52 protein-coding genes (1 of these 52 running past the window's edge) are annotated in these 55,907 nt (G+C 72.5%); 21 read left to right on the plus strand and 31 right to left on the minus strand.

All coding sequences use genetic code 11. From position 1 onward, the window contains the following. Positions 1–56 precede the first annotated feature (56 nt). Positions 57–767, plus strand: a complete 711-nt coding sequence (locus tag LE181_RS15295) for a vWA domain-containing protein (RefSeq protein ID WP_225661902.1) — start codon at positions 57–59, stop codon at positions 765–767. Here LE181_RS15295 and LE181_RS15300 read toward each other — a convergent pair. The 5 genes from LE181_RS15300 to LE181_RS15320 all read right to left on the minus strand — a co-directional run bounded on the left by LE181_RS15300 (position 709) and on the right by LE181_RS15320 (position 4,585). Beyond that, the gene (locus LE181_RS15300) at positions 709–1,755 is read right to left on the minus strand and encodes a sensor histidine kinase (RefSeq protein ID WP_225661827.1); all 1,047 of its coding nucleotides are present in this window, start codon (positions 1,753–1,755) and stop codon (positions 709–711) included. The two genes, LE181_RS15295 and LE181_RS15300, sit on opposite strands and share 59 nt — an antisense overlap. Then, a complete protein-coding gene (locus tag LE181_RS15305) occupies positions 1,752–2,405 on the minus strand; it encodes a response regulator transcription factor (RefSeq protein WP_225661828.1) in 654 nt (217 codons plus the stop codon). The genes LE181_RS15300 and LE181_RS15305 overlap by 4 nt, the downstream gene beginning before the upstream one ends. A 93-nt stretch (positions 2,406–2,498) precedes the next feature. Next, positions 2,499–2,987: a GNAT family N-acetyltransferase gene (locus LE181_RS15310; RefSeq protein ID WP_225661829.1), complete on the minus strand. Its 489-nt coding sequence runs from the start codon at positions 2,985–2,987 to the stop codon at positions 2,499–2,501. A gap of 66 nt (positions 2,988–3,053) precedes the next feature. After that, positions 3,054–3,632, minus strand: a complete 579-nt coding sequence (locus LE181_RS15315; protein ID WP_225661830.1) for a Uma2 family endonuclease — start codon at positions 3,630–3,632, stop codon at positions 3,054–3,056. Positions 3,633–3,691: 59 nt separating this feature from the next. Then, complete coding sequence (locus LE181_RS15320; RefSeq protein WP_308103135.1) at positions 3,692–4,585, minus strand: hypothetical protein; 894 nt, start codon at positions 4,583–4,585, stop codon at positions 3,692–3,694. Positions 4,586–4,910: 325 nt separating this feature from the next. Between LE181_RS15320 and LE181_RS15325 the strand changes: the two genes are divergently transcribed. The 4 genes from LE181_RS15325 (at position 4,911) to LE181_RS15340 (ending at position 8,029) form a co-directional block, all read left to right on the plus strand. After that, positions 4,911–5,270 (plus strand): hypothetical protein, encoded by a 360-nt coding sequence (locus tag LE181_RS15325; RefSeq protein ID WP_225661831.1) that lies wholly within the window; start codon positions 4,911–4,913, stop codon positions 5,268–5,270. 19 nt (positions 5,271–5,289) lie between these two features. Further along, complete coding sequence (locus LE181_RS15330) at positions 5,290–5,553, plus strand: hypothetical protein (RefSeq protein WP_308103136.1); 264 nt, start codon at positions 5,290–5,292, stop codon at positions 5,551–5,553. A 223-nt stretch (positions 5,554–5,776) separates the two neighbouring features. Beyond that, positions 5,777–7,498, plus strand: a complete 1,722-nt coding sequence (gene metG, locus LE181_RS15335; protein ID WP_225661832.1) for a methionine--tRNA ligase — start codon at positions 5,777–5,779, stop codon at positions 7,496–7,498. 138 nt (positions 7,499–7,636) lie between these two features. Continuing rightward, positions 7,637–8,029, plus strand: coding sequence for a DNA-binding response regulator (locus tag LE181_RS15340; protein ID WP_225661833.1), 393 nt, complete (start codon positions 7,637–7,639; stop codon positions 8,027–8,029). Between the two features lie 60 nt (positions 8,030–8,089). On the opposite strand, the gene aspS is transcribed toward LE181_RS15340, so the two are convergent. Then, positions 8,090–9,886: an aspartate--tRNA ligase gene (gene aspS / locus LE181_RS15345; protein WP_225661834.1), complete on the minus strand. Its 1,797-nt coding sequence runs from the start codon at positions 9,884–9,886 to the stop codon at positions 8,090–8,092. Positions 9,887–10,047: 161 nt separating this feature from the next. Here aspS and LE181_RS15350 point away from each other — a divergent pair, with 161 nt between their 5' ends. Further along, entirely contained in the window at positions 10,048–12,174 is a 2,127-nt protein-coding gene (locus tag LE181_RS15350; RefSeq protein ID WP_225661835.1) for an ATP-binding SpoIIE family protein phosphatase, read from the plus strand. Between the two features lie 108 nt (positions 12,175–12,282). Next, a complete protein-coding gene (locus LE181_RS15355) occupies positions 12,283–12,825 on the plus strand; it encodes a CD225/dispanin family protein (protein WP_225661836.1) in 543 nt (180 codons plus the stop codon). Positions 12,826–12,849: 24 nt separating this feature from the next. Here the strand turns inward: LE181_RS15355 and LE181_RS15360 are convergent, their stop codons facing one another. After that, a complete protein-coding gene (locus tag LE181_RS15360) occupies positions 12,850–13,797 on the minus strand; it encodes a pirin family protein (protein ID WP_225661837.1) in 948 nt (315 codons plus the stop codon). A 169-nt stretch (positions 13,798–13,966) separates the two neighbouring features. Here LE181_RS15360 and LE181_RS15365 point away from each other — a divergent pair, with 169 nt between their 5' ends. Beyond that, positions 13,967–14,881 (plus strand): trypsin-like serine peptidase, encoded by a 915-nt coding sequence (locus tag LE181_RS15365; RefSeq protein WP_225661838.1) that lies wholly within the window; start codon positions 13,967–13,969, stop codon positions 14,879–14,881. A 46-nt stretch (positions 14,882–14,927) separates the two neighbouring features. Here LE181_RS15365 and LE181_RS15370 read toward each other — a convergent pair whose 3' ends face one another. Beyond that, entirely contained in the window at positions 14,928–15,380 is a 453-nt protein-coding gene (locus LE181_RS15370; RefSeq protein WP_190108239.1) for an SseB family protein, read from the minus strand. Between the two features lie 130 nt (positions 15,381–15,510). On the opposite strand from LE181_RS15370, the gene LE181_RS15375 reads away from it, so the two are divergent. The 4 genes from LE181_RS15375 to LE181_RS15390 all read left to right on the plus strand — a co-directional run bounded on the left by LE181_RS15375 (position 15,511) and on the right by LE181_RS15390 (position 19,730). Beyond that, entirely contained in the window at positions 15,511–17,337 is a 1,827-nt protein-coding gene (locus LE181_RS15375; RefSeq protein WP_225661839.1) for an acyl-CoA dehydrogenase, read from the plus strand. 86 nt (positions 17,338–17,423) lie between these two features. Continuing rightward, complete coding sequence (locus LE181_RS15380; RefSeq protein ID WP_225661840.1) at positions 17,424–18,716, plus strand: M18 family aminopeptidase; 1,293 nt, start codon at positions 17,424–17,426, stop codon at positions 18,714–18,716. A 53-nt stretch (positions 18,717–18,769) separates the two neighbouring features. Further along, positions 18,770–19,411, plus strand: coding sequence for a DUF4232 domain-containing protein (locus LE181_RS15385; RefSeq protein ID WP_225661841.1), 642 nt, complete (start codon positions 18,770–18,772; stop codon positions 19,409–19,411). A gap of 94 nt (positions 19,412–19,505) precedes the next feature. Next, on the plus strand, positions 19,506–19,730 hold the full coding sequence (locus tag LE181_RS15390; protein WP_225661842.1) for a DUF6458 family protein: 225 nt from the start codon (positions 19,506–19,508) through the stop codon (positions 19,728–19,730). A gap of 4 nt (positions 19,731–19,734) precedes the next feature. Here the strand turns inward: LE181_RS15390 and LE181_RS15395 are convergent, their stop codons facing one another. Together LE181_RS15395 and LE181_RS15400 are read right to left on the minus strand one after the other, a co-directional pair. Continuing rightward, the gene (locus LE181_RS15395) at positions 19,735–21,540 is read right to left on the minus strand and encodes an NHL domain-containing thioredoxin family protein (RefSeq protein ID WP_225661843.1); all 1,806 of its coding nucleotides are present in this window, start codon (positions 21,538–21,540) and stop codon (positions 19,735–19,737) included. Positions 21,541–21,626: 86 nt separating this feature from the next. Then, the gene (locus tag LE181_RS15400) at positions 21,627–22,406 is read right to left on the minus strand and encodes a carbon-nitrogen family hydrolase (protein WP_225661844.1); all 780 of its coding nucleotides are present in this window, start codon (positions 22,404–22,406) and stop codon (positions 21,627–21,629) included. 150 nt (positions 22,407–22,556) lie between these two features. Here LE181_RS15400 and LE181_RS15405 point away from each other — a divergent pair, with 150 nt between their 5' ends. Further along, complete coding sequence (locus LE181_RS15405; RefSeq protein WP_225661845.1) at positions 22,557–23,387, plus strand: maleylpyruvate isomerase family mycothiol-dependent enzyme; 831 nt, start codon at positions 22,557–22,559, stop codon at positions 23,385–23,387. Here the strand turns inward: LE181_RS15405 and LE181_RS15410 are convergent. The 6 genes from LE181_RS15410 to pdhA (LE181_RS15435) form a co-directional block, all read right to left on the minus strand. Next, complete coding sequence (locus LE181_RS15410; RefSeq protein ID WP_225661846.1) at positions 23,377–24,705, minus strand: MFS transporter; 1,329 nt, start codon at positions 24,703–24,705, stop codon at positions 23,377–23,379. The two genes, LE181_RS15405 and LE181_RS15410, sit on opposite strands and share 11 nt — an antisense overlap. Next, positions 24,702–25,364 (minus strand): GntR family transcriptional regulator, encoded by a 663-nt coding sequence (locus LE181_RS15415; protein ID WP_225661847.1) that lies wholly within the window; start codon positions 25,362–25,364, stop codon positions 24,702–24,704. The genes LE181_RS15410 and LE181_RS15415 overlap by 4 nt, the downstream gene beginning before the upstream one ends. A gap of 82 nt (positions 25,365–25,446) precedes the next feature. Then, a complete protein-coding gene (locus LE181_RS15420) occupies positions 25,447–26,256 on the minus strand; it encodes a helix-turn-helix transcriptional regulator (RefSeq protein WP_225661848.1) in 810 nt (269 codons plus the stop codon). 232 nt (positions 26,257–26,488) lie between these two features. Further along, positions 26,489–28,000, minus strand: a complete 1,512-nt coding sequence (locus tag LE181_RS15425; protein WP_225661849.1) for a dihydrolipoamide acetyltransferase family protein — start codon at positions 27,998–28,000, stop codon at positions 26,489–26,491. Positions 28,001–28,021: 21 nt separating this feature from the next. Continuing rightward, on the minus strand, positions 28,022–29,002 hold the full coding sequence (locus LE181_RS15430; RefSeq protein WP_225661850.1) for an alpha-ketoacid dehydrogenase subunit beta: 981 nt from the start codon (positions 29,000–29,002) through the stop codon (positions 28,022–28,024). Between the two features lie 2 nt (positions 29,003–29,004). Beyond that, positions 29,005–30,147 (minus strand): pyruvate dehydrogenase (acetyl-transferring) E1 component subunit alpha, encoded by a 1,143-nt coding sequence (pdhA, locus tag LE181_RS15435; RefSeq protein WP_225661851.1) that lies wholly within the window; start codon positions 30,145–30,147, stop codon positions 29,005–29,007. A gap of 362 nt (positions 30,148–30,509) precedes the next feature. On the opposite strand from pdhA (LE181_RS15435), the gene LE181_RS15440 reads away from it, so the two are divergent. The 3 genes from LE181_RS15440 to LE181_RS15450 all read left to right on the plus strand — a co-directional run bounded on the left by LE181_RS15440 (position 30,510) and on the right by LE181_RS15450 (position 32,764). Beyond that, the gene (locus LE181_RS15440; protein WP_225661852.1) at positions 30,510–31,169 is read left to right on the plus strand and encodes a response regulator; all 660 of its coding nucleotides are present in this window, start codon (positions 30,510–30,512) and stop codon (positions 31,167–31,169) included. An 83-nt stretch (positions 31,170–31,252) separates the two neighbouring features. Further along, positions 31,253–31,696, plus strand: a complete 444-nt coding sequence (locus LE181_RS15445) for a pyridoxamine 5'-phosphate oxidase family protein (RefSeq protein WP_225661853.1) — start codon at positions 31,253–31,255, stop codon at positions 31,694–31,696. 15 nt (positions 31,697–31,711) lie between these two features. Beyond that, complete coding sequence (locus LE181_RS15450) at positions 31,712–32,764, plus strand: phosphotransferase (protein WP_225661854.1); 1,053 nt, start codon at positions 31,712–31,714, stop codon at positions 32,762–32,764. Between the two features lie 45 nt (positions 32,765–32,809). Here LE181_RS15450 and LE181_RS15455 read toward each other — a convergent pair whose 3' ends face one another. Further along, positions 32,810–34,411, minus strand: a complete 1,602-nt coding sequence (locus LE181_RS15455) for a protein kinase domain-containing protein (RefSeq protein WP_225661855.1) — start codon at positions 34,409–34,411, stop codon at positions 32,810–32,812. Between the two features lie 319 nt (positions 34,412–34,730). Between LE181_RS15455 and LE181_RS15460 the strand changes: the two genes are divergently transcribed. Continuing rightward, positions 34,731–36,431, plus strand: coding sequence for a protein kinase domain-containing protein (locus LE181_RS15460; RefSeq protein ID WP_225661856.1), 1,701 nt, complete (start codon positions 34,731–34,733; stop codon positions 36,429–36,431). 147 nt (positions 36,432–36,578) lie between these two features. On the opposite strand, the gene LE181_RS15465 is transcribed toward LE181_RS15460, so the two are convergent. From LE181_RS15465 to pdhA (LE181_RS15505), 9 genes are all read right to left on the minus strand, one after another. Continuing rightward, entirely contained in the window at positions 36,579–37,139 is a 561-nt protein-coding gene (locus tag LE181_RS15465; protein ID WP_308103137.1) for a bacterial proteasome activator family protein, read from the minus strand. Between the two features lie 160 nt (positions 37,140–37,299). Next, entirely contained in the window at positions 37,300–37,806 is a 507-nt protein-coding gene (locus LE181_RS15470) for a hypothetical protein (RefSeq protein ID WP_225661857.1), read from the minus strand. A 168-nt stretch (positions 37,807–37,974) separates the two neighbouring features. Next, on the minus strand, positions 37,975–38,952 hold the full coding sequence (locus tag LE181_RS15475; RefSeq protein WP_225661858.1) for an NAD(P)H-quinone oxidoreductase: 978 nt from the start codon (positions 38,950–38,952) through the stop codon (positions 37,975–37,977). Between the two features lie 96 nt (positions 38,953–39,048). Then, a complete protein-coding gene (locus tag LE181_RS15480; RefSeq protein WP_225661859.1) occupies positions 39,049–40,122 on the minus strand; it encodes a potassium channel family protein in 1,074 nt (357 codons plus the stop codon). Beyond that, a complete protein-coding gene (locus tag LE181_RS15485) occupies positions 40,119–41,243 on the minus strand; it encodes a molybdopterin molybdotransferase MoeA (RefSeq protein ID WP_372458367.1) in 1,125 nt (374 codons plus the stop codon). Before LE181_RS15485 ends, LE181_RS15480 begins: the two co-directional genes overlap by 4 nt. Positions 41,244–42,598: 1,355 nt before the next feature. Continuing rightward, positions 42,599–43,474, minus strand: coding sequence for an NTP transferase domain-containing protein (locus tag LE181_RS15490; protein WP_225661860.1), 876 nt, complete (start codon positions 43,472–43,474; stop codon positions 42,599–42,601). 106 nt (positions 43,475–43,580) lie between these two features. Further along, complete coding sequence (locus LE181_RS15495; RefSeq protein ID WP_225661861.1) at positions 43,581–45,014, minus strand: dihydrolipoamide acetyltransferase family protein; 1,434 nt, start codon at positions 45,012–45,014, stop codon at positions 43,581–43,583. Next, complete coding sequence (locus LE181_RS15500; protein ID WP_225661862.1) at positions 45,014–46,087, minus strand: alpha-ketoacid dehydrogenase subunit beta; 1,074 nt, start codon at positions 46,085–46,087, stop codon at positions 45,014–45,016. The genes LE181_RS15495 and LE181_RS15500 overlap by 1 nt, the downstream gene beginning before the upstream one ends. Next, positions 46,084–47,253, minus strand: a complete 1,170-nt coding sequence (gene pdhA, locus LE181_RS15505; RefSeq protein ID WP_225661863.1) for a pyruvate dehydrogenase (acetyl-transferring) E1 component subunit alpha — start codon at positions 47,251–47,253, stop codon at positions 46,084–46,086. Before pdhA (LE181_RS15505) ends, LE181_RS15500 begins: the two co-directional genes overlap by 4 nt. 170 nt (positions 47,254–47,423) lie before the next feature. Between pdhA (LE181_RS15505) and LE181_RS15510 the strand changes: the two genes are divergently transcribed. Continuing rightward, positions 47,424–47,945, plus strand: a complete 522-nt coding sequence (locus LE181_RS15510) for an Lrp/AsnC family transcriptional regulator (RefSeq protein ID WP_225661864.1) — start codon at positions 47,424–47,426, stop codon at positions 47,943–47,945. Here LE181_RS15510 and LE181_RS15515 read toward each other — a convergent pair. Together LE181_RS15515 and LE181_RS15520 are read right to left on the minus strand one after the other, a co-directional pair. Continuing rightward, positions 47,942–48,550 (minus strand): TetR/AcrR family transcriptional regulator, encoded by a 609-nt coding sequence (locus LE181_RS15515; protein WP_225661865.1) that lies wholly within the window; start codon positions 48,548–48,550, stop codon positions 47,942–47,944. The two genes, LE181_RS15510 and LE181_RS15515, sit on opposite strands and share 4 nt — an antisense overlap. 2 nt (positions 48,551–48,552) lie before the next feature. Then, a complete protein-coding gene (locus LE181_RS15520; RefSeq protein ID WP_225661866.1) occupies positions 48,553–50,076 on the minus strand; it encodes a 3-hydroxyacyl-CoA dehydrogenase in 1,524 nt (507 codons plus the stop codon). 183 nt (positions 50,077–50,259) lie between these two features. On the opposite strand from LE181_RS15520, the gene paaN reads away from it, so the two are divergent. Continuing rightward, entirely contained in the window at positions 50,260–51,966 is a 1,707-nt protein-coding gene (paaN, locus tag LE181_RS15525; RefSeq protein WP_225661867.1) for a phenylacetic acid degradation protein PaaN, read from the plus strand. A gap of 8 nt (positions 51,967–51,974) precedes the next feature. On the opposite strand, the gene LE181_RS15530 is transcribed toward paaN, so the two are convergent. Genes LE181_RS15530 through LE181_RS15540 form a run of 3 tightly spaced genes read right to left on the minus strand, consistent with a single transcriptional unit; the run spans position 51,975 to position 54,670 of the window. Further along, positions 51,975–52,736, minus strand: coding sequence for a TrmH family RNA methyltransferase (locus LE181_RS15530; RefSeq protein WP_225661868.1), 762 nt, complete (start codon positions 52,734–52,736; stop codon positions 51,975–51,977). Between the two features lie 30 nt (positions 52,737–52,766). After that, a complete protein-coding gene (locus tag LE181_RS15535) occupies positions 52,767–53,987 on the minus strand; it encodes an HTTM domain-containing protein (protein ID WP_225661869.1) in 1,221 nt (406 codons plus the stop codon). Next, on the minus strand, positions 53,984–54,670 hold the full coding sequence (locus LE181_RS15540) for a DUF5819 family protein (RefSeq protein WP_225661870.1): 687 nt from the start codon (positions 54,668–54,670) through the stop codon (positions 53,984–53,986). The genes LE181_RS15535 and LE181_RS15540 overlap by 4 nt, the downstream gene beginning before the upstream one ends. Before the next feature lie 207 nt (positions 54,671–54,877). Here LE181_RS15540 and paaA point away from each other — a divergent pair, with 207 nt between their 5' ends. Together paaA and paaB are read left to right on the plus strand one after the other, a co-directional pair. Further along, entirely contained in the window at positions 54,878–55,828 is a 951-nt protein-coding gene (gene paaA, locus LE181_RS15545) for a 1,2-phenylacetyl-CoA epoxidase subunit PaaA (RefSeq protein WP_225661871.1), read from the plus strand. After that, positions 55,825–55,907, plus strand: the beginning of a protein-coding gene (paaB, locus tag LE181_RS15550; protein ID WP_190108205.1) for a 1,2-phenylacetyl-CoA epoxidase subunit PaaB. 205 nt of this gene lie beyond the right edge of the window; the window shows 83 of its 288 coding nt (coding positions 1–83); it begins with the start codon at positions 55,825–55,827; the stop codon falls past the right edge of the window. Before paaA ends, paaB begins: the two co-directional genes overlap by 4 nt.

Below are 55,907 nucleotides of genomic sequence, written 5' to 3' on the forward strand. Positions count from 1 at the left end.
TCCCGGCGCAGACGGCCCCCGCGGAGGCGGTCCCCACGGCGGGCGGCGGCGCGGCGATCAGCCTGGAGAAGGTCCAGCGGACGGCCCCGAAGCTCGTCAGCCTCTACAAGTCGGCCGGCGTCTCGCTGCGCAAGCAGGGCCTGGCCGGACAGCGCGCGGCCGTCTACCTCGTCCTCGACCGCTCGGGCTCGATGCGCAGCTACTACAAGGACGGCACGGTCCAGCACCTCGCCGAGCAGGCCCTGGGCCTGGCCGCCCACCTGGACGACGACGGCGTCGTACCCGTGGTCTTCTTCTCCACGGACGTCGACGGCACGGCCGAGCTCGACCTGAACGACTTCGACGGCCGCATCCAGGAACTCCACGAGTCCTACGGCCACATGGGCCGGACGAACTACCACTGGGCCATCGAGGCCGTCATCGACCACTACCGGGCCTCGGGCGCCACCGACCCCGCCTTCGTCATCTTCCAGACCGACGGCGCCCCGTACAGCAAGCCGGCCGCCGAGCGGGCCCTGTGCGAGGCGGCGAACCTGCCGATCTTCTGGCAGTTCGTGGGCTTCGGCGACCCGGAGGGCAAGGGCTTCGACTTCCTGCGCAAGCTCGACGACCTGCCGGTGCCGGAGAAGCGCGTCGTCGACAACGCCGGTTTCTTCCACGCGGGCCGCGACCCCAGGGCGCTGGCGGACGCGCAGCTGTACGAGGAGCTCATGGTCGAGTTCCCCGAGTGGCTGGCCGAGGCCAGGGCCGCCGGGATCCTGCCGTAGGCAGGTCGACGACCACACGGAGGCCGCCCTGCGGGTTGGGGGCGGCCTTCGCCGTTCCCCCGTGGGCGCGCGCGATCGACCGCACGATGGACAGCCCCAGTCCCGCACCGCCGCCGAGCCTCTCGCGGCCCTCGCCCCGGCGGAAGGGCTCGAAGAGGGTTCCGACGTCCCGGGCGGCGACGCGCGGCCCGGTGTTGACCACGGTGAGCCGGCCGGGCCGCACGCACACCTCGACGCTGCCGCCGCCGTGGTTGTAGCCCACGGCGTTGCGCAGCAGGTTGCCGGTGAGCTGGGCGAGGAGCAGCCGGTTGCCGGTCAGGGGCGCGGGGACGGCGCGCACCCGGATCCGTACGTCCGCCCGTGCGGCGTCGGCGGCCAGGGCGTCGGCCTCCTCCCGCACGACCTCGGCGAGGTCGAGCACCTCGCGGCTGTCCAGGCCGCGCTCGCTGCGGGCGAGGAGGAGGAGCCCGTCGATGAGCCGCTCGGAGTGGCGGTTGGTCTCCAGCAGCGTCCGCCGGGTGCGGGCGAGGTCCTCGGGCGAGGGGGCGCCGTCCAGCCCGACCTGGATGGCGGCGCGCTGGGTGGCCAGGGGCGTGCGCAGTTCGTGCGAGGCGTTGGCGATGAACCGCCGCTGGCTGTCGAACGCCCCCTGGACCGGCCGCAGGAACAGCCCGGCCGTCCACCAGCCCACACCCACCGCGAGCAGCGCGGTCACCAGCAGCGCCACCACCGACCAGACGATCAGCTCGTGCGAGGCGGCGGCGCTGACGTCGCCCGACAGCCGGTAGATCGTGGAGACGGTCACCGTCCGCTGCGGCGGCCACACCTCCACCGGCACGGCCGTGCGCGCGATCCTCGTCGCCCGCTCCTGCGTGCCGGCGCGCGACAGGACGTTGACGGTGACGAGCAGTCCCGTGCCGAGCACGGCGAAGGCGGCTCCGAAGGCGACGGCGATGCGGGTCCGTGCGGTCAGTACGGGTCGTCTCACAGGGCGTACCCCACGCCCTGCACGGTACGGATCAGAGGCGGGTCGCCGAGCTTGCCGCGCAGCTTGCTCATCGCGACGCGCACCGCGCCGGTGAAGGGGTCGGCGTGCGCGTCCCAGGCCCGTTCGAGCAGTTCCTCGGCGCTGACGACGGCCCCGTCGGCTTCCAGGAGGATCTGCAGGACGGCGAACTCCTTGGGCGAGAGGTCGAGCGCGTGCCCGTCGCGGCTGACGGTGCGCCGCACGGTGTCGAGCCGGAGTCCGTGCCGCTCCAGCTGCGGCGGCGCGGGCCGGGCGCTGCGGCGGCGCAGCGCCCGTACGCGCGAGACGAGCTCGGGGAACTCGAACGGCTTGGGGAGGTAGTCGTCGGCCCCGAGGTCCAGCCCGGCGACGCGGTCCTCCATGGAGCCGGCGGCCGTCAGCATCAGGATGCGGGTGCGCGAGCCGGCGGCGACGAGGCGCCGGGTGACGTCGTCGCCGTGCACCCGGGGCAGGTCGCGGTCGAGGACGACGACGTCGTAGTCGTGCAGTCCGAGGTAGGCGAGGGCGGCGTCACCGCTGTAGACGGTGTCGACCGCGAACCCCGCCCGCCGCAGCCCGGTGGCCACCAGCTCGGCCAGCACTTCCTCGTCCTCGGCGACCAGCACCCGCATGACGTCGTTTCCTCTCGTCCGGCACGCCCCCTTCCTTCCAGAATGGGGGTGTACCAGAGGGGATGTTTCGCCAATGTCTCCACGGAGGCCGGTTCACGACAAGTACTTGACGAAGACGTGCTCCCGCCGCCCGTCGGGGAGCGCGTCGCCGCACGGGCCCGTGTCGTGCAGACCGTTGCGCCGGTAGAGCGCGAACGCACGGTCGTTGCCCGGGACCACCGCGAGCCGCAGCGTCCCGGCGCCCGTCCGGCGCGCCCATGCCTCCACCTCTCCGACGAGGCGGTCGCCGACTCCCCGGCCGCGGGCCTGCCCGCCGACCCACATCGAGATCAGCTGGGCGGCCCCGGGCGTCTCGCCGGGGACGCCGCTCGCCATGCCGACGGGCCGCCCGTCCAGCAGGGCGACGAGGTTGTACGACCCCGGCACGGCCAGCCGCCCCCGCCACCGCTCCTCGCGGTCGCCGTCCCCCTGCCAGTCGGCGAGGCGGGAGCCGAAGGCGTACGGGGCGTCCGCGAGCGCGGCGAGGCGCAGGTGCCGCCACAGCGGCCAGTCGTCGGGGGTGAGGACCCGCAGTTCGATCATGCGGGGAGGGTGCCGGGCGCGCAGCGCGGGCGGCAAGCGGGTTTCGGGCGGTGCGCCTCGTGCTGCTCAGTCGGCGTAGTCCTTGAGCTTCTCGGTGTGGAGGGTGATGCCGACGGGGGCCGGGATCTCGACGACGTCGCCGAAAGGCCACGACGTGCAGTGGCGATATGTGCCGCGGTCCGGGTCGCTGTAGAGGACGAGCATGCACTCGTCCCTGTCGATCAGCAGGTAGAGCGGGATCTCCGCAGCCGCGTATCCGTCCCGCTTCTCACGACGGTCGCGACGGTTGGTGTCCGCGTCGTACGAGGTGATCTCGACGGCCATCAGCACGCCATCGGAATCCGCCCACTCCCCCTGACCGACGAAGTGTTCGTCAGGCGCGAGTGCTCCGTCAGGGCGCGCCCGGCCCTTGCGGTACGCCTCGACCTTCAGCCCTTGCTCCGGAAAGAGCGAAAGTTCAGGGCGTTGCTGCATACAGACCTTGAGAAGCCACATGAAAATCGCACCGTGAGTCCCGTCCGGCACCGGCTTGACCTCGATCTTTCCGTTGACGAACTCCAGCCGGACGGTCTCCGGCGCGGCGCGGGCGAGTTGCTCGAACTCTTCGACCAACATCTGGGGCCGGTGCACGGTCCTGGGGGTCATGGCGTCGCCTCCTCCCCTCCATGGTGCCCCGACGCCGGGAGACGCGTCGTGCACCGCGGTCATGTGCGGGCCCTTTCGTCGGCACGGACGGCCGCCCGCAGCCCGGCGACGCGCGCGCGGACCTCGGCGGCCGTCAGGGCGCCCGGTTCGGGGGCCCGTGGCTCGCCGCGGCAGTCGCGGCACATGCCGCCCGGCAGGGCCTCGGGGCGTCCCGGTACGCCGCACACGGCGCACTCCATGATCCGAAGGGGCACCCGCCGTGTTTCCGGCTCCGGCTCGCGCTCCGGCGGCAGCTTCTCGACCAGCCGGATGCGCATCAGTGCCGCCGGGGCGTGCACCTGGGGCGGCAGCCCGGCCGTCAGCGCCGTGACCAGCTGCGCTTCACCGGCGCCCCGCGCGAACCACTCCGCCGCGAGCGGTTCGAGCGCGGCACAGTCGGCCGCCGACAGGGCGAGCCGGTCATCGGCGCGGGTCAACCCGGCCAGCGCCGTGTACGCCCGTGAACGTGCGGGGCGGGCGGCAGGCGCCGGGGGTGGCGGGACCGGTGCCCGGCCCTCCACGACGTCCCCCGCCCAGAAGCGCTCCCACCAGCCGTCGTCCCGGGCCGTCCGCGAGAAGTACGTGTGTGTCACCCACCGCATCCCACCGTCCTCGGCCTGCGCGCGCTCACGGAATCGCCGCAGGTGACCGGCGGTGTGGAGCCGGTTGAGGGCGGTGCGGCACGCGGCCTGGCCGTAGTCGGGGCTCAGCCTGGCGAGGGTCTTCGCGTCCATGGCGGCGCCCTCGGGGAGGGCGTCGATGAGCGCGGCGATGGCCGCCTCACGCGGGGCCAGGTGGGCGAAATCCCCCTTGCGGCGGGGGGCTTGGCCGGGGGCGAGGCGCTTGCCGTAGCCCGGGTTGGCCATGAGGGATGCGGAGCCGCGCGGGGCGCCGTTAGAGTCTTCGTAAGCCACAGGATCCTCTGCAGATCTTGGTGGTGAGACCCCGGCATGGTGTTGCTAGCACCTGCCGGGGTTGTTTGTTGCTGCGCACGCTAGGGCTTGGCGACGCGCCGTCGCAACCCGGTCACGAAAAGTCATCTCCCTGTGGTATCGCGGCACTTGGCGGCACAGGGGAGGGCGGGTGGGTTGTACCAACCCACCCCTTCCTCAGAAACAGAGCCCGGCCCCCGACGCCCGGAGCTCAAGTCCACGGCACCGGGCCCTGGCCTGTGCTTGCCCGCCCACTGTCTACGGTCAGAGACTGCCGGACAGCACGCCGACCGGAAGGACCAGCGGGTTGGAGAGCACCTCCGCGCCCATCCCCCAGCCTGCCGGTCCGGAAGAGCTCCGCGCCGCGCTCGCGCTCCTCGCCCCTCACGCGCTCCGCACGTTCGATGCCGAGCGGGCAGCCGCCCTGCAGCAGGCCCGCGACCTGGTGAGCGCCGCTCCCCTGCGACGCTTCACCGGGCAGTGGGCGGTGTACGTCGCCATCGAACGTCACCCTGAGCGCGCCGACCGCCTGCGCCGGCTGGAAGCCCGGGCAGCTGAGACCGACGACCTCGCCGAGGTCCGGGCGATCACCTCCGAGATCGGCCGCATCCTGGACGTCGCGTTCGTCGAAGCGGGCATCGCGCGAGAGGACCACGGCACCGCATGAGCGACACCGACGCTTGGCGGTGGGAGTACGACCCGCCGAACACGTCGTCACCGGACTGTCCGACCGCTTCGTCACCGAGGTGGAACGGCTCGCCTCGGAGCTCGTCACCCTCGCCGAGGTCGGCGTGGACGTAACGGATATCGGGGAAGGCTCCCACCGAGGTGTGCCGGGCGGGCTGCGTCGCGTTCCGCTCCTCGCCGACGGATGGTTCTACGTTCTCCCTCTTTCCCGCTGTCGGCTGATCGCCGTCACACGCGTGGTCCCTCCGTTCACCGACTGCTGATCCGCCCGACGGGCGGGGCGATGGGGTGGGCTCGGGGGGCGTGGGCTTTCCCTACCCCGCCCCTTCCCGAAACCACGGATCAGGCCAGGCCCCGGCAGGCCCGGAAGGGGCGCGAACGCTTGACACAGCCGTCATAAACGCCGCGCGGCACCCCCCTGGCCCTCGGATACGCTAAAGGTGCCACCTCAAAGCCCGACCACACAGCGACCAGGGAGCAGCCGCAATGGCTCGACACCTCATCACCAGCGCCCTTCCGTACATCAACGGGATCAAGCACCTGGGCAACATGGTGGGGTCCATGCTCCCGGCGGACGTCTACGCGCGCTTCCTGCGTCAGACCGGCCGCGAGACGCTGTACATCTGCGCCACCGACGAGCACGGCACGCCCGCCGAGCTCGGCGCCAAGGAGCTCGGTCTGCCGGTCGACGCCTTCTGTGCTCAGCAGCACGACGCACAGAAGGCCGTCTACGACGGCTTCAACCTCTCCTTCGACTACTTCGGCCGCAGCTCCTCCCCGGAGAACCGCGAGATCACCCAGCACTTCGCGCGCCAGCTGCAGAAGAACGGGTTCATCGAGGAGCGGGCGATCCGCCAGGTGTACTCGCTGACCGACGGCCGCTTCCTGCCCGACCGCTACATCGTCGGCACGTGCCCGCACTGCGGCTACGACAAGGCCCGCGGCGACCAGTGCGAGAACTGCACCCGCGTGCTCGACCCGACCGACCTGATCGACGCCCGCTCCGCCATCAGCGGCAGCAGCGACCTGGAGGTGCGCGAGACCAAGCACCTCTTCCTGCTGCAGTCGAAGCTGCAGGGCGAGGTCGAGGCGTGGATCGACGAGCACGGCAAGGACTGGCCCGTTCTGTCGTCCTCCATCGCCCGCAAGTGGCTGGCCGAGGGCCTCAACGACCGCGCCATCACCCGCGACCTCGACTGGGGCGTGCCCGTCCCGGCCGACACGTGGCCGGAGCTGGCCGCCGAGGGCAAGGTCTTCTACGTCTGGTTCGACGCGCCCGTCGAGTACATCGGTGCGACGAAGGAGTGGGCGGACCAGGACCCGGAGAGCCGCGACTGGAAGTCGTGGTGGTACGAGGCCGACGACGTCCGCTACACGCAGTTCATGGGCAAGGACAACGTCCCGTTCCACACGGTGATGTTCCCGGCCACCCAGCTCGGCACGCGCGAGCCCTGGAAGAAGGTCGACTACGTCAAGTCCTTCAACTGGCTCAACTACTACGGCGGCAAGTTCTCCACCTCCCAGAAGCGCGGCGTCTTCACGCACGACGCCCTGGAGATCCTGCCCGCCGACTACTGGCGCTACTTCATGATGGCCAACGCCCCCGAGTCGGACGACACGTCCTTCACCTGGGAGCTGTTCTCCGCCACGGTCAACAAGGACCTCGCCGACGTCCTCGGCAACTTCGTCAACCGCGTCCTGTCCTTCTCCCGCAAGCGCTTCGGCGACGAGGTCCCGGCGGGCAGCGAGGAGGGCGAGGCCGAGGCGGAGCTGGGGCGTCAGATCGCCGAGCTGCTCGCCGAGTACGAGCGGCACATGGAGGAGATGCAGTTCCGCAAGGCGGCGCAGGCGCTGCGCGCCCTGTGGAGCGCGGGCAACTCCTACCTGGAGACCAAGGCCCCCTGGCTGGAGATCAAGACCGACCCCGAGGGCGCCGCGCTGACCCTGCGCACCGCGATGAACCTCATCCACCTCTACGCGATCGTCTCCGCGCCGTTCATCCCGGCCTCGGCCGCGGCCATGCGCTCGGCGTTCCAGCTGGCGGACGACACCGCCACCTGGGTCACGCAGGACGAGGCCAAGTCCCTGACGTTCGTCCCGGCCGGTACGCCGTTCACCGTGCCGCCGGTGCTCTTCGCGAAGATCACCGAGGACGACCTGGCCGCCTACCGCGAGCGCTTCGGCGGCGGTGAGGAGACCGCCGCGTAAGCGCGGAGGACCGCAGGAAGGGCCCGGAACCACTGGTTCCGGGCCCTTCTCGCATGCGTTGATCGTTCGGCAATCGTTCGTTGACCCCGCCCCGCCACGCTGGGGGTGTTCGGTACGCGGGGGAGACGAGGAAGAGCAGTGTTCGAGAAACGCATCACCGTGAGCGTCCACGCCGACGACGAGCTCGGCCGCCACCGGCTCGTCCGGCAACTGCGCGCGCTGCCCGGCATCCGCGTCGCCCGGCGGGGCGACGGGGGCGCCGCGGTCGACGTCCTGGTCATAGGACAGCACGACCGGGACGCCCCGGGCACGCTGCGGCGCATGGCCCGCGCCGACCGCGCCCCGCTGGTCGTCGTCGCGGACGAGCTCGGCGAGACGGAGCTCATGGCCGTCGCGGAGTACGGGGTGCGCTCGGTCCTCTACGGCCACCGGCTCACCCCGGGGCGGCTGCAGCGGGCCGTGCACAACGCGGCGGGATGCTGCCCCCGCGAGCCGATGACCGCCGCGCGCGGCTACTCCCGCGGCCGCTGACGACGAAGGGGCCCGGCACATCGTGCCGGGCCCCTTCGCGCTGGATCGTGCGCTGCGACGTTACTTCGTCGGCTTGTACGCCGTCGGCTTGGCCGCGCCCTTGTAGATGCTCAGGTGGAGCTCCTTCAGGCGGGCGTCCTCGACCTCGCTCGGCGCACCCATGAGCAGGTCCTGGGCGTTGCCGTTGAGCGGGAAGGCGATGGTCTCGCGGATGTTCGGCTCGTCGGCCAGCAGCATCACGATGCGGTCGACGCCCGGGGCGATGCCGCCGTGCGGCGGGGCGCCGAACTTGAAGGCGCGCAGCATGCCGCCGAACTCCTTCTCGACCTCCTCGTTGCTGTAACCGGCGATCTCGAAGGCGCGGTACATGACCTCGGGCTCGTGGTTACGGATGGCGCCGGAGGACAGCTCGGTGCCGTTGCAGACGATGTCGTACTGCCAGGCGAGGATGTCCAGCGGGTCCATCGTGTTCAGCGCCTCCAGGCCGCCCTGCGGCATGGAGAACGGGTTGTGCGAGAACTCGATCTGGCCGGTGTCCTCGTTCTTCTCGAACATCGGGAAGTCGACGATCCAGCAGAAGCGGAAGACGTTCTCCTCGAACTGGCCGGCGCGCTTGGCGGCCTCGACGCGCACGGCGCCCATGATCTTGGAGACCTCGTCGAACTCACCGGCGCCGAAGAACATCGCGTGGCCGGGCTCCAGGCCCAGGCGCTCGGTGAGGGCCTTGACGTTGTCCTCGGTGAGGAACTTGGCGATCGGGCCGGTCAGCGCCGGGTTTTCGACGTCCCCGCCGACTCGGACCCAGGCCAGGCCCTTGGCGCCCTGCTCCACCGCGAAGTCACCGAGGCCGTCGAAGAACTTGCGCGGCTGGTCCTGCAGGGCCGGCACGGCGAGCGCGCGGACGTGCTTGCCGGCGAACGCCTTGAACTCCGAGCCCTCGAAGACGTCGGTGACGTCGACGAGCTCCAGCTTGGAGCGCAGGTCCGGCTTGTCGGAGCCGTACTTCAGCATCGCCTCGCGGAAGGGGATCCGCGGGAAGGGCGAGGTGACGTGGCGGCCGTTGCCGAACTCCTCGAAGAGCTCGGTCATGACCTTCTCGATGACCTGGAAGACGTCCTCCTGCTCGACGAAGGACATCTCCATGTCGAGCTGGTAGAACTCGCCCGGCGAGCGGTCGGCGCGGGCGTCCTCGTCGCGGAAGCACGGCGCGATCTGGAAGTAGCGGTCGAAACCGGCGATCATCAGCAGCTGCTTGAACTGCTGCGGGGCCTGCGGCAGCGCGTAGAACTTGCCGGCGTGCAGGCGCGAGGGCACCAGGAAGTCGCGCGCGCCCTCGGGGGAGGTGGCGGACAGGATCGGGGTGGCCAGCTCGTTGAAGCCGAGCGCGGTCATCTTCTGGCGCATCGCCGAGATGACGGCGGAGCGCAGCATGATGTTGCGGTGCATGCGCTCGCGGCGCAGGTCGAGGAAGCGGTACTCCAGACGGCGCTCCTCGTTCACCCCGTCGTCGGCGTTGATCGTGAAGGGGATCTGCTCGGCGCCGCCCAGCACCTCCACCTCGGTGACCTCGACCTCGATCTCGCCGGTGGGCAGCTCGGGGTTGACGTTCTCGGCGCCACGGCTCATGACCTTGCCGTCGACGCGGACGACGGTCTCCTTGGTCAGGTGGCTCAGGGCCTCGTTCGCCTGGGTGCCCGGGCGGGCCACGAGCTGGACCAGGCCGTGGTGGTCGCGCAGGTCGATGAAGAGGATGCCGCCCAGGTCGCGCCGATTGTGCAGCCAGCCACTCAGTCGCACGTCGGTGTCGACGTCAGCCGCACGGAGCTCGCCGCAAGTGTGGGACCGGTACCGATGCATCATTCATCCAAGTCGTGGTCGGAGGCGTAGATCGAGAGCGTGCTGCGGAAGACCGCCGGCCTGGGTTAGCGTGCGGTCAGCGTGCATACAGCACCAAGCAAGGGTATCGCCCCACCCGGCATCGGTGGTCTCCCCTCCACAGACCTGCATAAAGTGGGGCAATGCGCACCGAGGACGTGCTGGCCGCCGTCGCGACCGGCCTCTGGCAATGGGACAACGTCTCGCGCACCGTCACGTTCGACGCCGAGGGGGCACGGCTGCTGGGCCTGCCGCCCACCCGGGTGGAGCTGAGCGAGTCCGCGGCCCGCGCGCGCTTTCACGCCGTGGACTGGGTGGAGGTGCAGGGCATCATCAACCTCGCCGTGGCCGAGGGCACCCTCGCCGAGGCGCGGATCCGGATCGTCGACGACGAGGGCCGGGTGCTGCGGACCGTGCGCAGCCGCACCCGGCCGTACGGGCACGGGAACGAGTACTCGCTGGTCGGCACGATCGAGGAGGTGCCGGAGCCGCAGCCGGGCACGTCCGCCGCCCGGACGCAGGTCACGGGCGACTGGCGGCGCAACCGCGAGGCGTTCCTGCTGGACGCGGGCCGGGCGCTGGCCGAGGCGCGGTCGACGTCCGAGGTGCTGCGGGTGGCGGCGATGCTGTCGATGCCCGGCTTCGAGCCGTCGGGGCTGGCGGTCTTCGCCCACGAGGGCGGCCGGGTGAAGCTCATCGGCCACCACGGCTACGGGCCCGGCGACATGGACGAATTCCTCGACCAGCCCGTCGAGACCGACGACCCGGCCGCCGAGGTCATCCGCACCGGCCGCGCGGTCTACCTGCCCTCCCCCGAGGACTACCGGCGGCGCTTCCCCGCCGTCCACGCCAAGGTGGAACGTTTCGGCAGGCAGTCCTGGGCCTTCCTGCCGCTGATCAACGCGGGCCGGACCATCGGCGCCTGGATGGCCGGCTTCAGCGTCCCGGTCTCCTTCACCCCCGACGAGCGCTCGGTGCTCACCACGGTCGCCCGGATGCTGGCCCAGGCCCTCGGCCGTGCCAGCGTCCACGAGTCGGAGCGCGAGCTGACCGTGGGTCTGCAGCGCTCGATGATGCCCACCGTCCAGCCCGACATCCCCGGGATGAGCGTGGCGGCCCGCTACGTGCCGACCGGCGGCGGCCTGGAGGTCGGCGGCGACTGGTACGACATGATCCCGCTGCCCTCCGGGAAGATCGCCCTGGTCATCGGCGACGTCCAGGGCCACGACGTCCGGGCCGCCGGGCTGATGGGCCAGCTGCGGATCGCGCTGCGCGCCTACGCCTCCGAGGGTCACCACCCGGACGCGGTGCTCTCGCGCGCCTCGCGCTTCCTCGCCGGGATCAACGGCGACGGCGACGCCGCCGACCAGCGCTTCGCCACCTGCCTCTACATCGAGGTCTGCCCCAGCAGCGGCCTGCTGGTCATCGCCCGGGCCGGCCACCCCGACCCGGCGATCCGGCTCAGCGACGGCACCCTGCTCGTCCGCCCCACGGCGGGCGGGCTGCCGCTGGGGATCATCCCGGACACCGACTACCCCACCAGCCGGATCGTCCTGGAACCGGGCGAGACGATGATGGTCTGCACCGACGGCCTCATCGAGACCGGCGGCCACGACCTGGAGACCGGCTGGAGCCGGCTGCGCGAGATCATCGAGGGCCACCCCCTCGACGAGGACGGCGGCAATCTGGAGGAGCTCGCCGACACCCTCGTCCAGGCCGTGCACGGCCCGCCCTCGCACTACACCACCGGCCCGCTCATCGACCGGCGCGAGGACGACATCGCCCTGCTGCTGCTCCGGCGCGAGGCCCCGGCCCCCGCCGGGCTCGGCGCCCCCGCCGTCGCACCCCGCCCGCCGCGCCGCACGGTCCTGACCATCGCCCAGGCCGAGCCCGAGCGCATCGCCGAGGCCCGCCGGCAGATCCGCGACCTGATGCACGACTGGCCCGACGGGGACCAGACCGACTCCGCGGTGCTGATGGTCTCCGAGATGGTCACGAACGTGCTCGTGCACACGGACGGGGACGCGGTGCTGACCGCCGAGATATCGGGCCGGGCGGGCGGCCGGCGCATGCGCGTCGACGTCGCCGACGGCAGCGACGAACTGCCGCACCGGCGCCACCCGGGGGAGATGGCCTCCTCCGGGCGGGGCCTGGTCCTCATGGAGCTCCTGGCCGGTGCCTGGGGCGTGGACCCGCGCGGCGAGGGCAAGAACATCTGGTTCGAGCTCTACGAGGCCGACTCCGACGCGGGCTTCGAGGCGATCACGTAGCGGCGGGGCGTGGCGCGGCGAGGGGCGCGCGGCTGGTTGCAGCGGTCCGCCGCTGGGGTGAGCCTGGAATCAGGGGACTCCGAGTTCACACGGGAACGAGGAGGGCTCATGAGCCAGAACCCGTGGCAGGACCGCCAACCGCCGCCAGAGGACCGGCCCCCTTCCGGCCGCCCTCCGCCGGGCAGCGAAGAACCGACCCGCACCGCCCACCCGGTCCCGCCGGCCGACGGTGGTGCCGGGTACCCGCCACCGCCCCAGGGCTGGGCCCCGCCGCCGCCCGGGACGGCCCCGCAGCACAGCTCCTGGCAGCCTCCGCCGGGGAACCCGCAGCAGCAGGGCGCGTGGCAGCAGCCCCAGCAGTCCCAGCAGCCGTACTACGCGCCACCCTCGCGACCGGCCAACCACCTGGTCTGGGCGATCATCTCGATCCTCCTCTTCTGGCCGCTCGGCATCCCGGCGGTGGTCTTCGCCTCACAGGTGAACAGCAAGTACGCGCTGGGCGACTACGCGGGAGCGGAGGACTCGTCGGGGAAGGCGAAGCTGTTCTCGCTGATCTCGACCATCATCGCCGCGATCGGCTTCGTACTCGTGATCATCTTTGTCATCCTGGCGGCTTCCATGGGCGGCGACTACCCCGACAACGGCTATTGACCACCGGCACGTGACCGGGCGCCGTCACTCCGCCGGGATCGTGCCCAGGCGGCCCGCCTGGAAGTCCTCGAACGCCTGGGCGAGCTCGGCGTGGGTGTTCATGACGAACGGGCCGTAGTGCGTCATGGGCTCCCGGATCGGCCGCCCGCCCAGCAGGACGACCTCGAAGTTCGGGCTCCGGGACTCCTGGGAGGCGTCCGCCTTCAGCGTGAGCGCGTCGCCGCTGCCGAAGACCACCGTCTGGCCGGTGCGGAACGGACGCCGCTCGGCGCCCGCGGTGCCGCGGCCGGCGAGGGCGTAGGCCAGCCCGTTGAAGTCCGCGCGCCACGGGAGGGTCAGCTCCGCGCCCGGGTTCAGGGACACGTGCAGCATCGTGATGGGCGTGTGGGTGATGCCCGGTCCCTCGTGCCCGTCGACGCTCCCGGCGATCAGCCGGAGCAGCGCGCCGCCGTCGGAGGAGGTGAGCAGGGCGACCTTGCCGCTGCCGATGTCCTGGTAGCGGGGCGGCATCATCTTGTCCTTCTTCGGCAGGTTCACCCACAGCTGCAGGCCGTGGAAGAGCCCTCCGCTGACGACGAGCGCCTCCGGCGGCGCCTCGATGTGCAGCAGGCCGGACCCGGCGGTCATCCACTGGGTGTCGCCGTCGGTGATCACACCGCCGCCCCCGTGGGAGTCGCGGTGCACGAAGGTGCCGTCGATCAGGTAGGTGACGGTCTCGAAGCCGCGGTGGGGGTGCCAGGGGGTGCCCTTGGGCTCGCCGGGCGCGTACTCCACCTCACCCATCTGGTCCATCATGATGAACGGGTCGAGGTGCTGGTAGGGGATCCCCGCGAACGCGCGGCGGACGGGGAAGCCCTCGCCCTCGAAGCCGCCGGGGGCGGTGCCGACGTGCAGCACCGGGCGCTGGACGCCGTCGGCGGGCGCGGCGACGCGCGGCAGGATCAGCGGGTTCTCGACGGTCACGGCGGGCATGTCAGCCTCCTCGGGTTGTGCGTTCAATTTAGTTGAAGACTTAACAACCAGCAAGGGCGGATCCATTCCCGCCGGCGTTCTCCCCGGGTTCCCGGCACGCCCTCTCGCACTTCCCGTCCCGCCGGAATGCGGAACGCAGCCTTCCGCCCCCAGGGTGGACACTTGATCAATGCGCCTGAGATACGCCGCCCTCGTCGCCGCCCTGGCCGTGCCGGCCCTGATCGCCATGGGCCTGTTCGTCGCGCGGCACGGGCTCGCGACGGACGCGCCGCTGGCCCGGGGGGACGCGACCGGGCACTACCGGCAGCCGCCGGAAGCGGGCGACAAGGCGGCGCGGGCCCTGGAGGGCGTCGTCCAGCGGGTGCCCGCCCCCGGGCGGCCCGCGGACGGCGGGGACCGCGGCGAGACCCTCCGCGCGGCGCAGCCGCCCGCGGCGGCCGAGGTGCCCCCGACGGCGGCCGTGGGGCCGCTCTTCTACACCGCCCAGGGCGAGCCGGCGCACGGCTGCACGGCGAGCGTGGTGCACAGTCCGGCGGGCGACCTCGTCGTCACCGCCGCGCACTGCGTGTACATGGACGGCTTCCGCACCGATCTGGCGTTCGTGCCCGGCTACCGGGACGGCGGTGCGCCGTACGGGGTGTGGGTGCCGACGTCGATCGACATCGACCCGGAGTGGGCCGCGGACCGGGATCCGGACCACGACGTGGCGTTCCTGCGGGTGCGGCCCTCCGCCGGCGACCCGAGGGGGCGCATCGAGGGGGTCACGGGAGCCGAGCGCGTCCGCTTCCAGCCGGCGCGGCGGCTGCCGACGCAGGTACTGGGCTATCCCAACGCCGGGGAGCGGCCGGTGGCCTGCCGGAACACGACGGACGCGGAGAGCGCCTCGCAGGTGCGCTTCGACTGCGAGGGGCTGCCGAACGGGACGAGCGGCAGCCCGTTCCTGACGGACGTGGACCCGGCGACGGGACTGGGGACGCTCGTGGGCGTCCTCGGCGGCAAGGACGAGGGCGGCGACGAGCAGACGTCGTACAGCGCCTACTTCGGCGACGCGGCCGAGCGGCTCTACCGCCGCGCGACGCGCTGACCGGGCCCGGGGCACCACCGGCGGCACCCCGGCCCCGACGGAACCGCTAGCCGTACATGCGGCGCATGGCGAAGTCGACCATCTGCTCGACCGACTTGGCGTCGAAGACCATGCGGTGGTCGCCCTCCATGTCCAGGACGAAGCCGTATCCGGTCGGCAGGAGGTCGAGCACCTCGGCGCCCGTGATGACGAAGTACTTGGACTCCTTGCCCGCGTACCGCCGCAGCTCCTTCAGGGACGTGAACATCGGGATCACCGGCTGCTGGGTGTTGTGCAGCGCCAGGAAGCCCGGGTTGTCACCGCGGGGGCAGTAGACCTTGGAGTGCGAGAAGACCGTCTGGAAGTCCTCGGCGGCCATCTGGCCCGTCGTGAAGGCGCGGACCGCGTCGGCGAGCGAAGGGGGCGACGGCTCGGGGTAGAGCGGCTGCTCGCCGTAGCCGCCCTGCTGCTGCGGGGGCACGTAGCCCTGCTGTGCCGCGTTCTGGTCGTAGCCGTACATGCCCTGAAGAGTAACGAGTCACAGTTGGTCGATCAGGTCTTGCGTCTTATTACCGGCCGGTAGCATCATGGAGCTTACTGACCGGTACGCACAGAGGATCGCCCTCCCGTCACCTACGGAGCCGTCTGTCATGGGCCACTACAAGTCGAATCTCCGCGATATCGAGTTCAACCTCTTCGAGGTTCTCGGCCGCGACAAGCTGTACGGCTCCGGTCCGTTCGCGGAGATGGACGTCGAGACCGCCAAGGACATCCTGTCGGAGATCACGCGCCTCTCGGAGAACGAGCTGGCCGAGTCCTTCGCCGACGCCGACCGCAACCCCCCGGTCTTCGACCCCGAGACCAACACCGCCCCGGTTCCGGACACGTTCAAGAAGAGCTACCAGGCGTACATGGACGCCGAGTGGTGGCGCCTGGGCATCCCGGAGGAGATCGGCGGCACCACCGCCCCGCGCTCGCTGATCTGGGCCTACGCCGAGTCCATCCTGGGTTCCAACCCGGCCATCTGGATGTACTCCTCGGGCCCGGCCTTCGCCGGCATCCTCTTCGAGGAGGGCACCGAGCAGCAGAAGCACATCGCGAAGATCGCGGTGGAGAAGCAGTGGGGCTCCACCATGGTGCTGACCGAGCCGGACGCCGGCTCGGACGTGGGCGCCGGCCGCACCAAGGCCGTCAAGCAGGAGGACGGCACCTGGCACATCGAGGGCGTGAAGCGCTTCATCACCTCCGGTGAGCACGACATGGCGGAGAACATCTTCCACTACGTCCTCGCCCGCCCCGAGGGCCACGGCCCGGGCACCAAGGGCCTGTCGCTCTTCCTCGTGCCGAAGTTCGAGTTCGACTGGGAGACCGGCGAGCTGGGCGCGCGCAACGGCGTCTACGCCACCAACGTCGAGCACAAGATGGGCCTCAAGGCGTCCAACACGTGCGAGATGACCTTCGGCGACAAGCACCCCGCCAAGGGCTGGCTCATCGGCGAGAAGCACGACGGCATCCGCCAGATGTTCATGATCATCGAGTTCGCCCGCATGATGGTCGGCACGAAGGCGATCGCCACCCTCTCCACCGGCTACCTCAACGCGCTGGAGTACGCCAAGGAGCGCGTGCAGGGCCCGGACCTGGCCAACTTCATGGACAAGACCGCGCCCAAGGTCACCATCACCCACCACCCCGACGTGCGCCGCTCGCTGATGACGCAGAAGGCGTACGCGGAGGGCATGCGCGCCCTCGTCCTCTACACCGCCTCCGTCCAGGACGAGATCATGGTCAAGGAGGCCGCGGGCGAGGACGCCAAGGCGCTGCACGGCCTCAACGACCTGCTCCTGCCGATCGTCAAGGGCTACGGCTCCGAGAAGTCCTACGAGCAGCTCGCCCAGTCGCTGCAGACCTTCGGCGGCTCCGGGTACCTGCAGGAGTACCCGATCGAGCAGTACATCCGCGACGCGAAGATCGACACCCTCTACGAGGGCACCACGGCGATCCAGGGCCAGGACTTCTTCTTCCGGAAGATCGTCCGTGACCAGGGCCAGGCCCTGAACACCCTCTCCGAGGAGATCAAGAAGTTCCTGGCCTCCGAGGCCGGCGGCGAGGACCTGGCCGGCGCCCGCGGTGCGCTCGCCAAGGCCGCCGTGGACCTGGAGGCGATCGTCGGCAAGATGATCACCGACCTCACCGCCACCGGCGAGGACGTCAAGAACATCTACAAGGTCGGCCTGAACACCACCCGCCTGCTGCTGGCCTCCGGTGACGTCGTCGTCTCCTACCTGCTCCTCAAGGGCGCGGCCGTGGCCGCCGAGAAGCTCGCCGGCGCCTCCGCCAAGGACAAGGCGTTCTACACCGGCAAGATCGCGGCGGCGAAGTTCTTCACGACCGAGATCCTGCCGCGCGTCTCCGTCGAGCGCTCGCTCGCCGAGGCCGTCGACAACTCCCTGATGGAGCTGGACGAGGCCGCGTTCTAGCCGACCCCGACGAACCGCTGCACCAGGGCAGGAGCCGGGCGCCGAAAGGCCCGTCCGGCTCTTGCCCTGATCCTTATCCTGAGGCCATGAGCTCTGCGCACCGCTTCGACCGCGGCCACACCGACGACCTGATGACGTTCCTGGCGGCCAGCCCGTCGCCGTTCCACGCGGTGGCGAGCACCGCCGCGCGGCTGGAGAAGGCCGGCTTCCGTCAGGTCGCGGAGACCGACGCCTGGGACGGTCGGGCAGGCGGCCGCTACGTGACGCGCGGCGGTGCCGTCATCGCCTGGTACGTGCCCGAGGGCGCGAGCCCCGCCACGCCGTTCCGCATCATCGGGGCGCACACCGACTCCCCCAACCTGCGCGTCAAGCCGCTGCCCGACACCGGCGCGCACGGCTGGCGGCAGGTCGCCGTCGAGCTCTACGGCGGCACGCTGCTCAACACCTGGCTCGACCGCGACCTCGGCCTGTCCGGCCGGCTGACCCTGCGGGACGGCAGCCACCACCTCGTCAACGTCGACCGGCCGCTGCTGCGCGTGCCCCAGCTCGCCATCCACCTCGACCGCGGCGTCAACCAGGACGGCCTCAAGCTCGACAAGCAGCGCCACATGACGCCCATCTGGGGCCTGGGCGAGGTGGGCGAGGGCGACCTGATCCGCTTCGTCGCCGAAGAGGCCGGCGTCGCCGCCGAGGAGGTCGCCGGCTGGGACCTGATGACGCACAGCGTCGAGGCGCCCGCCTACCTCGGCCGCGACCGCGAGCTGCTGGCCGGCCCCCGCATGGACAACCTGCTGTCCGTGCACGCCGGCCTCGCCGCCCTCGTCGCCGCGAGCACCTTTGCGGACCTGCCGTACATCCCCGTGCTGGCCGCCTTCGACCACGAGGAGAACGGCAGCCAGTCCGACACCGGCGCCGAGGGCCCGCTGCTCGGCAACGTCCTGGAGCGCTCCGTCTTCGCGCGCGGCGGCACCTACGAGGACCGGGCCCGGGCCTTCGCCGGCACCGTCTGCCTCTCCTCCGACACCGGCCACGCCGTCCACCCCAACTACTCCGAGCGGCACGAGCCGGGCCACCACCCGATGCCCAACGGCGGCCCGATCCTCAAGACCAACGTCAACCAGCGCTACGCCACGGACGGCGGCGGGCGGGCCGTGTTCGTCGCCGCCTGCGAGCGGGCGGGCGTGCCGATGCAGCACTTCGTCTCCCACAACGCGGTGGCCTGCGGCACGACCATCGGTCCCATCACGGCCGCGCGGCACGGCATCGCCACCGTCGACATCGGCGTCGCGATCCTGTCCATGCACTCCGCGCGCGAACTGTGCGGTGCCGAGGACCCCCACCTGCTGGCGTCTGCGCTGACCGCCTTCCTGGAAGGCTGATATACAGCCCCCCGAGACGCACCACCATCGAACGTCCCATCGGGGGAACCATCATGACCAGCCGTAGCCTTCGGACCGCCGCCGCGCTCGCCGCCGTGGCCGCCCTGACCCTCACCGCCTGCGGAGGCGGCGGTGAGGGCGGCACGAAGGACGAGGCCGACAAGGCCGCACCCACCTCGGCCGCGCCCGCCTCCGGCACGCCGGCGGCCACCCCGGAGCCCGTCGTCCCGGCACCCGAGAACCCCTGCAGCGGCGCCCTCAAGGTCGAGGTCCGGGTCGCGAAGTCCCCCGCCGAGCACGCCCTGCTGGTGGCGACCAACACCTCCGACAAGCTCTGCCTCGTCGACGGCTTCCCCTACCTGCGCTTCGACCAGGACCAGGCCACCGTCGCCCCCGTCGAGGAGAGCGCGACGCAGGACAGGATCGGGCTGCGCCCCGGCAAGGCCGCGTACGCCGCGATCCTGACCACCGCCGCCGACGGCTCGGGCGGCAAGGGACGCGACGTCACCCGGCTCTCCGTCACCTTCCAGGCGCCCGACCGCCGCAGGCCCGACCCCCTCCCGGGCGCCCCGGCCCGCCCGGCCCTGCCCGGCGGGAAGCTGCACGTGGACGACAAGGTCCGCACGACGTACTGGGTGTACGACGAGGCCGGTGCCCAGGAGTGGGTGGGCCCCGCCGCGAAGCCCGCCATGTGATTCGCCGCCCCCGCCCGGGGTACCCGCACCCGTGCCCGGCCGGCGAGCCCTCCGGCCCGCCGGCACGGCCGATCACTCCGGGAGGCGTATCCCCATGGGCATGGGATGGTGCATCGCTCTGATCGCGGCGGGGGGCATCCTCACGTTCGCGGTCGACTGGCACATGCAGGGCATCAACGTCACCCTGGTGGGCCTGATCCTCATGGCGGCGGGCGTCCTCGGCCTGTGCGCCTACGTGAGCATCTTCAAGCGGCGCAGGGTGCAGGCGCCGCCCCCGGCGGCCCCCGTCGTCGAGGAGGACCACCGGTACGTGCGCTGACCGGTCAGCCGTCGAGGCCCGCCAGCACCAGCGGCAGCCGGCCCGCGCCACCGGCGACGACCCGCACCGGGACGCCCCAGTCCTGCTGGTGCATGTGGCAGGCGGGGTACTCGTTGGCCGGGTCGTCGTCGCAGGACGCCGCCATCGCCGAGACGTGCAGCACGCCCTCGGTCACCCCGTCCGCCAGCACGAGCTCGCGGTGCAGGTCCGTGCCCTGCCCGGCGCCCTCCGCGAGCAGAGCGGGCGGCGTGGAGCTGACGAGCAGGCGCGTGGACGGCCCGTAGCGGGTGTCCAGCTTCTGGCCCGCCGGGGCCTGGAAGACCACGTCCAGCAGCAGCGTGCCGGGGGCCACCTCCGTCGCCTCCCGCTGCGTGCGGTGGGCGACCGCCTCGACCCGTACCGCCTCCTCCGGCAGGCGCAGACGCGTCAGCCGGTGCCGGGCCGACTCCACCACGACGATGTCGTCGTCGACGAGGACGGCGTCCGACGGCTCCCGCAGGTCGGTCGCCAGGGTCGTCACCTCGCCCGTCGCCGGGTCGAAGCGGCGCAGCGCGTGGTTGTACGTGTCCGCCACCGCCACCGAGCCGTCGGGCAGGGCGGTGACCCCGAGCGGGTGCTGCAGGAGCGCCTGCGCGGCGTCGCCGTCGCGGTGGCCGAAGTCGAAGAGGCCGGTGCCGACGGCGGTGCGGACGGCGAAGCCCTCTCCGTCCCGTTCCACCCAGCGCACCGCCGAGGTCTCGGAGTCGGCCACCCACAGCCGGTCCTCGGTGGCGGCGAGCCCGGAGGGCTGGGCGAACCACGCCTCGGCCGCCGGGCCGTCCACCAGGCCCTCGTTGGTGGTGCCGGCGGCCGCCTCGACGGTGGCCGTGGCCGGGTCGTACGTCCACAGCTGGTGGACGCCCGCCATGGCGATCCACAGCCGGTCGGCGAACCAGGCCACGTCCCACGGCGAGGACAGCGCGACGTCGCGGGCGGGGCCGGAGACGGGCTGCCCCTGCATCCACTGGCGGCCGGTGCCGGCCACGGTGCCCACGGTGCCGTCGGCCGGGTCGTAGGTGCGCAGCGCGTGGTTGACGGTGTCGGCGACGATCACCGTGCCGTCCGGCAGCAGGGCGAGGCCCTGCGGCTCGCTGAAGCGCGCGGGACTGTCGCTGAAGCCGCGCTCGCCCGTGCCGGTGCGGCGCACGACCGTCTCGCCGTCGGCCGCCAGCTCGACCAGCTGGTGCCGGGTGGTGTCCGTGACGAGGAGGTTCCCCGACGGCAGGCGCAGCGCCTTGCCGGGGAAGCGCAGGTCCGTGGCGACGGGCTCGGGGGCGACGTAGGGGCCGTCGCCGCGACGCAGGGTGCCCTTGGCCTCGTGCTCGGCCTCCAGCTCGGCGACGAGCGCCTCCAGGGCGTGGGCGTGGCCCTCGCCGGCGTGCTGGGCGACGACGTAGCCCTCGGGGTCGATGACGACAAGGGTGGGCCAGGCGCGGACGGCGTACTGCTTCCACGTGGCGAGCTCGGGGTCGTCGAGGACGGGGTGGTGCACCTCGTAGCGCTCGACGGCGTCGACGACGGCCTGGTGCTCGGCCTCGTGCACGAACTTCGGCGAGTGCACACCGATGATCACGACGGTGTCGCGGTGCTTCTCCTCCAGCTCGCGCAGCTCGTCCAGGACGTGCAGGCAGTTCACGCAGCAGAACGTCCAGAAGTCCAGGATGACAATGCGTCCTCGCAGGTCAGCGAGGGTGAGGTCGTGATCGCCGGTGTTCAGCCAGCCGCCCTTGCCGATGAGTTCGGGGGCGCGGACGCGTGCTCGTGGGGCCATGCCCCCATCCAACAACATCGGCTCGCACGGGCATTCCCGCGTCCGCGGGCCGACACACGGCGTTCATGTGGCGGGGCCGGGCGCGGTCAGGAGCGCAGGACCCGGTCCTTCAGTGCCGGGAAGTCCTCGCGGACGGTCGCCACCCTGCCCGGGTCGAGGTCGACGGTCAGCACCTCCTCGTCCGCCCCCGCCTCGGCGAGGACCTCGCCCCAGGGGTCGACGACGATGCTGTGCCCGGCCTGCTCGACGTCCGCGTGGGTGCCGGCGGTGCCGCAGGCCAGGACGTAGGACTGGTTCTCCAGCGCCCGGGCGCGGGCCAGCAGCGTCCAGTGCCCGCGGCGCCGGGCCGGCCAGCCCGCGGGGACGACGAAGAGCTGTGCGCCCTCGTCGACCAGGGCCCGGAACAGCTCGGGGAAGCGCAGGTCGTAGCAGGTCGCCAGGCCCGCGGTGATCTCCGGCAGGCGGACGGTCGCGGGCTCGCCGCCGGCGTCCATCAGGACGGCCTCGCCCTTGTCGAAGCCGAAGCGGTGGATCTTGCGGTAGGCGGCGGCCCGTTCGCCGGAGGGGGAGAAGACGAGCGAGGTGTTGTAGAGGGGGCCGTCGGGGTCCTGCTCGACGATGGAGCCCGCGTGCAGCCAGACGCCCGCGTCCCGGGCGGCCTGCGCCATGACGGTGGCCGTCGGGCCGTCCAGCGGCTCGGCGCCGGAGGCGAAGGACTCGTAGGCGAAGGCGCCCACCGTCCACAGCTCCGGCAGCACCACGAGGTCGCTGCCGCGCTGCTCGCGCACGAGGGCGGCCGCGCGGGCGCGGCGCGCGTCAACCGGCTCTGCCGGGTCGACGCCCAACTGGATCAACGACGCGCGCACGGTACCACCACTCTCCGCATCCCTCACCCGAAACCTCTGCCGAGGCGACCACGGGCAGCGTAACTTAACTGCATAGGACCCAGACAGCACTTGCTTCGCACGTACGCACGCCCCCGCCCTGCCGTTCAGCAACGCCCGAGGGATCAGCCCGTGACAGTCCACCCCAGCCTCCAGCCCGCGATCGATGCCTGGACCCATGCGATCGAATCCGTCAACGAGTTGGTGAACGTCATCGCCGCGAGCGACTGGAACCGGGCCACCGAGTGCCCGGGCTGGTCGGTGCGCGACGTGGTCTCGCACGTCATCGGGGTCGAGTGCGAAATGCTGGGCGAGCCACGGCCGATCCACACCCTGCCGCGCGATCTGCGGCACGTCACCGACGAGTTCTCCCGCTACATCGAGGTCCAGGTCGACGTGCGGCGCTGTCACACCGCGCTGGAGATGACCTCGGAGCTCGACTACACGATCATCCGGCGCTCGCGGCAGCTGCGCAACGAGCACCGCTCCCCGCAGACGCCGGTGCGCTGGCCGCTGGGCAGCGGCACCGAGCGCACCCTCGACCGGACGCTGCAGCTGCGGGCGTTCGACGTGTGGACGCACGAGCAGGACCTGCGCCGCGCCCTCGGCATGCCGGGCAACCTGGACTCGCCCGGCGCGGTCGTCGCCCAGGAGTTCCTGCTGGAGGCGCTGCCGGGGGTGGTAGCCCAGAACGCGGGCGCGCGGCCGGGGACGACGGTGGCCTTCGACGTGCACGGGCCGCTGGAGTTCCTGCGGACGGTGCGCGTGGGGCCGCAGGGCAGGGGGACGATCGACAGCAGCGTCTCGCTGGGGCCGACGGTGGCGCTCTCGCTGGACTGGGAGACCTACGCCCGGCTGGCGTGCGGCCGGGTGCGGCCGGAGGCGGTGGCGGACCGCATCGAGGTCGAGGGCGATCAGGAGCTGGCGGGCGCCATCCTGCGGAGGTTCGCGGTCACGCCCTGAGGCCGCCGCTGTCCGGGCGTACGGGCACGTGCACGGTCTCCACGCGGGACGCCACGACGCGCTCCCGCTCGCGCCGCTGTGCCCGGCCGCGCAGCCGCAGGATCTGGGAGAGGCCCAGCCCCTGGAGGACGAACACGCAGGAGAAGGCCGCCCCGTAGTCGCCGCCGGTCCAGTCGAGCAGCAGCCCCACGGCCAGCAGCGTGGTGATGGAGGCGAGGAAGCCGCCCATGTTGACGATGCCGGAGGCGGTGCCCTGCCGCTCGGGAGGGTTGGCGGGACGGGCGAAGTCGAAGCCGATCATCGAGGCGGGCCCGCAGGCGCCGAGCACTGTGCACAGCGTGATCAGCAGCCACAGGGGGGCGTGCTCGCCCGGCCAGCCGATGGCCACCGCCCACAGCAGGGCCGTCGCGCCGAGCGTGCCGAGGACGAGCGGCAGCCGGGCCGCGTGGTGGCGGCCGATGATCTGCCCGTAGACCAGGCCGATGGCCATGTTGGCCAGCACGACCAGCGTCAGCAGGGAGCCGGCCGTGCCGCGCGCCAGCCCCTGGGACTCCACCAGGAACGGCATCCCCCACAGCAGCAGGAAGACCATGGCGGGGAACTGCGTGGTGAAGTGGACCCACAGGCCCAGCCGGGTGCCGGGCTCCCGCCACGCCAGGGCGATCTGCTGCCGCACGGAGCCCTTGCCGGGGCGGGCGCCGGGAGCGGGTTCGAAGCCCTCGGGGTGGTCCTTGAGGAAGGCCAGCATCAGGACGAGCACGACGACGCCCGCGCCCGCGCTGCCGGCGAACGTCCGCGTCCAGCCGGCGTCGTGCAGCAGCCGGGCCAGGACGAGGGTGGAGACGAGGTTGCCCGCCATCCCGAACAGCGCCGCCACCTGCGCGATCATCGGGCCGTTGCGGGCGGGGAACCACCGGGCGCCCAGGCGCAGCACGCTGATGAACGTCATCGCGTCGCCGCAGCCGAGCAGGGCCCGGCAGGCGAGGGCCGTGCCGTAGGAGTGGGCGAGCGCGAAGCCGAACTGGCCGGTGGTGAAGAGCACGACGCCCAGGGCGAGCACCTTCCGGGTGCCCAGCCGGTCGACCATGAGGCCGACGGGTATCTGCATGCCCGCGTAGACGAGCAGTTGGAGGATGGAGAAGGTCGACAGGGCCGAGGCGTTGATGTCGAAGCGCTCGGCCGCGTCGATGCCGGCGACGCCGAGGCTGGTGCGGAAGATGATGGCGACGAAGTAGACGGCGACGCCGATCCCCCAGACGGCCATGGCCCGGCGGCCGCCGGGAGGGTCGCCGGGCAGTGCTGTGGAGCCTGAGCTCATCGGATGTCCCCCCGGGCCAGATTGCGTACCCAACTGACGTGCCGGTCGACGACGGCGACGGCCGCCGCGGCGTCCCCGGAGCGCAGCGCCTCCAGGATCTCGGTGTGTTCGGCGATGTTCTTGGCGATCCGGTCGGGGTGTGCGTGCATGACGGCCACCCCCATGCGCAGCTGGCGGTCGCGCAGCTGCTCGTAGAGGCCGGAGAGGATGCGGTTGCCGGCGTTGCGCACGATCTCGGCGTGGAAGGCGCGGTCGCTGAGGGAGACGGCGGCGAGGTCGCCCGCGGCGGCCTGCCGGCGCATGTCCTCGACGAGTTCCGCCAGCCGGGCGATGAGCTGCGGCGGCGCGGGGACGGCCTTGCCGGCCGCGTGCTTCTCCACCAGCAGCCGGGTCTCCACCACGTCCGCGATCTCCTGTGCGGACACGGCGAGGACGAGCGCCCCCTTCTTCGGGTAGAGCTTGAGCAGCCCCTCCGCCTCCAGCCGCAGCAGCGCCTCGCGGACGGGCGTGCGGGAGACCCCGACGGCCTCGGCCAGGTCGCCTTCGGTCAGGAGCGTTCCGCCTTCGTAACGCCGTTGCAGTACCGCGTCCTTGACGTGCGCGTACACGCGCTCGGCGGCGGGGGGCTGTCTGACCTGGACGGCGGGCGCGGATGGCATGCGCACAGCATAGATACAACACAGATGCGTGGTGAGGCCCCGTCCGCGATCCGGACGATCGCGCACCCGCGGTGCGGGTCGTTCAGATGCCGGCCCAGCCGTCGGCCGGGGTGATGAAGACGAACCTCAGGTCGGTGCGCTGTATGGGCAGCAGGACATGGCTCGTCACGCGTATCTCGCGGCGGCCGTGGTACGGCAGGCGCAGCCGGAAGACGTGGCCGTCGCGGTGCTCGACCACGTCGAACTCCTCGGCCCATATGCGCCGGCAGTCCGCGTCGGCGTCGAGTATCTCCTCGACGAGGGCGCGCAGCTCGCCGTTGCCGGGGTTGCTGTTGGCGGCGACGCGGAGCATGGCGAGGTAGGTGCGGGCGCAGCTGTCCTCCCAGTCGAGCATCTGCTCGCGGGCCTCGGGGTGCAGCAGGGCCCAGCGCATGAGGTTGGGCTTGGGGCGCAGCACCCAGGGAAACCATTCGCCCATGAGCGAGTTGGCCGCGACGACGTTCCAGGCCAGGTCGGAGAGATAGGCGGGGTAGGAGACCTGCTGTTCGAGGAGGGCCTTGACGCCCGGCGGCAGGTCGGTCTGCTCCCGGCCCGAACCCGGCGGCCTGCGGCCGCAGACGGCCAGGAACAGCGTGAGCGTCTCCGCCTCGCTCAGCCGCAGCGCCTGGGCGACCCGCAGGAGGAAGTTCTCGGAGAAGTCCTGCCGCCGGCCCGCCTCCAGTGCCCGGTACCAGCCCTCGCTGACGCCCGTCATGCGGGCGACATGCGCCTGGGAGAGTCTGCGGCCGGGACGCGGGACGACGCCGCGCAGCTCGCGCACGGTTCTCGCGTCGATCCGGCCGCGCCAGGCACGGAGCAGACGGCTGATGGACTCGCCATCCACACGCTCCACTGCGCCCTCCAAATCCGACAGTGCAAGTGTCGGTCATTGTTAAGTAAATTGCACAGCACGGGCCATTCCACCTCCCGACCAGGGGCGGAGTGCGTCCCGAGGCCGCTCCGTACACAGACAGAGGGCCCGGACAGCCACTCTCTCCTCACGGGAGGGGGGTGAGGAGTGATGTCCGGGCCCTCTGTCTTACCCACCTGCGCGGCCCGTCACGGGGGTGCGGGCCGCGCAGGGATCACGCCCAGGTGATCAGACGCTGCGGGTTCTCCAGGACCGCCGCGATGTCGGCGAGGAACTTCGAGCCCAGCTCGCCGTCGACCAGGCGGTGGTCGAAGGAGAGCGCCAGCGTGGTGACGTGGCGCGGCTTGACCTTGCCCTTGTGCACCCACGGCTGGAGCTTGATCGCGCCGACGGCCAGGATCGCGGACTCGCCCGGGTTGAGGATGGGCGTGCCGGTGTCGACGCCGAAGACGCCCACATTGGTGATCGTGACCGTGCCGCCCGACATGGCGGTGGGGGAGGTCTTCCCCTCCCGGGCCGTGGTCACCAGATCGGCCAGGGCCTGCGACAGCTCGGGGAGCGTCTTGGCCTGGGCCTCCTTGATGTTCGGCACGATCAGGCCGCGCGGGGTGGCGGCGGCGATGCCCAGGTTCACGTAGTCCTTGCGGACGATCTCCTGGTTCTCCTCGTCCCAGGCGGCGTTGACGTCCGGATTGCGCTTGATCGCCACGAGCAGCGCCTTGGCGACGAGCAGGAGCGGGTTGACCCGCAGCCCGGCCATGTCGGGGTCGTCCTTGAGCTTCTGGACGAGCTTCATCGTGCGCGTGACGTCGACGGTGACGAACTCCGTGACGTGCGGCGCGGTGAAGGCGCTGGCCACCATCGCCTGGGCGGTCGCCTTGCGGACGCCCTTGACGGGGATGCGGGTCTCGCGCGCCACCTGCGCGACGGCCGGGGCGGCGGGCGCCACGGGCTGCGGCGCCACGGGCTCGGCGGCGGCCGGTGCGGCGGTCAGGGCCGCGTGGACGTCCTCGCGGGTGACGACCCCACCGGGGCCGGTCGGGGTGACCGCGGCCAGGTCGACGCCGAGGTCCTTGGCCAGCTTGCGCACCGGCGGCTTGGCCAGCGGCCGGGCGCCGGGCACGACGGGAGCCGCGGGAGCGACCGGCGCGGCGGGGGCCGGCACCACGGGGGCGGCCGGGGCCGCGTGCCCGTTGAGCTCCGCCTGGATCCCGGCGGCGAACGTCGCCTGCGGCGCCGCGGCACAGGCACCCGCCTGCTCGTGGACGACCGCGCGCGTCCCGGTGGCGGCCGCCTTGCGCGGCCTGCGCTTGGTCGAGGACGGTGCGGCGCCGTAGCCGACGAGCACGGCCTGGCGGCCCTGCTGCTCCGGCTCGGCCTCCTCCGCCAGGGCGGAGGCCGCGCTCTTCTCGGCGTGGGCGGCGGTCGAGGCCGGGGCCTCCTCCGCGGGCCCCGCGCCGGGCTGGGTGTCCACCGAAATGATCACCTGGCCGACGTCGACCGTCGTGCCTTCGGGGAAGCGCAGCTCGTGGACCACGCCGTCGAAGGGGATCGGCAGCTCGACGGCCGCCTTGGCGGTCTCGACCTCGCAGACCACCTGCCCGTCGGTGACGGTGTCACCGACGTTCACGTACCACTTGAGGATCTCGGCCTCGGTCAGTCCCTCGCCCACGTCGGGCATCTTGAACTCGCGGAAGCGCTGGCCGGTGTTGGCGGTGCTTGTCATCGTCACGACTCTCCCTCTGCCCTAGTACGCCAGCGCGCGGTCGACGGAGTCGAGCACGCGGTCGAGGCCGGGCAGGTACTCGTCCTCCAGCCGGGACGGCGGGTAGGGCGCGTGGTAGCCGCCGACCCGCAGGACGGGGGCCTCCAGGTGGTAGAAGCAGCGCTCGGTGATCCGGGCGGCGATCTCGGCGCCGGAGCCGAAGAAGACGGGGGCCTCGTGCACGACGACCAGGCGGCGGGTCTTCTCCACCGACCGCTGGATCGCGTCGAAGTCGATGGGCGAGACCGAGCGGAGGTCCAGGACCTCCAGCGACTTGCCCTCCTCCTCGGCCGCGGCCGCCGCCTCCAGACACGTCTTGACCATCGGCCCGTACGCGACGAGCGTCAGGTCGGTGCCCTCGCGGACCGTGCGGGCGGCGTGCAGCGGGCCCGGGATCGCGGTCGTGTCGACCTCGCCGCGGTCGTGGTAGCGGCGCTTGGGCTCGAAGTAGATGACCGGGTCGTCGCTCTGGATGGCCTGCTGCATCATCCAGTACGCGTCCGCGGCGTTCGACGGCGAGATCACCTTCAGGCCGGCGACGTGCGCGAACAGCGCCTCGGGGGACTCGCTGTGGTGCTCGACCGCGCCGATCGCACCGCCGTAGGGGATGCGGATGACCACGGGCAGCTTGATCTTGCCGAGTGCGCGGGCGTGCATCTTGGCCAGCTGCGTGACGATCTGGTCGTACGCCGGGAAGACGAAGCCGTCGAACTGGATCTCCACCACCGGGCGGTAGCCGCGCAGGGCCATGCCGATGGCGGTGCCGACGATGCCGGACTCGGCCAGCGGGGTGTCGATGACCCGCTCCTCGCCGAAGTCCTTCTGCAGTCCGTCGGTGACGCGGAAGACGCCGCCGAGCTTGCCGACGTCCTCGCCCATGACGAGGACCTTGGGGTCGGTCTCCAGGGCGGTGCGCAGGGAGGCGTTGATCGCCTTGGCGATCGTGAGCTTCTGGGTGCTCATGGTCAGTTGGTCTCCTCTGCGAACGAAGCCTGGTACGCGACGAACTGCGCGCGCTCCTCGTCGACGAGCGCGTGCCCGTCGGCGTAGGTGTGCTCGAACATCGCCATGTCGTCGGGGTCGGGCATGGTGCGCACGGTGTCCCGTACCCGCTTGGCGAGCGCGTCGCTCTCCGTCTCCAGCCCGGCGAAGAACGCCTCGTCGGCCAGGCCCTGCTTCTCCAGGTGGGCGCGCAGGCGCAGGATCGGGTCCTTCGCCTCCCACAGCTCGCGCTCCTCGTCGAGGCGGTAGCGCGTGGGGTCGTCCGAGGTGGTGTGGGCGCCCATGCGGTAGGTGAACGCCTCGATGAGCATCGGGCCCTCGCCGGTGCGGGCGCGGTCCAGCGCGGCCTTGGTCACGGCGAGGACGGCCAGCACGTCGTTGCCGTCCACCCGGACGCCGGGGAAGCCGTAGCCCTGGGCGCGCTGGTAGAGCGGGACGCGGGTCTGCCGCTCGGTGGGCTCGGAGATCGCCCACTGGTTGTTCTGGCAGAAGAAGACGACCGGTGCGTTGTACACGGCCGCGAAGGTGAACGCCTCGGCCACGTCGCCCTGGCTGGAGGCGCCGTCGCCGAAGTAGGCGATGACGGCCGAGTCGGCGCCGTCCTTGGCGACGCCCATGGCGTAGCCGGTGGCGTGCAGCGCCTGCGAGCCGATGACGATCGTGTAGAGGTGGAAGTTGTTCTCGTTGGGGTCCCAGCCGCCGTGGTTCACGCCGCGGAACATGCCCAGCAGGTTCGTGGGGTCGACCCCGCGGCACCAGGCCACGCCGTGCTCGCGGTAGGTCGGGAAGACGTAGTCGTCGTCGCGCGTCGCGCGGCCGGAGCCGATCTGTGCGGCCTCCTGGCCGAGCAGCGACGCCCACAGGCCCAGCTCGCCCTGCCGCTGCAGGGTGGTCGCCTCGCCGTCGAAGCGGCGGGTCAGCACCATGTCCCGGTACAGGCCGCGCAGTTCCTCGGGCGACAGGTCGATGGAGTAGTCGGGGTGCTCGACCCGCTCGCCCTCCGGCGTCAGCAGCTGTACGAGTTCGGGCTCACCGGCCGCCTTCTTGGCGCCGGCCCGCTTGCTGCTGCGTCGCGGCTTGCGCGCGGCAGTGCTGTCCACGGTCACGTGTGCTCCTCCGTCTGTCCGGCCCCCGGGGTCGCCGGCGGCCAGAGGGGGTCCCCCCGCCGTGAGGCGGAGAGAGGCTCGCCCGATCCGCGACGGCACACGGGGTGGGTGTGCCGAGGCCGGAACCGGGCGTGACAGGTTGCCCCGGCGAATGGCCTGCAATAAGCACGTTACCCAGTGGGCGGCATTCCTGCGAAACCCCGCCTGACCTGCGACTTTGCTTGGATTTCCAAGTAAATCGAGAAAGGCGGGCCAATGCGGAGTGCCAATCCACAGGTCAGCGCCTTGCAGGCCGCCGGAACGGGGGCACGTTATCCCGGAGGACAAGGGCGGGGGAAGACTTCGTGTGTGAGACTGGCAGCGTGCGCGAACAACGAAAAATCACGGTATTTCTGCTTGACGACCATGAAGTCGTACGTCGCGGCGTCCACGAGATGCTCTCCGTCGAGGAGGACATCGAGGTGGTCGGCGAGGCCGGTACCGCCGCGGACGCACTCGTGCGCATTCCCGCCACCCGGCCGGACGTCGCCGTACTGGACGTACGCCTTCCGGATGGCAGCGGAGTCGAAGTATGCCGTGAGATCCGTTCGCAGGACGAAAACATCAAATGCCTGATGCTGACCTCCTACGCCGACGACGAAGCCCTCTTCGACGCCATCATGGCGGGCGCCGCCGGCTATGTCCTCAAGGCCATTCGCGGCAATGAGCTGCTCTCGGCCGTCCGTGACGTGGCCGCCGGGAAATCCCTGCTGGACCCCGTGGCGACCGCCCGCGTCCTGGAGAGACTGCGCGACGGCAAGACCACCGGCGGCGACGACCGGCTCGCCTCCCTCACCGACCAGGAGCGCCGCATCCTGGACCTCATCGGCGAGGGCCTGACCAACCGCGCCATCGGCGAGCGGCTGCACCTGGCCGAGAAGACCATCAAGAATTACGTCTCCAGCCTGCTGTCCAAGCTGGGCATGGAGCGCCGCTCCCAGGCCGCCGCGTACGTCGCCCGTCTGCAGGCCGAGAAGCGCTGAGCGGCCGGCCAGGGACTTACGTCCCCCCACCTGGGGCCGGGCGCCCCTACGGGGCCGGTGGGGCGGCAGTGCACAGTGATGCCATGACCACCGTGTCCCATGACGAACTCCGCGCGCTCGAACTGCTCGGCGGAACCCCGTACGGCAGGATCTCCGTCAGCATGCGCGCCCTGCCGTTCGTCACCGTGGCGCGGCACATCGTCGTGGAGGGCCCGCCCCCGCGCGTCCTGCTGCGACTGCACGGCGGCTTCGGCTACGCCGGGGCGTGCGACGGCAGCGTGGTGGCCTACGGCGCCGACAACCTGGCGGAGCGGCGCGACGGCGAGGAATCCGTCTGGACCGTGCAATTCGTGGGCCAGGCACGGATTTTCCGCCCCGGGCCCGACGAACTCGAACGCTTCGGGCGGCCCCCGCACTCCGCCGACGACGCCCCCTTCATTCCCGAATACCTGTGCATAGAACCCCAGTTCATCACTCTGCACCGTCTCGAAGGCGTACCCGCGCGACGAGCCGCACACTCTGCGTGAATTAACATTTGGGGCGTGCCGCGCTCACTTGTCACCGATGCCCCCGTCGACACCGGACCGGACTTCGGCACCCTGTGCACACTCCTCGGCCGCTACGACGGCGCCGGCGAACCCGTGGCCTGCGACACCCTGACCGAGGGGCTCCTCAACCGCGGCTACCGCCTCTCCACCACCCGCGGCCGCTTCTTCCTCAAACACCACCTGGACGGCGACCGGGACGCCATCGCCCGCCAGCACGACGTCACCCGCCGCCTGGGCGCCATGGGCCTGCCCGTCGCCCCGCCCGTCCCCACCGCCGACGGCGCCACCGTGACCGTCCTCGGCGGCCGCTGCTACGCCCTCCACCCCTGGATCGAGGGCCGCCACCGCGACGGCGGCGAGCTCACCGAGACCCAGTCCCGCCGCCTCGGCGCACTCCTCGGCCACGTGCACACCTGCCTGGAGGAGGTCATGGAGGGCCCCGGAGGGGCCGCTGCAGGCCCCTCAGCGGGCTCGGACACCGCCGCCCGCCCCGAGGAGACCTTCACCCTCATCGAGGAGCTCCTGACCCTCGTCAGGGGCCGCCCCCGCGACACCTTCGACGAGCTGGCCGAGCACCGCCTCGTGGAACGGCGCGCCCTGCTGGAGCAGCACGCCCACCGCCGCCCGCCCGCCGCGGCCACCCCCGCCCGTGGCTGGGTGCACGGCGACTTCCACCCGCTCAACCTGCTCTACCGGGGCGGCGAGCCCGCCGCGATCGTCGACTGGGACCGGCTCGGGGTCCAGCCGCGCGCCGAGGAGGCCGTACGGGCCGCGGTGATCTTCTTCCTGAGGCCGGACGGCACGCTGGACCTGGCGAAGGTACGGCCGTACTCCCGCGCCTACCGCCGCGCGACCGGGGCCGACGCGGCCGAGCTGGCCGCGGCCGTGCACCGGGTGTGGTGGGAGCGGCTCAACGACTTCTGGATGCTGCGCTGGCGCTACCAGCTGGGCGACCACCGCGCCGACCCGGGCTTCCCGGCGTCGGCGGCGCTGGCCGTGTGGTGGACGGGCGCGTACGAGTCCGTGCGCGCCGCCTTCACGGACTGAGCGCGCCCGGAGAACCGGACGCGCTCAGGGGGTGCGGGGGCGGCGTCAGCCCGCGCTGCCCATGCTCGTGTTGCCACCGGTGTTCCCACCGGTGTTGGTGCCGGGGGTGACCGGCGCGCCCGTGGGGTTCTTCGGGTCGTCCGTGACCGGGGCGGTCGGCTCCTTGGGCGACTTCGTCGGCGGCGACGGCTCGCCCGACGGGCCCGAGGTGGGCGGCTTGGACGGGCGGCTGTTCCAGTCGTCGGACGTGTCGTGGGACCGCTCCGGCTTGGTCCAGCCGTCGTCCTCGTTGCCCGTGTTGCCCGTGCCGCTGGAGGGGCTGGTGTGCTTCGGCGGGCTCTTGGAGACGCCGGGGCTGGGCGCCTTGGGGCTGGACGACTGCTTGTCGGTCGTCTTGTGCTGGTCCGCCGAGCTCGTGCCCTGCTGCTTGAGCATGAACGCGATGCCCGCCACGACCGCGACCACCGCGAGCGCGGCGATCAGCCACAGCTTGCCCTTGCCGCCGCCGCCCGGGCCGCGACCGCCGTTGTAGCCGTCGAAGCCGCCGTCGTCGCCGCCCCGGCGGGGCAGGATCGGCTGCTGGGAGGTGGAGCCGTGCTGCGGGTGCGGCATGGCCGTGGTGGCACCCATGCCGCCCCCGCCCATGCCGCCCAGGACCTGGGTGGAGGCGGTGGCGTGCTCGATCGGGCCGGTGTTCCACACGCCCGTGTGGCTGCCGGCGTCGTGCAGCATCTGCAGCGCGTACTGGACCAGCCCGCGCATCTCCTCCGCGCTCTGGAACCGGTCGTCCGGGTCCTTGGCGAGGGAACGCATGACGAGCCCGTCCAGCTCCGGCGGCACCGTCTCCAGCACCTGGGAGGGCGCCACGGGGGTGTCCTGGACGTGCTGGTAGACCACCGACAGCGGGGTCTCGCCGGTGAACGGCGGACGCAGCGCGAGCAGTTCGTACAGCAGGCAGCCGGTCGCGTAGAGGTCCGAGCGGGCGTCGACGGTCTTGCCGAGGGCCTGCTCCGGGGAGAGGTACTGCGGCGTGCCCATGACCATGCCGGTCTGGGTCATGGTGGACGCCGCGCCGTGCAGGGCACGGGCGATGCCGAAGTCCATGACCTTGACCGCGCCCGTGTTGGTGATGATCACGTTGGCGGGCTTGATGTCGCGGTGCACGATGCCGTGCTGGTGGCTGTAGGCCAGCGCCTCCAGCACGCCCGAGACGATGATCAGCGCCTGCTCCGGCGGCGGGGCGTCGGCGTTGAGCAGCAGGTCGCGGATGGTACGGCCCTCGACCAGCTCCATGACGATGTACGGCACGACGTTGCGGCCGACGGTGTCCTCGCCGGAGTCGTAGACGGCGACGACGGCGTGGTGGTTCAGGCCGGCGACCGACTGGGCCTCGCGGGTGAAGCGGGCCTTGGAGACCGGGTCCTCGGCGAGGTCGGCGCGCAGCAGCTTGACCGCGACCGTCCGGCCGAGCCGTACGTCCTCGGCGGCGAAGACCTCGGCCATGCCACCGCGGCCCAGGCGGTGGGTCAGGCGGTAGCGGCCGTCGCCGACCAGCCCGCCATTACCCCACATTTCAGGCACATCGGGCATACCGCCCCCGTTGGCGTCAGGGTCGGACGGACCCTGGGCGCTCTGCGTCTGTGCCATCAGTCCTCGCCGTCGTGTGTGGTCCGCTCCGCTTCGCTTTCGCGTGAGAAGCGAAGCGCGGGAAAACGGTCTTCCGCTAGGGCACGCTACAGGCTTTGCACCGTGCGCCGGTCCGGGATGGACCGGCTATCAAACCCGTACCGGTACGAGCAAGGCAAATCCCGTGACACCTTGTCGCGCATCCGGTCACGGAACGGGCACGCGGCTTGACGTGCCCGTTGCCTGGGGCAGACTTGGCCGGGATACGTCGAAGAACAGCCGGATCGGGCCTGTGGCCGGGTCGGTACGCCAGGCAGTGCGCCGAGGGGGAAGTAACACCATGAGCCAGGACGGCGCGCAGGGCCGCTACGCGGGACGAGCTGTGGGCGGCGGCCGCTACCAGCTGCGCGACCTGCTCGGCGAAGGCGGCATGGCGTCCGTGCACCTGGCCTACGACTCGGTGCTGGACCGCCAGGTGGCGATCAAGACCCTGCACACCGAGCTCGGCCGCGAGGCGTCCTTCCGCGAGCGCTTCCGCCGCGAGGCCCAGTCGGTGGCGAAGCTCACGCACACCAACATCGTCTCGGTGTTCGACACGGGCGAGGACGACCTCGACGGATCGACGATGCCGTACATCGTCATGGAGTACGTCGAGGGCCAGCCGCTGCGCTCCGTGCTCGACGCGGACGTCGCCCAGTACGGCGCGATGCCCGCCGACAAGGCGCTCAAGATCACAGCCGATGTGCTCGCGGCGCTTGAGGTCAGCCACGAGATGGGCCTGGTCCACCGCGACATCAAGCCCGGCAACGTGATGATGACCAAGCGCGGCGTGGTCAAGGTCATGGACTTCGGCATCGCCCGCGCCATGCAGTCCGGCGTCACGTCGATGACGCAGACCGGCATGGTCGTCGGCACCCCGCAGTACCTCTCGCCCGAGCAGGCCCTGGGCCGCGGCGTCGACGCCCGCTCCGACCTGTACTCGGTCGGCATCATGCTCTTCGAGCTCCTGACCGGCCGGCTGCCCTTCGACGCGGACTCGCCGCTGGCCATCGCCTACGCGCACGTCCAGGAGGAGCCCGTCGCTCCCTCCACGATCAACCGGTCCATCCCGCCGGCCGTCGACGCGCTCGTCGCCCGTGCACTGAAGAAGAACCCGAACGAGCGCTTCCCGAGCGCCGAGGCCATGCGCGACGAGTGCGCCCGGGTGACCGGCACGGCCCAGGCCGCGCCCTCGCCGATCATCATCGCGGGCGGCCCGCCGGCGCGCAGCGGCGCGGGCGTCGGCTCGGCCGTCTTCCCGCCCGTGGACAGCGGGACCCCGGCCCCGGGCCCGCAGAGCGTCCAGACGCCCTACCAGAACCCCTACGGCGGCGGCTACGCCCAGACTCCGCCTCCGGGGCCGCAGGGCTACCAGACGCCGTCTCCCGCCTACCAGTCCGGTCCGGGCGCCGGCGGCGCTCCCACGGCGCCGTACGCGGCCGCCTCGGCCCCCGTGGGCAGCTCCGGCGGCTCCGGCGGCTCCGGCAGCGGCAACGGCAACCGCTCGGTGGTCATCGGCTCGGCCGTCGTCGCGGTCCTCGCGGTCATCGGCGTGGTCGCCGCCATCTCGCTCAGTGGCAACGGGAAGAAGGACGAGGGCGGCGGCGACAAGCCCTCCGCCTCGGCCTCGGTGGCCCCTGGCGGCGGCGGCAGCGTCACCGCGGGCGGCACCGGCGGCACGGGCGGCGGTGCCGGCGGCACGCAGGCGAAGGTCAAGGAAGGCGACAAGTCCAAGACCGTCGCCCCCGAGAAGTGCACCAAGGCGTACGACAACTTCCGCGACAAGACGAAGAAGAGCGCGCCGGACTTCAAGTACATCTACGTCGACTCGGTGAAGGAGTGCCTGCAGGCCGCGGGCTGGAAGTACCGGATCGACGTGGTGAACGAGAACACGTGGGGCAAGGGCACCGTGATGACCCAGTCGCCCGAGGTGGGCGACCCGTTCGACCCGAAGAACGGCGAGTTCGTGCTGACGGTGTCGACGGGCCAGTCGGCCACGTAGGACCACGTGCAGGGCAGACACGAAGAAGGGCCGGTGGTCGCGAGCGACCACCGGCCCTTCTTCTGTTCTCTTCTTCTGTTCTCTTCGCGACCTTCTCGGCCAGTCGGCTGGCCGGCTGGTCGGCTGGTCGGCTGGTCGGCTGGTCGGCTACAGGTACGGGCCCGAGCGCGCGCCGCCGTGCTGCTGGCCCTCGTGCTCGTCGTCGGAGAGCACACCGGCCGGCAGGGCGCGGCGCATCTGCTCCAACTGGGCGCGGGCGGCCATCTGCTGGGCGAACAGCGCGGTCTGGATGCCGTGGAAGAGTCCTTCGAGCCACCCGACCAACTGGGCCTGCGCGATGCGCAGTTCGGCCTCGGTGGGGATCGTCTCGTCGGTGAAGGGCAGCGACAGCCGCTCCAGCTCCTCCACCAGCTCGGGCGCCAGACCGTCCTCCAGCTCCTTGACGGAGCTGTGGTGGATCTCCTTGAGCCGGACGCGGCTCGCCTCGTCCAGAGGCGCGGCGCGCACTTCCTCCAGCAGCTGCTTGATCATGCTGCCGATGCGCATGACCTTGGCGGGCTGTTCCACCATCTCCGTCACCGGGACCTCGCGCGACTCGTCGTCGCCCTCCCCGCCGCCGGGGCTGGCGCTGCCGAGAGCCATGCCGTCCGGCCCTACGACCAGGACGTGCGGGCTCTCCTGCGACCGTTCATTCCTCGGCATATCCATGCCGCCATTCTCTCGCACAGGTGATTTCCCCCTGGTGATGCCCCCGTACACGTCTGATCCACCGCAGGGGCGCGCAGGGGCGCACATATTTTCGGGGCGTACGCCTCCAGAGGGGGGCGTGGCGGCGGCCGGGCGCCCCGTTCGTCCGCCCGGCGGCGACCTAGCGGCGGCGCAGGCGCAGCGCGAGGAAGCCGAGTCCCAGGCCCGTCAGGGTCATTCCGGTGCCCAGCGGGAGCACCCGTATCACCCGGTCCGCCGGATCGGCCTGGTCCGCGGGGTCGCGGGCGGGCGCCCGGGCGGGCTGGTGGGCGGGCTGGCGGGCGGGGGCCGCGCCGCCGGGCGGGCGCGGGGCCGACGAGGGCGAGGGCGCGTGCGGGGCGGCCGGTCGTTGCGGCCGGCCGGCGTCCTCGTGGTCGGACCGGGTCTCGTCGTCGGTCTCCCGGCCGGGGTGTCTGCGGCCTTCCCCCGCGACCGTCCCGGCCAGCCGGCCGGCGCCGGGGGAGGGCGGCGAGGAGGGGAAGACCGTGGTGGAGGTCGTGGCCGTCACGGGCAGCGAGGGCGGTGCGGACGTGGGCTCCGGTTCCCCGGCCCACGCCGGCCCCGCGGATATCAGCGCTGCCGAGACCGCCAGGCCGAGCACGGCCGCGGTTCGCGATCCACCGCCCATGGCGCCACCCTCCGCACGAGGCGCCCCCCTACGGACACCTCCACCCTCACACGCCCCGTGCCACGGGGCGCGCTGAGCGGCGGGTTCGGGTGACGCCGCGCTACGGGCGCCGTGCCTGCGGCCAGTTGGTGCGCAGCAGATCGCTTCAGTGGGTGAGCGGCCCGTGCTTCAGTGGGTGAGCAGCACCTTGCCGACGTGAGTGCTGTCCTCGACGACCCGGTGCGCCGTGGCCGCCTCCTCCATCGGGAGGGTGCGGTCGACGACCGCCCGTACGCGCCCGCCCGCGATGAGCGGCCAGACGTGCTCGCGCACCGCCGCCACGATGGCGGCCTTCTCGGCCAGCGGCCGCCCGCGCAGCGAGGTGGCCGTCACGGCGGCCCGCTTGGCGAGCAGCTTGCCCAGGTCGAGTTCGCCCTTGCGGCCGCCCTGGAGGCCGATGACGGCCAGCCGGCCGTTGACGGCGAGGGCGTCGATGTTCCGCTGCAGGTACTGGGCGCCGATGATGTCGAGGATGACGTCCGCGCCGACGCCGCCCGTCACCTTGTGCAGCTCCTCGACGAAGTCCTGTTCGCGGTAATCGATGAGGATGTCGGCGCCCAGCTCCCGGCAGCGCTCCAGCTTCTGCGCACCGCCCGCCGTGACGGCGACGCGCGCGCCGACGGCCTTGGCGAGCTGCACGGCCATGGTGCCGATGCCGCTGCCGCCGCCGTGCACCAGGAAGGTCTCGCCGGGCCGCAGGTGGGCCACCATGAACACGTTGGACCAGACCGTGGCGGTCACCTCGGGCAGGGCGGCGGCCTCGACGAGGTCCACGCCGTCGGGAACGGGCAGCAACTGTCCGGCCGGCACGCAGACTTTCTCCGCGTATCCGCCGCCCGCCAGCAGCGCGCACACCTCGTCGCCGACGGCCCAGCCACTCACGCCGGGGCCGAGCTCCACGACGCGGCCGGAGACCTCCAGGCCGGGGTACGGGGAGGCGCCGGGCGGCGGGTCGTAGAACCCCTGCCGCTGCAGCAGGTCGGCACGGTTGACGCCGGCCGCCGCGACCTCGACCAGGACCTCGCCCTCGCCCGGCGCGGGGTCGGGAACCTCGGCCCAGACCAGTGCCTCGGGTCCGCCGGGTACGGGAATGGTGATCGCATGCATGGACGCGAGGCTACTTCGCGGGGGCCGCCGCCGCAGCCCTTGACGGGGGCCGCCTTGCCCACGGGCGGGTCGGTCCGCCGGGTCCCGCGCCCGGGCCTACCCCTCGGCGGGCGGGCGGGCCCGCACGATCGTGATCAGGCGGTCGGTGGCCTTGAGCGGGCTCGCCTCGGGGTCGTCGTAGCCGAGCAGGCGGTGCCCGCGCAGGACGGAGACGACGAGGTCGTCGGTGTCCCGCACGCCGCGCCCCACCTCCGCCTTGACCACGGGCCGTTCGACGATGTCGAGGCCGCTGCCCTGCTGGATGAGGTCCTCCATGACCGTGCCGGCGCTGGGACTGAGCACGGACAGGCCCAGCAGCCGGCCGGCGGCGCTGGCACTCGTGATGACCGCGTCGGCACCGGACTGCCGCAGCAGCGGGGCGTTCTCCTCCTCCCGCACGGCCGCCACGATCTTCGCGGTGCGGTTGAGCTGACGGGCCGTGAGGGTGACGAGCACGGCGGTGTCGTCGCGCTGGGTGGCCACGATGATCTGACGGGCCTTCTGGAGCTCGGCCCGCATCAGGACGTCGCTGCGGGTCGCGTCGCCGATGACGCCCGCGTAACCGTGGGCCGTGGCCGATTCGACGACCTTGGGGTTGGGGTCGACGACGACGATCCGCTCCTTCTCGCGCACCGTGCCACCGGCCGCCGCGCAGAGGGTCTGCACGGCCGACCGGCCCTTGGTGCCGAAGCCGACGACGACGGTGTGATCGCGCAAAGCGGACCTCCAGCGGGTCAGCCGCCACTGCTCACGGGTGCGCTCCGTGAGGACTTCGAGCGTGGTGCCGACCAGGATGATCAGGAAGAGGACACGGAGGGGCGTCACCAACAGGATGTTCGACAGGCGGGCGCTGTCGCTGTACGGGACGATGTCGCCGTATCCGGTGGTGGACAGGGTGACGGTGGAGTAGTAGACGGCGTCGAGGAAGTCGACGCTGCCGTCGGCGTTGTCGTGGTAGCCGGTGCGGTCGGCGTAGACGATGAACACCGTGGCGACCATGACCAGCAGCGCCATCAGCAGGCGCCGGCCGACCTGCCGTATCGGGGCCACGTGGTAGCGGGGCAGCAGGACCCGGAAGTCGGTCTCGTGCTGGCCGTCGCGGGCCGCGGCGTCGTGGCTGGGGAGGATCACCGCACGCCTCCGTTGCGCCCGGTCTGCCAGGAGCCGTTCGTGGCCTGCCCGGGGCCCGTCTGCCAGGGCAGGCCGAGGAGCTCGGCCTGCCCGCCCTGGTCCACGCCGCCGGGCGGGAGGACGGCCAGCGCGTCGGCGCTCGCGATGCCGCGCAGCATGGCGGGGCCGTGGAAACGCAGGGGCCGGACCCTGCCACCGCCCTCGTAGGCCACCGGCACCAGACGGGTGTCGGTGGCGTGCCCCGGTGCGGCCTCGGCGAGCCGGGCCCCCCAGCGGTCGGCGGGCGGACGGCCGGAGAGGGTCCGCAGCAGCGGCTCGGCGAGGGTCAGCAGGCCCGCCACGGCGGCGAGCGGATTGCCGGGCAGGCCGACCAGATACCGTCGCGGCGCGAGGCGGGCGAGCAGCATCGGATGGCCGGGGCGGACGGCGACACCGTCGACCAGCAGCTCGGCACCGAGGCCGTGCAGCGTGGGGTGGACGTGGTCGACCGGGCCGCCGGCCGTGCCGCCCGTGGTGAGGACGACGTCGGCGTCCGACGCCTCCAGCGCGGCCCGCAGCGCGGCGGCGTCGTCCCCCAGCCGCCGGACGCCCACGGGCTCGGCGCCGAGGGCCTGCAGCCAGGGCCCGAGCATGGGACCGAGCGCGTCCCGGATGCGGCCGTCGTGCGGCAGCCCCTCGCGGAGGAGTTCGTCGCCGAGGACGAGCACCTCGACGCGGGGGCGGGGGACGACGCGCAGCCGGTCGTAGCCGGCGGCGGAGACGAGGCCGAGCACGGCGGGCGTGACGAGGGTGCCGGCGGGCAGCAGCTCGTCGCCGCGCCGGCACTCCTGTCCGCGCGGCCGGATGTCCTGGCCCTGCGTGAGGTGCCGGGCGGCGTACAGCTCGCCCTGCGGGCGGACGGTGCCGTGCTCACTGCGCAGCACGGCGGTCGCACCGGGCGGTACGCGCGCGCCGGTGGCGATGCGGACGGCTTCGCCGTCGCGGAGCGGCAGGACGTCGGGGCACCCGGCGAGGATGCCGGCGTGCTCCTCCCCGTGCGGCAACCGCCAGGGCCCGGGCCCGGCGACGGCCCACCCGTCCATGGCGGAGGTGTCGAACGCCGGCAGATCGGTGAGCGCCACCACCACACCCCCCAAGGTCTGCCCCAACGCCTCGGCAACCCCACAGTGCACGGCAACGGGCGCCTCACCGACGTCCCCGGCCACGGCCCGCGCAACGGGCCAGGAGAGGGCATGGGAACGGTGGGGGGCGGGGCCCCCGACGCCCCGCTGCGCGTCGGCGGGTCCGGGGGCGGGGGTGCCGGTGCCGGTGCCGGTGCCTCCAGGCTGCTGCGGTCGGCCGCGGGCCGGGGTGGGGGCTGCGTCCGGTTCGTCGGCGGGACGGGCGGAGGAGCTCGGGCGGCGGTCGGGGGGCGGGGTGCCGGCCGCACCCGACTCACCGGGGGCACCGGACGCGGCACCCAGGGACCCGGACGGGCCATGCCCACCGGACGCGGAACCGGCCCCACTCGACCCACCAGCGGCACCGGGCGCGGGACCACCGGCCGCGGAACGGGGACCCCCACCCGCACGGGCAGAGCCGCTCGCCCCGTGGGCACCGGAGGGGAAGCCGGCCAGACCCGACCCACCGGCGGCACCGGCGGCACCGGCGGCACCGGCGGCACCGGCGGCACCGGCCTCGCGAACCCCGGACGCGCATCCGGGACACCCGACCGCACCAGCAGACGCGCTCGAAGCGTGCGCACCTGACCGGTAGCCGACCGTATCCGAATCGCCAGCGGCACCGGCGGAGACCCCGGACGCGCGGACGCCCGACGCGGAACCGACCGCACCCGGCCCGCCCGCGGCAGCACCGGCCAGGACACCCCGGTCATGGGCGTCGGAGGCGGAAGCCGAAGGCTGGGGCACACCGGCGCAGGCGGTCGGCTCGTGGGCGCCGGACGCCGAAGAGGGCGGGAGCGCAGCGGCGGCGGCTCGTCCGCGGGGGCGACGCGGTGTGGGCCGGGCGAGGGTGGCAGGCTCCGGCATCTGGGGCCGTACCCCCCGCACGGGGGACGCCTCGGTGGGTCCACCCGCCGGACCGGCGTCGCCGCACCCGGCAGCGGGAAGCTCGTCCCACCCGCCCCCCGGGGTCCGGGGCGGAGCCCCGGTTTCGGGAAGGGGCGGGGTGGGGGAATCCTCCCCACCCCCACGCATCGTGTCGAAGAACCGCACCCCCGCAAACGGCACGTCCAGCTCCTCCTCCCGCACCGCCCGAGAGCCCTCGCCCCCCGCCGCCCCGGCGAACGGATCCGACGCGAAGTCGAACGAGAAACCGTCACGCGGCACCCGCGTATCGCTCACGGCGGCCCGCGCAGAACCCCCGGAACCCCCAGAGCCCGCAGACCGCCCCGCCCCCGGATCCGCCAGCAGCGCCAACGCCTCGTCCGTCGCCCGGTCCAGCGCAGCGTCCTGCTCCCGCTCCAGCTCGGCCTCGCTCATGACGGCTCGTCAGCCCCGGACGCCGGCCCGCCCGCCGCAGCGTCCGCCTCCTCCGCCCACCGGGCGGCCAGCGCGCCGGCCAGGCGGGCCGCATCGGCCACGGCCTCCGGGCCGCCGCCGCGCTGGGCGGCCGCGTACCCGACGAGGAAGGTCGTCAGGGGCGCGGCAGGGCGCGCCACACCGTGCGCGGCATCGCGCGCGAGGTCGAGAAGGCCGGCCCTGTCGACGTCCAGTTCGATGCCGAGTTCGGCCTTGACCGCGGAGATCCATTCATCGAGCACGCTCCCATCGTCCCTGATGCGCGCACGGGCCGTGCCGATGTCCTCCCAGGTGTCGCAGTCGAAGGCGGCGGTCGGGTGGTGGACGCGGGCGAGCTTCAGCTCATCCGTGAGGAGCCGCAGCGGCAGCCCGTGCAGCGTGCCGTGCTCGGCGACGAGCAGGCCCAGCTCGCGCCGCAACGGCTCCGCCCCGTACACCGCGACGAGCGGCTGCTCCCGCCCCCCGGCATCGGTGAGCACGGCACCCTCGGCCCCCGCGCGCTCGTCGGCCGACTCCAGCAGCGCCCCGACGGCCTCCGCCTGCAGGAACGGCAGATCGGCGGAGAGCACGAGCACCCGTCCGGCCCCGACGTGCCGCAATCCGGCGGCCAGCCCGGCCAGCGGCCCGCCCCCCGGCGGCTCCTCGCGGGTCCAGGTCACCGGCCGGACCGTGGGGCGGCGCGGCCCCACGACGACCGTCCTGCCGGCACCGGCGCAGGCGCTCAGCACCCGGTCCAGCAGGGACCGCCCACCGACCCGCACGGCGGGCTTGTCGGTCCCGCCCAGTCGCCGGGCGGCACCCCCGGCCAGCACTACCGCGTCGTAATCCGTCACGCGTCGAGTATGGCGAGCCCCCGGCGAAGGCGAGGGCCCGGCCGGGCGGGGCCCCTCGGCCCGCCAGAGCGTACGACCGCCGGACGACCGCCAGACCGCCAGACCGTCAGACCGTCCGCAAGAGCACCGCCGGCTGCTCGATGCAGTCGGCCACGTACCGCAGGAAGCCGCCCGCGACACCGCCGTCGCACACCCGGTGGTCGAAGGTGAACGACAGCTGCACCACCTGCCGCACCGCCAACTCCCCTTCGTGCACCCACGGCTTCGGTGCTATTCGGCCGACGCCGAGCATCGCCGCCTCGGGGTGGTTGATGATCGGCGTGGAGCCGTCGACGCCGAACACCCCGTAGTTGTTGAGGGTGAAGGTGCCGCCGGTCAGCTCGGCCGGGCTGAGCTTGCCGGCCCGTGCGGCCTCGGTGAGCCGGGCCATCTCCACCGACAGCTCGACGGCGTTGCGGGCGCTCGCATCGCGCACGACGGGAACGACCAGGCCGCGATCGGTCTGGGCCGCGAAGCCCAGATGGACGTCGGGCAGCGTGACGATCTCGCGGGCCTCGGTGTCCACCGTGGCGTTGAGCTCGGGGTACTTCGCGAGCGCCGCCGTGCAGATGCGCGCCAGCAGTGCCAGCAGTGAGACCTTGGCCCCACCGGAGGCGTTCATGGCGCGACGGGCGGCCATCAGCTCCGTGGCGTCCGCGTCCACCCAGCACGTCGCGTCCGGTATCTCCCGGCGGCTGCGGCTGAGCTTGTCGGCCACCACGCCGCGCACCCCGCGCAGCGGTACGCGCAGGCCCTCGGCAGTCTGCCGGCCGGCTGCCCCACGGCGGCCGGGACGGGCCGTCTCGGTCCGGTGTCCGGGCCGCGCGGCCCGGGCGGTCTGCCCGGCCCCCGCCGCGGACACCGCCCGTCCCACAGACGGCGTCTGCTCCGCCGGCACGGCCGCCGCCCCCGCCGCGTGCACCTCGTGCGCCGCCGCTTCGACGTCCGCGCGCGTGATCAGCCCGTCCGGCCCGCTGCCGCGCACCCGGGACAGATCCACGCCGCGTTCCCGCGCGAGGCGCCGTACGAGCGGGGAGATCACCGCCAGGGACGTGGCCGCGGGCACTTGCTCGGCGGGGCGCGCGGACAGCCGGCCGGTCTCGCGGGCCTGCGGCCGGACCCGGCGGCGCCGGGCCGCCGGCGCCTGGGTGCCGTAGCCGACGAGCACGTTGCCCGATCCCTCGTCCCCACCGCCGGACGCGGAACCGGCAGCCGTAACGGGCTCCGGCGCACCGGGATCCGGCACGGCGGCCGGCTCGCCCACCGCCACCGTCAGCAGCGGGGCGCCGACGGGCAGCTCCGTCCCCTCCTCGCCGAAGCGGGCGGTCACCACGCCTCCGTAGGGGCAGGGGACCTCCACCATGGCCTTCGCCGTCTCGACCTCGACCACCGGCTGGTCGACGGCGACGACGTCGCCGACGTTCACCATCCAGCGGACCACCTGCGCCTCCGTGAGTCCCTCACCGAGGTCGGGCAGCGTGAACTCGCGCACCACCGCCATCAGAGCGCACCACTCTCGTATGCGTTGCCGTCGTTGCCGACATTGCCGTCGTCAGAGGTCCATTCCGCTTCCCACTGCAGCCGCGCCACCGCGTCCAGGACCCGGTCCACGCCCGGCAGATGGTGCTTCTCCAGCATCGGCGGCGGGTAGGGGATGTCGAAGCCCGCCACCCGCAGGACCGGCGCTTCCAGGTGGTGGAAGCAGCGCTCGGTGACCCGGGCCGCGATCTCCCCGCCCGGGCCGCCGAAGCCCGTCGACTCGTGCACGACCACCGCCCGGCCGGTCCGGCGCACGGACGCGCAGACGGTCTCCTCGTCGAAGGGCACCAGCGACCGGAGGTCGACGACCTCCAGGTCCCAGCCCTCCGCCGTGGCCGCCTCGGCCGCCTCCATGCAGACCGGCACGGAGGGCCCATAGGTGATGAGCGTCGCGGACGTGCCCGGCCGGCGGACGACCGCGCGGCCGATGCCCGGCACCTGCTCCGGGCGCTCGGCGTCCCAGTCGGCCTTCGACCAGTACAGCCGCTTGGGCTCCAGGAAGATCACCGGGTCGTCGGAGGCGATCGCGGCACGCAGCAGCCCGTAGGCGTCGGCGACGGTCGCCGGGGCGACGACGTGGAGCCCCGGCGTGGCCAGGTAGTGGACCTCGGAGGAGTCGCTGTGGTGCTCCACGCCGCCGATGCCGCCGCCGTAGGGCACGCGGACGGTGATCGGCATGGGCATCGCGCCACGGGTGCGGTTGCGCATGCGGGAGACGTGGCTGATGAGCTGCTCGAAGGCGGGGTAGGCGAAGGCGTCGAACTGCATCTCCACCACGGGCCGCAGCCCGTACATGGCCATGCCCACGGCCGTCCCGAGAATGCCCGCCTCGGCCAGGGGCGTGTCCGTGCAGCGGTCCTCGCCGAACTCCTTGGCCAGTCCGTCGGTCACCCGGAAGACACCGCCCAGGGTGCCGACGTCCTCACCGAGGACGTGCACGGCAGGATCGTCGGCCATGGCGTCGCGCAACGCCCGGCCCAGCGCCTGCGCCATGGTGGCGGGCTTGCGGCCTGTCTCGACGGGCGCGGTGGTCATCGCTGCGTTCCTTCCTGGGGGCCGCCCTCCGGGGCGCCCGGGAGCTCCCCGGCAGCAGTCAGCTCAGCACGCAATTGTGCTGCCTGCTCGCGCAGTTGGGCAGTCTGCTCGGCGTAAACATGTGTGAACAGTTCCATCGGGTCGAGCGCGGGGTCCTGGTTCATCCGCTCGCGCAGATCGGCGGCCATCCGCTCGGCGGCGTCCTGCTCGGCCCGTATCGCGGCGTCGTCCAGCAGCCTGCGGCTCGTGAGCTCCCGTTCCAGCAGGGCGATCGGGTCGTGCGCGCGCCAGGTCTCGACCTCGGCGTCGCTGCGGTAGCGGGTGGCGTCGTCGGCGTTGGTGTGGGCGTCGATGCGGTAGGTGACGGCCTCCACCAGCGTGGGCCCGCCGCCGGCCCGGGCCCGGTGCACGGCCTCGGAGAGGACCTCGTGCACGGCGGCCGCGTCGTTGCCGTCGACGAGCCGGCCGGGCATGCCGTACCCGACGGCCTTGTGGGCGAGCGAGGGCGCGGCGGTCTGCTTGGCGAGCGGTACGGAGATGGCGAAGCCGTTGTTCTGGACGAGGAAGACGACCGGCGCCCGCCAGACGGCCGCGAAGTTGAGGGCCTCGTGGAAGTCGCCCTCGCTGGTGCCGCCGTCGCCGACCATGGCGAGCGCGACGACGTCGTCGCCCTTGAGCCGGGCCGCGTGGGCGAGCCCGACCGCGTGCGGGAGCTGGGTGGCCAGCGGGGTGCACAGCGGGGCGACCCGGTGCTCGTGGGGGTCGTAGCCGGTGTGCCAGTCACCCCGCAGCAGGGTCAGCGCCTGCACGGGGTCCAGGCCGCGCACGACGGCCGCGAGGGTGTCGCGGTAGCTGGGGAAGAGCCAGTCCTGCTCCTCCAGGGCCAGCGCGGCGGCGACCTCGCACGCCTCCTGCCCGGTGGAGGAGGGGTAGACGGCCAGCCGGCCCTGGCGGGTCAGCGCCGTGGCCTGGGTGTTGTACCGGCGGCCGCGCACGAGCTGCCCGTACAGCCTCCGCAGCAGAGCCGGATCGAGCCGCTTCGCGGCGGGGGTGCCCAGCAGGCGGTACGGCTCCGCGTCGGGCAGCAGCGGGGCGGGGTCGGTACGGGGTTGCCAGGCCGGGGGCGGGGTGGGCCGGTACGAGCCGGGCTGCTCCAGAACCGTCATGACGAGCACCTCCTCTTGGGACGAGCTTGACCGGAAAGCGTCCTGCGCTCTCCCTACCGATTGTTCGGTCGTCGGCACATTTTGGCTACAGGCGGCCCGAGCCTGTGGACAAACGGTTCTCCACAACTTGAGATATGAACAGGACGTCCATGAAGGGGAGGCATGGCGGTATGCCGGACGAACAGATGGCCACATCGGGCGGCAGACCGGCTGCCCGCCCACTGGACGACATCGACCGCTCGATCCTGCGGATGCTGCAGAGCGACGGACGCGCCTCGATACGCTCGGTGGCCGAGCGTGTGCACGTCTCGCGCGCCAACGCCTACGCACGGATCAACCGGCTCATCGACGACGGCGTGATCAAGGGCTTCGGCGCCCGCATCGACCAGGAACGGGCCGGGCACGGCGCGTCCGCCTACATCACGATGAAGATCGTCCAGAACTCCTGGCGCACGGTCCGCGAGGAGCTCCGCGAGCTGCCCGGCGTGGCCCACATCGCGCTGGTCAGCGGCGACTTCGACGTCCTGATGCTCGTCCACACCAAGGACAACCGCGCCCTGCGCGAGCTCGTCCTCACCCGCATCCAGGCCATCGAAGAGGTGCTGAGCACGCGCACCCTGCTGGTCTTCGAGGAGACGGACCTCAAGGAGGACCGCCCCCTCGACGAGGGCCGCCAGCCGGAAGGCCGTTAGCCGGCGGGCCGCCGGCTGTACGTGCGCAGGCCGGCGAAGGCGGTGTGGACGACGGCGTCGGCCACCTCGGCCACGGTGGCGGCGCCCCCGCGCTCCGGCCGGTACCACTCCACGATGGAATTGATCATTCCGAAGAGCAGCCGGGTCGCCAGCCGGATGTCCACGTCCTCGCGGAGGTCGCCGTCGGCGGCGGCCTCCTTCAGCAGCTCGGCGACCTGGTGGTCGAACTCGCGGCGCCGTTCCATCGCCCAGCGCTCGGTGTCCGTGTTGCCCCGCACGCGCAGCAGCAGCGTCACGTAGGGCAGCTCGGCCATCAGCACCTCGACCGTGCGCCGGGTGACGTATTCGAGCCGGTCGATCGCGGGCCCGCCGGTGGCACCCGGCTCCCCGAGCACGGCGAAGAGCCCGTCCAGCGCGCGGCTTATCGCGAGCCGGAGCAGCTCCTCCTTGCCCTTGACGTGGTGGTAGATCGAGGACTTGGAGATGCCGGCCGCCTTGGAGAGGTGCTCCATGGAGGTGCCGTCGTAGCCCCGCTCGTTGAACACCTTGACGGCGACCGCGAGCAGCGATTCGGGCGTGTAGGTGTCGCGCTTGGCCATGGTCATGATTACAGCAGGCTCTCCTTGACGGCCGCACGGCGGCGGAGGGGCTGGCAGGCGGCGTAGCGGCCGCCCGGGTACTCGTGGTCCATGTTCCGCAGGAACTGGTCGAGCCAGTCGGTGTCCAGCCCGCGGGCCCACTCCAGGGGCCCGCGGGGGTAGTTCACGCCTGCGCGCATGGCGGTGTCGATGTCCTCGCGGCTCGCCACGCCCCGGCCCGCGGCGTCCTCGGCGAAGTCGACGAGCAGGGCGACCGTCCGGGCGACGATCATGCCGGGGGCGTCCCCGATGACGCTGACCTTCTTGCCGAGGGCCTGGAACAGGCCGATGGCCGCCTCGACGTCCTCCTCGGGCGCGGTCGCCGAGGGGGCGAGGGCGACGCGGGTGCAGGTGCGGTAGTCCAGGGCCAGGTCGAAGTCGATGCGCGGCCCCAGGTAGGCGGCGTTGGTGGGCCCCTGGCCGTCGGCCAGGGCCAGCCGGGTGCCGCCCGGCAGGACGAGGCAGCCGTCGAAGACGTCCTCGCCGCCCTCCCGGGTGACCTTGATGCCCGCCTCCTCGATCATCCGCGGCAGGACGGCGGCGGGCCCGGACAGCCGCAGGCTGTGTCCGATCGCCGCGGGCGCCCGGCAGGGCGCGGCCGTGTGCGGCTCGGGCCGCTCGGCGCCCTCGCCGTGGGCGTACCAGCCGCGGCCCGTCTTGCGGCCGAGCAGCCCGGCCTCCACGAGCCGCTGCTGGGCGAGCGACGGCGTGAACTTCGGGGCGTGGAAGAACGCCTCGTACACCGAACGGGTGACGGCGTTGTTCACATCCTGGCCGATGAGGTCGGTGAGCTCGAACGGCCCCATCGCGAAGCCGCCGCTCTCCCGCAGGACGGCGTCGATGGTGGCGGGGTCGGCGACCTGCTCCTCGTGGAGCCGGAACGCCTCGGCGTAGAAGGGCCGGGCGATGCGGTTGACGATGAAGCCCGGGGTGTCGGCGCAGCTCACGGGCGTCTTGCCCCAGGCGGCCACGGTGGCCCGGGACCGTTCGGCGGCCGCCTCGTCCGTGGCGTGGCCGCGGACCACCTCCACGAGCGGCAGCAGGGGGGCGGGGTTGAAGAAGTGCAGGCCGACGAAGCGCTCGGGCCGCCGCAGGGCGCCCGCGACGGCGGTCACGGACAGCGAGGAGGTGTTGGTGGCGAGCAGGCAGTCGTCGGCGACGACCGATTCCAGCTCGCCGAACAGCTTCTGCTTGGCGTCGAGTTGTTCCAGAATCGCCTCGATGACGAGCGCGGAGTCGGCGAGTTCGGTCAGCTGTGCGGCAGGACGCAGGCGGGCGAGTGCCGCGTCCCGGTCGGCCGCGTCGAGCCTGCCCTTGTCCACGAGCCGGCCGAGGCGGCCGATGATCGCCCGGGCCGCCTCCGTCGCACGGCCGGGGGCGGCGTCGTACAGCCGCACGGGGTGCCCCGCGGCCAGGGCGACCTGGGCGATTCCCTGTCCCATGGTGCCCGTGCCGACGACGGCGACGGTGCGGGACGGGTCGATTGGGGTCATGTCTGTGATCCTCCCCGATGAGTTGTCCACAGCTTTGCCGGGCCCCCTTGTCCCGACCGATCGTTCGGTTACTGTATCCATCGGGGGTCGTTCCGGTCCCCCGAACGCAGTCGCACGATCCTGTCGCCCCCAGTCGCCCCAGTCGCACTGTCAGAGCCCCGCTCGACGAGGAGTTGGTCAGACGTGACCGCCGGACTCACCACCGCCCAGTTGATCGAGAAGCACCTGCCCACGCTCGACCAGGCCCTGGACGCCATCCGTTCCCGCGCCTACTGGTCGCCGTACCCCGAGCACCCCAAGGCGTACGGAGCCGACGGTCAGGGCGTGCCCGGCAGCCTGGGCGCCGCCGAGGGCCAGGCCGCCTTCGACGCGCTGCTCGGCCGGCGCTTCGAGCTGGACCAGCCGGGTACGGACGGCTGGTCGGCCACGGAGTCCTCGCCCTACGGCCTGGAGCTCGGCGTGGAGTATCCGCACGCCGACATCGATGTCCTGCTGCCGGCCCTGCGCGCGGCCATGCCCGCGTGGCGCGAGGCCGGGCCGAAGGCCCGGGCCGCGGTCTGTCTGGAGATCCTCGCGCGCATCAACGCCCGGACGCACGAGATCGCCCACACGGTCATGCACACCAGCGGCCAGGCGTTCATGATGGCGTTCCAGGCCGGCGGGCCGCACGCACAGGACCGCGGCCTGGAGGCCGTGGCGTACGCCTACGCCGCCCAGACGGCCGTGCCGGGCGACGCGCAGTGGGTCAAGCCGCAGGGCAAGCGCGATCCCCTGGAGCTGAAGAAGGAGTTCACGGCCGTGCCGCGCGGCGTGTCGCTGCTCATCGGCTGCAACACCTTCCCCACGTGGAACGGCTACCCGGGCCTGTTCGCCTCGCTCGCCACGGGCAACGCCGTGCTGGTCAAGCCGCACCCGCGCGCGGTGCTGCCGCTCGCGCTGAGCGTGCGCATCGCCCGCGAGGTGCTGGCCGAGGCCGGCTTCTCCCCCGACCTCGTCGCCCTGGCCGCCGAGCGCGACGGCGAGGGCATCGCCAAGGCCCTGGCGGTGCGCCCGGAGGTCCGCATCATCGACTACACCGGCTCCACCGCCTTCGGCGACTGGCTGGAGACGAACGCCCGCCAGGCCCAGGTCTTCACGGAGAAGGCCGGCGTCAACACGGTCGTCGTCGACTCGACCGACGACTACAAGGGCATGCTCTCCAACCTGGCCTTCTCCCTGTCCCTGTACAGCGGCCAGATGTGCACCACCCCGCAGAACCTGCTGATCCCCCGCGAGGGCATCGGCACCGACGCCGGGCACAAGTCGTACGACGAGGTCGTCACCGACCTGGCCACCGCCGTGGAGAAGCTGCTCGGCGACGACGCCCGGGCCAACGCCCTGCTCGGCGCCATCGTCAACGACCAGGTCGGTGCCCGCATCGACGCGGCCGCCCAGCTGGGCGAGGTGGCCCTCGCCTCCCGGTCCGTGGCAAACCCCGACTTCCCCGGGGCCACGGTCCGCACGCCCGTCATCGTCAAGCTCGACGGCGCCAAGCCGGACGCCGAAGCGGCCTACTTCTCGGAGTGCTTCGGCCCGGTGGCCTTCGCGGTGGCCGTCGACTCCGCCGCCGACGCCGTGGAGCTGCTGCGCCGCACGGTCCGCGAGAAGGGGGCGATGACGGTCGGCGCGTACACCACGTCGCCGGACGTCGAGCGGCTGATCGAGGAGGCGTGCCTGGAGGAGTGCGCCCAGCTCTCCCTCAACCTGACCGGCGGGGTGTACGTCAACCAGACGGCCGCGTTCTCCGACTTCCACGGCACGGGCGGCAACCCCGCCGCCAATGCCGCTCTGTGCGACGGGGCGTTCGTCGCGAGCCGGTTCCGCACGGTCGAGGTGCGCCGCCCGGCCTGACCCCGTCGTCAGGCAGGTGCCGGCCCGCCCCAGTGGAAGAGCGTCATGGCGACGCTGGTGGCGAGGTTGTAGCTGGACACCTGGGGCCGCATGGGCAGGGCGACCAGCCGGGTCGCCCTCGCCCGCAGCTCCGGAGAGATGCCGTGCCGCTCGGAGCCGAAGGCGATCAGCGCGTCGTCGGGTACGGCCAGGGACCTGATGTCCTCCCCCTCCGGGTCCAGGACGTACAGCGGCCCGGGCGGCAGCTCCTCCAGCGGCAGCCGCTCGACGGCCGTGGCGTAGTGGAGACCTGCTCCGGACCGTACGGCGTTGGGGTGCCACGGATCGAGGTCGCCAGTGGTGACCACCCCCGTGGCCCCGAAGCCGGCGGCGAGACGGATCACGGCGCCGACGTTGCCCAGGTTGCGGGGGTTGTCCAGGACGACCACGGGCGACGTACGGGGCAGCTGCGCCATGGTGTCGAGGTTGGCCTGCCGGTCGCGGCGTGCGGCGAGCGCGGCCACGCCGGTGGGGTGGACCCTGGGCACGAGCTCGCGCAGCACCTGGGCGGGCACCTCCACCAGCAGCTCGTCCAGCACGTCCGTCAGGTCGTCCGCCAGCCCTGCCGCCAGCGCCAGCGCGGCCGCCTTGTCACTGGTGACGGCCGGCCCGACGTGCGCCCCGAAGCGCAGGGCGTGCTTGAGTGCGTGAAAGCCGTCGAGCAGCACGGCGCCGGGTGCCGCGGCACCCCATGCGCGCAGCACGGCGGTGCCGGCATCGTCCTGGGTCATTGCCCCAGCCTACGGTCCCTGTTCCGCAGCCTACGGTCCCTGCTCACGCACCAGGCCGGGCTGCTTGGCGCCGGCGGACCGGGGCACGGGAAGGAGCTCCGGCCCGGGGAGGGAGCGGGGCCGCGGAAGGGTGCGCGCGGCCCACGCCCCCAGTCGTCGCAGGAAGGAGGTCGGCAGGAATATGGCGTCGGCCACGACCATCGCCAGCGAGAAGAACGGCAGGCCCATCAGGACGGCGATCCCCACGTGCTCGGCCATCATCACCACCAGCAGCACGTTCTTCGCCCGCCGGTTCATCAGCGTGAACGGGAAGGCGACCTGCGCCGCCACCGTCCCGTAGCTGAGCAGCATCACGACCGTCCCGCTCACCGCCAGGGCGTGCGACAGGCCGGGCCAGGGCGAGAAGTAGTCGATGTGCAGGGGGTAGTAGAGCGCGGTGCCGTCCTGCCAGCGCGAGCCCTGGATCTTGTACCAGCCGGCCGTCGCGTAGATCAGGCAGACCTCCACCATGATCACCAGAAGGGTGGCGTTGTGCACGAGGTGGGCCAGCACGTCCAGCACCGCCCGGGGCTCGCCGGGGGCGTGGCGCCGCGCCGCCCACCACAGTCCCTGGACCAGCCACAGCCCCCACAGGGCAGCCGCCCAGCCCAGACCGGGCAGCGGTCCGTGGCTGGTCCACGCCAGCCCGGCGACGCCCAGCCCCTGGGCGACGCCCAGCGCGAGCCCGCACACCGTCCACAGCACGATGCCCGGCACGTCCGGACGGCCGGGGCCGTCCGCGTCCCGGCGCGCGGCGCGCCGGGCGTCCAGGGACCAGACCTGCCCGCAGCGGGTGAGCACGGTGTAGAGCGCCATCAGGTGGATGACGTTGTCGCCGCCGTCCCCGATGAAGACGCTGCGGTTCTGCAGCGCCAGCACGCCGAGCATGGAGAGCACGGACATGGTCCTGGTGCGCCACCCGAGCATCAGGAGGGCGCTGGAGACCATGGCCAGCACGTAGACGGCCTCGAACCACACCGGGCTGTCGGACCACATCAGCGGCGTGAAGGCGTGGTTGTCGCCGGTCAGCTGCTCGGCCATCCCCCAGCTCCAGGGGGCGTCGGGTCCGTAGAGCTCGCGGCGGTGGGGCCACTCGCGCAGCAGGAAGCACAGCCAGACGAAGGAGAGGCCGATGCGGATGACGGCCGTCTGGTAGGGGCCCAGGGAGGAGCCGGTGATGCGGGCGAGTCCGCGGGTGAGCGAGGCCGTCATCGGGTCGTCACCTCGGCGCGGTCGGCGGTGGTGACGGGCCACCAGTCGAGCATGCGGTAGACGGGTTTGGTGTCCACCTTCTCGTCGCTCCACGGGGGCGGGGCGATGGCCGTGGTCATGGAGCGCACCTGTATCCGGTCGACCGGCTGGCCGTTCTGCGCGGCACCCAGCCGGGAGTAGACCAGGCGGCGCACGTACTGCTCGGAGAGGCGGCCGCGCAGGCCGGCGGGCTGCTCACGGGCGTCGTGCGTGCTGGTGTAGAAGTCCCAGGCGCGGCGGAGTTCGTTCTGCCGCGTGTGGCTGGGGAAGGGGTTGTGGATTATGCCGGCGCCGTCCCGGGCCGACAGGTCCGTCCAGGGGGTGACGGTCGTCCGGCCGTCGGCGCCGCGCAGTTCGGCGCGGGCCTGGACGGCGACGTTCTGCTGGAGGGGGTTGGGCGCGAAGAACTTCCAGTTCTGTTCGAACTCCGGGTAGACGTAGTCGTCGATCGCCGCAGCGTGCTGCTTGCTGATGGTGTTCGACGGTGCGACGTGCAGGAACACCATCGTCAGATGGATCGCGGCGGCCAGTCCCACCAACGCGACGCCGCCCGCAACGACGATGCGGGACGGCACGGACAGGCCCTCCAGCCCGGGGTCCTGCCCGGCGTCGCCGCCGGCGTGTTCACGCCCGTCCCTCTCCATGACCCGCCCCGTTCCGCGTCCTGCTCCGATGTGCCGTGCGCCGCCGGGTGGGCCCGGCGTGCACCCGAACGGTACCGACGACGCCTCACGAGGCACAGCGGCCCGGGGTTATCCACAGGCTTGACAGTGCCTGGACCTCGATCCACCATTGAACCGAACGATCGGTCGGTAGGGAGATTTCCGCAGAAGCGAGCGAGGGGGCACGGCATGACGACGACTGCGCCGGAGGCTGGGCGGCTGGAGGCGGTGTTCGACGCCGCCGTGGCCGCCGACGAGCGCATCGAGCCGCGCGACTGGATGCCCGATGCCTACCGCGCCACGCTGGTCCGGCAGATAGCCCAGCACGCCCACTCCGAGATCATCGGCATGCAGCCCGAGGCCAACTGGATCACCCGGGCGCCGTCCCTGCGGCGCAAGGCGATCCTCATGGCCAAGGTGCAGGACGAGGCGGGCCACGGCCTGTACCTCTACAGCGCCGCGGAGACCCTCGGCACCAGCCGCGACGAGCTCCTCGACAAGCTGCACTCGGGCCGCCAGCGGTACTCCTCGATCTTCAACTACCCCACCCTCACCTGGGCGGACGTCGGCGCGATCGGCTGGCTCGTGGACGGCGCGGCCATCACCAACCAGGTCCCGCTGTGCCGCTGCTCCTACGGCCCGTACGCCCGCGCCATGGTCCGCATCTGCAAGGAGGAGTCCTTCCACCAGCGCCAGGGCTACGAGCTCCTGCTGGCCCTGAGCCGGGGCACCGAGGCCCAGCACGCGATGGCCCAGGACGCGGTGAACCGCTGGTGGTGGCCGTCGCTGATGATGTTCGGCCCGCCGGACGACGAGTCGTCGCACTCCGCCCAGTCCATGGCCTGGAAGATCAAGCGGCACTCCAACGACGAGCTGCGCCAGCGCTTCGTCGACATCTGCGTCCCCCAGGCCGCATCGCTCGGCCTGACGCTCCCCGACCCCGACCTGCGGTGGAACGAGGAGCGCGGCCACCACGACTTCGGCCCCATCGACTGGGACGAGTTCCACGAAGTGCTCCGGGGCAACGGCCCCTGCAACGACCAGCGGATCAGCCGGCGCCGCCAGGCGCACGAGGAAGGCGCCTGGGTGCGCGAGGCAGCCGCCGCATACGCGGCCAAGCACGGGGAGGCGAAGGCATGACCAGCACGGAATGGCCGCTGTGGGAGGTGTTCGTGCGCAGCAGGCGGGGGCTGTCCCACACCCACGCCGGCAGCCTCCA

Origin of the sequence: Streptomyces sichuanensis (assembly GCF_020328095.1) — a bacterium.
Taxonomy (GTDB): Bacteria; Actinomycetota; Actinomycetes; order Streptomycetales; family Streptomycetaceae; genus Streptomyces; species Streptomyces cinnamoneus.

Bases quoted from the DNA above. Each gene is read 5' to 3' on its own strand.
- LE181_RS15305 (WP_225661828.1), bottom strand. From the start codon at position 2,405: ATGCGGGTGCTGGTCGCCGAGGACGAGGAAGTGCTGGCCGAGCTGGTG.
- LE181_RS15310 (WP_225661829.1), bottom strand. From the start codon at position 2,987: ATGATCGAACTGCGGGTCCTCACCCCCGACGACTGGCCGCTGTGGCGG.
- LE181_RS15315 (WP_225661830.1), bottom strand. From the start codon at position 3,632: ATGACCCCCAGGACCGTGCACCGGCCCCAGATGTTGGTCGAAGAGTTC.
- metG (WP_225661832.1), top strand. From the start codon at position 5,777: ATGGCTCGACACCTCATCACCAGCGCCCTTCCGTACATCAACGGGATC.
- aspS (WP_225661834.1), bottom strand. From the start codon at position 9,886: ATGCATCGGTACCGGTCCCACACTTGCGGCGAGCTCCGTGCGGCTGAC.
- LE181_RS15350 (WP_225661835.1), top strand. From the start codon at position 10,048: ATGCGCACCGAGGACGTGCTGGCCGCCGTCGCGACCGGCCTCTGGCAA.
- LE181_RS15355 (WP_225661836.1), top strand. From the start codon at position 12,283: ATGAGCCAGAACCCGTGGCAGGACCGCCAACCGCCGCCAGAGGACCGG.
- LE181_RS15360 (WP_225661837.1), bottom strand. From the start codon at position 13,797: ATGCCCGCCGTGACCGTCGAGAACCCGCTGATCCTGCCGCGCGTCGCC.
- LE181_RS15365 (WP_225661838.1), top strand. From the start codon at position 13,967: ATGCGCCTGAGATACGCCGCCCTCGTCGCCGCCCTGGCCGTGCCGGCC.
- LE181_RS15370 (WP_190108239.1), bottom strand. From the start codon at position 15,380: ATGTACGGCTACGACCAGAACGCGGCACAGCAGGGCTACGTGCCCCCG.
- LE181_RS15375 (WP_225661839.1), top strand. From the start codon at position 15,511: ATGGGCCACTACAAGTCGAATCTCCGCGATATCGAGTTCAACCTCTTC.
- LE181_RS15380 (WP_225661840.1), top strand. From the start codon at position 17,424: ATGAGCTCTGCGCACCGCTTCGACCGCGGCCACACCGACGACCTGATG.
- LE181_RS15385 (WP_225661841.1), top strand. From the start codon at position 18,770: ATGACCAGCCGTAGCCTTCGGACCGCCGCCGCGCTCGCCGCCGTGGCC.
- LE181_RS15390 (WP_225661842.1), top strand. From the start codon at position 19,506: ATGGGCATGGGATGGTGCATCGCTCTGATCGCGGCGGGGGGCATCCTC.
- LE181_RS15395 (WP_225661843.1), bottom strand. From the start codon at position 21,540: ATGGCCCCACGAGCACGCGTCCGCGCCCCCGAACTCATCGGCAAGGGC.
- LE181_RS15410 (WP_225661846.1), bottom strand. From the start codon at position 24,705: ATGAGCTCAGGCTCCACAGCACTGCCCGGCGACCCTCCCGGCGGCCGC.
- LE181_RS15415 (WP_225661847.1), bottom strand. From the start codon at position 25,364: ATGCCATCCGCGCCCGCCGTCCAGGTCAGACAGCCCCCCGCCGCCGAG.
- LE181_RS15425 (WP_225661849.1), bottom strand. From the start codon at position 28,000: ATGACAAGCACCGCCAACACCGGCCAGCGCTTCCGCGAGTTCAAGATG.
- LE181_RS15430 (WP_225661850.1), bottom strand. From the start codon at position 29,002: ATGAGCACCCAGAAGCTCACGATCGCCAAGGCGATCAACGCCTCCCTG.
- LE181_RS15445 (WP_225661853.1), top strand. From the start codon at position 31,253: ATGACCACCGTGTCCCATGACGAACTCCGCGCGCTCGAACTGCTCGGC.
- LE181_RS15455 (WP_225661855.1), bottom strand. From the start codon at position 34,411: ATGGCACAGACGCAGAGCGCCCAGGGTCCGTCCGACCCTGACGCCAAC.
- LE181_RS15460 (WP_225661856.1), top strand. From the start codon at position 34,731: ATGAGCCAGGACGGCGCGCAGGGCCGCTACGCGGGACGAGCTGTGGGC.
- LE181_RS15465 (WP_308103137.1), bottom strand. From the start codon at position 37,139: ATGGATATGCCGAGGAATGAACGGTCGCAGGAGAGCCCGCACGTCCTG.
- LE181_RS15470 (WP_225661857.1), bottom strand. From the start codon at position 37,806: ATGGGCGGTGGATCGCGAACCGCGGCCGTGCTCGGCCTGGCGGTCTCG.
- LE181_RS15475 (WP_225661858.1), bottom strand. From the start codon at position 38,952: ATGCATGCGATCACCATTCCCGTACCCGGCGGACCCGAGGCACTGGTC.
- LE181_RS15495 (WP_225661861.1), bottom strand. From the start codon at position 45,014: ATGGCGGTGGTGCGCGAGTTCACGCTGCCCGACCTCGGTGAGGGACTC.
- LE181_RS15500 (WP_225661862.1), bottom strand. From the start codon at position 46,087: ATGACCACCGCGCCCGTCGAGACAGGCCGCAAGCCCGCCACCATGGCG.
- pdhA (WP_225661863.1), bottom strand. From the start codon at position 47,253: ATGACGGTTCTGGAGCAGCCCGGCTCGTACCGGCCCACCCCGCCCCCG.
- LE181_RS15510 (WP_225661864.1), top strand. From the start codon at position 47,424: ATGCCGGACGAACAGATGGCCACATCGGGCGGCAGACCGGCTGCCCGC.
- LE181_RS15515 (WP_225661865.1), bottom strand. From the start codon at position 48,550: ATGACCATGGCCAAGCGCGACACCTACACGCCCGAATCGCTGCTCGCG.
- LE181_RS15520 (WP_225661866.1), bottom strand. From the start codon at position 50,076: ATGACCCCAATCGACCCGTCCCGCACCGTCGCCGTCGTCGGCACGGGC.
- LE181_RS15530 (WP_225661868.1), bottom strand. From the start codon at position 52,736: ATGACCCAGGACGATGCCGGCACCGCCGTGCTGCGCGCATGGGGTGCC.
- LE181_RS15535 (WP_225661869.1), bottom strand. From the start codon at position 53,987: ATGACGGCCTCGCTCACCCGCGGACTCGCCCGCATCACCGGCTCCTCC.
- LE181_RS15540 (WP_225661870.1), bottom strand. From the start codon at position 54,670: ATGGAGAGGGACGGGCGTGAACACGCCGGCGGCGACGCCGGGCAGGAC.
- paaA (WP_225661871.1), top strand. From the start codon at position 54,878: ATGACGACGACTGCGCCGGAGGCTGGGCGGCTGGAGGCGGTGTTCGAC.